Below are 57,671 nucleotides of genomic sequence, written 5' to 3'. Positions count from 1 at the left end.
GCGCGGTGCTGACCGGGTTGTGCAGCAGCGCGGTGCGCGCGATGCCGCGCTGCGCGAGCGCGTCGCGCATGTACGGGCTTGGGCAGAGCAGCAGATCGAACGCGTCGGCGGGCTGCACGAGCGCGTCGATCGCGTGCCAGTGCAGCTTCTTGATCGCGTCGTGCAGCGCACCGCGCGGGCTCGATCGCTCGAAGAGCCGAGCGCCGCGCGCGAGCGCGTCGAGCGGCAGCGGCGTCGCGCGGCCGCGCGGGTAGGTCAGCAGGTTCGGGTTGTAGAAGACGAGATGGTAGTCGTGGCACGTGAGGTACGCGCGGCAGCCCGTGCGCCGCTTGTAGCGCGCGATCGCCGGCACGACGGAAGGCGACAGCAGGTTGTGATAGTTGTGCACGAGCACGCGCTGCGGCGCCTCGCGTTCGAGCGCGGCCGCGAGCGCGCGCGCGGCGGGCGCATTCCACGCGCGCGCCGCGCCGCTCGCAGCCCCTTCGAACGCGCGCTCGTCGAACGTCGCGACTTCGACGCCCGGCTGCGCGCGCAGGACGTCGACCGATGTCCGGTAGACCTCTTCGGCGCCGCCCTTGCGGGCGAAATCGTTGATGACGAGTACTTTCATGCGAAACGGCGCGGGCGGGTCCGCCCGCGCTTCTCAGTGCTCGCCGAGCGCGCGCGCAGGCTCGGCGGATGGCGCGAGCCCGGCCTCGGCCGGCTTCGCCGCATCGGGCGCGGGTTGCGCGCTCGCGCGGCCGTAACGGTCGTCGAAGCGAACGATGTCGTCTTCGCCGAGATAGTCGCCCGATTGAACCTCGATGATCTCGAGCGCAATCTTGCCCGGGTTCTCCAGGCGGTGAACCGCGCCGACCGCGATGTACGTCGATTCGTTCTCGCTCAGCAGGAACGTCTCGTCGCCGCGCGTGACCTTGGCGGTGCCGCGCACGACGATCCAGTGCTCGGCGCGGTGATAGTGCATCTGCAGCGACAACTGCTTGCCCGGATCGACGACGATCCGCTTCACCTGGAAGCGCTCGCCGCGATCGATCGAATCGTAGTAGCCCCACGGGCGCTGCACCTTGCGGTGATCGCGCACCTGATCGTGCTGGCCGGACTTCAGGCGCGCGACGACGGTCTTCACGTCCTGCACGCGATGCTTGTTCGCGACGAGCACGGCATCCGGCGTCTCGACGACGACCACGTCCTTGAGCCCGACGCACGCGACGAGCCGGCCTTCGGAGCGCGCGAAGCTGTCTTCGGTGCCTTCGAACAGCACGTCGCCGCGCGCGACGTTGCCCGCTTCGTCCTTCGGCAGCAGTTCCCAGATCGCATCCCACGAGCCGACGTCGGACCAGCCGGCCGCGAGCGGCACGATCACGCCCGGGATGCCGAGCGAGCGCGCGCCCGTCAGGCGCTCCATCACCGCGTAGTCGATCGAATCGGACGGGCACCCGGCGAATGCCGCCGCATCCGCCCTGAAGAACGCTCCGTCGTTCGCGCCGTTGCGCCACGCCGCTTCGCAGGCCGCGTGCATGTCCGGCTGCAGCGCGCGGATCGCCGCGAGCCACGTCGATGCGCGCACGACGAAGATGCCGCTGTTCCACCAGTAGTCGCCGGATTGCAGGTATTGCTGCGCGAGTTCCTGGTGCGGTTTCTCGACGAAGCTGTCGATCGCGTGGCCGCCTTCGGCACCGGTCGAGTCCGCAAGCGGCGCGCCGACCTTGATATAGCCGTAGCCCGTTTCCGCGCGGCGCGGCAGCACGCCGAGCGTGACGATCGCGCCGTCCTGCGCGTAGCGCGCCGCCTGCGCGACCGTGTCCTGGAACGCGCGCGCATCGGACACCGCATGATCGGCGGGCATCGCCGCGAGCACGGGGTCGTCGTGATGCGCGAGCGCTTCGAGCGCGGCGAGCGTGAGCGCGGGCGCCGTGTTGCGTGCGTCCGGCTCGAGCAGGATGCGCGCGTTCAGGCCGCGCGCGCTCACTTGCGCGGCGCTCGTGAAGCGATGCTGCTCGCCGCAGACGAGCAGCAGCGTGTCGGCGAGCTCGGCGTTCGCGATGCCCGTGAGGCGGCGCGCGGTTGCGGACAGCGGCGATTCGTCGGCGATCAGGTCGATCAGTTGTTTCGGATGGTGCTCGCGCGACAGCGGCCAGAGGCGTGTGCCGGAGCCGCCCGCGAGAATCACGGGCAGGATGCGCGGCAACGCGTCGCGCGGCGCGGTGGAAGTGGGGTTCGTGGCGAGATCGGTCATCGGTTCATTCCGGAATCGGCCGGCAGCCGGCCGGCGAACGCGTAGCGCTCGCCTTCGGTGGTGGATTCGGCATCGGCCTGGCGCGCCTTGCGCGCCGCGGTCGCGGCGACGGCGCTCGCATTCGGCGCGGTGCCGACGAGATCGAGCAGATTGCGCACGGCCTCCGACGGGCTGCTCGCCGCGCGCAGCATGCCGACGTAAGGCGCGCCATGCTCGAGATACGGCCCGTCGACCTTGCGGAAACCGAAGCGGTTGTAGAAGCCTTCGTGTTGGGCGGGCGCCTGCACGCGCACCGGCGCATCCGGCCAGCGCGCGTGCGCGGCCGCCAGCACGTGCTCGATCAGCGCGTCGATCGTGCGATCGTCGCGATGCGCGGCGCTCGTCAGGATCTTGTCGATGGTCGTTTCGGGGTCGATGTCGTCACCGGGCAGCAGGCGCGCGTATGCGGCGATCGACGGCTGCTCGCCGCGCTTGTCGGCGGCGAACACGTGGATCGCGAATTCGTCCTTGCCGTCGATGTCGAGATGCGTGTGCGCATCCTCGACGACGAGGACTGCGTTGCGTGCGCGAAGGATCATGTAAAGCTCGTTCGAACTCAGATGCCTGAATTCGCAGCATGTCCAGTCCATGATGGAGATTCCTCGTTTCTGGGCCGCGTGCCGCGTCGTGCGGCGCGGGTTTGGTGCGCCGCGACATGAGAGATGTTTCCGATGCGGCCTATGGTCGCAAAGATACGAGCGGACCCTGGGCCGTTCTGTTCGAAAGCGTACCGTGCGCGTGACGAGCGAAGCGCGGCGTGCGGCGCGCCGCCGATGTGTGCGGCGCACACGAGCCGCGGCGTCGATCCTTGCGTAATGTGCGCTCGCGCACATAGGGCGTGCGTGCTTGTTCGGATAATGGCCGCGATGCGATGACGACGCGCCACCGTGCCACTCGCGACGCTCGCTGACGACGCAACCCGCGTTCGATCCGACGCGCCCAAGCGCACATCGAAAGGACTTTCTGTTTGAAGGTAGCAATCGTTCACGACTGGCTGGTGGTGTATGGCGGCGCGGAGCGTGTGCTCGCGCAGATGATCGACTGCTTTCCGCAGGCCGACATCTACAGCCTCGTCGATTTTCTCGACGACCGCTCATGCCTGCGCGGCCGGCCGGTGCATACGTCGTTCATCCAGACATTGCCGTTCGCGCGCAGCAAATACCGCAGCTATCTGCCGCTTTTCCCGTTCGCGATCGAGCAGTTCGATCTGTCCGGCTACGACCTGATCCTGTCGAGCTCGTATGCGGTGGCGAAGGGCGTGCTGAACGGCCCGGACCAGTTGCACGCGAGCTACGTGCATTCGCCCGTGCGTTACGCGTGGGATCTGCAGCATCAATACCTGAACGAGGCGGGGCTCGCGCGCGGCGTGAAGTCGGCGCTCGCGCGCACGCTGCTGCACTACATTCGCAACTGGGATGCGCGCTCCGCGAACGGGGTCGATCTGCTCGCGGCGAATTCGCGCTTCGTCGCGCGACGCATTCGCAAGACGTATCGGCGCGACGCGACGGTCATCTATCCGCCCGTCGACGTCGATCATCTCGCGCTGCGCGACACGAAGGACGACTTCTACCTGACGGCGTCGCGCCTCGTGCCGTACAAGCGGATCGATCTGATCGTCGAGGCGTTTTCGCACATGCCGTCGCGCCGGCTCATCGTGATCGGCGACGGGCCGGAGGCGGCGAAGATCCGCTCGCTCGCGGGCCCGAACGTCACGCTGCTCGGCTACCAGCCGTTCGACGTGCTGCACGACCATCTGCAGCGCGCGAAAGCGTTCGTGTTCGCCGCGGAAGAGGATTTCGGCATCTCGCCCGTCGAAGCGCAGGCGTGCGGCACGCCCGTGATCGCGTACGGCAAGGGCGGCGTCTGCGAATCGGTGCGTGCGACGGGCGCGGCGCCGACGGGCCTCTTCTATGCGAAGCAGACATGCGGCGCGCTGATCGATGCGATCGACTGGTTCGAGGCGCTGCCGGCGGGCACGTTCGATCCGCATGCGTGCCGCGCGAACGCGGAGCGGTTCAGCGCGGCGCGGTTCCGCTCGGCGTTCTCGCGCTTCGTGCTCGAGGGCTACGCCGCGTTGCAGGCGGAACTGGGCGAGACGATGCGGGACGCGCCGCTCGAATCGCGCGTCGCGGCGGGCGACGCGCCCGCCGAACGCGATGCGACGACGGTGCCGCACGGCGCTTCCCGGAACGAAACGCTCGCGCGCATCTAAGCGCGGGCGTCTCTTCGATCTGACGTGATGCGATTACTCTTTCTGCTGACCAATTTCGGCGATCCGATTCTCACCGCGCCGCTCGCCTTCGCGGTGTTGAGCTGGCTCGCGGCGACCGGCCGCCGTCGCGCCGCGCTCGCCTGGGCGTTCGGCTTCGCTTGCGCGGCGGGCGTGGTCGCGATGACGAAATTCGTCTACGCGGGCTGGGGAATCGGCATCGCCGCCTGGCGCTTCACCGGCGTGAGCGGGCACACGATGCTCGGCGCGGCGGTGTATCCGCTCGTTGCGGCGATCTGCGTGCGCGATGCGCATGTGCGGCGCGCGATCGCGGCGGGGCTCGCGTTCGCGCTCGCGATCGGCATGTCACGCGTGCTGCTCGGCTTTCATTCGTGGTCCGAGATCGTGACCGGCTGGCTGCTTGGTGCGGCTGTCGCGGTGTCGACGGCGAGATGTCTGCGCGGCACCAGCGGCATGCAGGCGGGCAGCGCGCATGCGGCTCGGAATGTTCCGATGTCGCGGCGTGAGTGCGGCATCGGCATCGCGCATCCGCGTGCAAGTGCAAGTGCCGTTGCTGCGCGGCGCGCGGCGCGCGTTTCGCGATCGACGATCCTGTTCGCCGCGGTGGCCTGCACGATCGCCGTGTCGTGCTACGGGCGCAGCGCGCCCGTGAGCGCGTGGATCTCGCATGCGGCGCCGAAGGTCGCTGAATGGAGCCGCGTCTGGCTCGACGATGCGCGCTGACCCCGAGGGACTCGTTCAAGCGATGTAGACGAACCGCGTCTTGGACGCTGACGCAAGCATTCGACGAATTCGACCCGGCGAATCGCACACGCGTCTTATCTCAATAATGCCGGGCAGGAAACGGCCGGTCTGGAGGATTTGTTTCATTCATACACAAACATTACGGCGCGGCTGCGCGACAATGACTAAACAGGGTGAAAATGTCCAATACGAACCGTGGCGGTTGCCCAATAAATGGTCAACGATGGTCAAATCACGGGCGGGAATTCGATGGCAAAAGAGCGTGAATGGTAGAGTGACTTCGACAGTCCGCTTCTTGAGCGCGACGCAGTAAGCGCAGTAAAGCCATCCTGAGAGAGCGAGGTGAAAAAGATCGCGCGGCGTGCCGCGCAATCCGACCGGACGAGTTCAACGAGCCCGGCGACGCGGGCGATTCGACGCGTGTCGCGGCTGTCGGAGCGGACCTTGCGCCGCTTGTCCGAGGCTGCTTGCCGATCTCGCGGCGCGCCGCATGTGCAGAAACGCGGCCGATACGATACGTCGCCGCTTTCTTTGCGAAATCTAACCTTCAATCAGAGACCAGCGAGGCATCTCACGTGCGCTCCCGAACGATACGAGCGGGCGCGTCCCGGCATCGTGTACGGGCGGGGCGCGACACCCTCCCATCTCGCGCTGCATTGCCGGTAGGCAGACGATCGTCGGCTTTCGCCCATACACGAATTCGTCGAGTCACACAGTCAGTTCATGATCGGAGGCGCCAATGACGACTAGCGCGATCATCGGAGGTCTCTCCCGGGGATCTATCCGACAGCGACCATTGATTTACTGGACGCATCAGCCATCGACGCTGCTGCGCAAGGAGCTCGCGCGCCGCGAGTGGAAGATCTCCGTCGTCACGAACGCGAACCAGGTGCGCATGACGGCGGGCGAGGTTACGGGCGGCATTCTCGATCTGAGCGCCGTGTCGATCGACGAGATGAACGCGGTCGCGGCCGTCTGTGCGTCGCTGCGCAACGTCGCGTGGGTCGCGCTCGTCGAAGCGCATCAGGCGAGCGCGCCGGACGTGCGCACGCTGCTGCGCGATTACTGCTTCGACTACATCACGCTGCCTGCGTCGCATCAGCGGATCGCGGACGCGGTCGGCCATGCGTACGGGATGGAGTGCCTGTTCGCGCCGAGCACGGCGCCCATCGCGTCCGCCGATCAGGGGATGATCGGCACCTGCGACGCGATGCTGCAACTGTTCGACGCGGTGCGCCGGATCGCGCGCACCGACGCGCCCGTGCTCGTGTCGGGCGAGACGGGCACCGGCAAGGAGCTCACGGCGGCCGCGATCCATCAGCATTCCGCGCGCCGCGCGGGCCCGTTCGTCGCGGTGAACTGCGGCGCGATTCCGCCGCATTTGCTGCAATCCGAACTGTTCGGCTACGAGCGCGGCGCGTTCACCGGCGCGACCACGCGCAAGATCGGCCATGTCGAATCGGCCAACGGCGGCACGCTGCTGCTCGACGAGATCGGCGATCTGCCGCTCGAAAGCCAGGCGAGCCTGCTGCGCTTCCTGCAGGAGCGCACGATCCATCGGCTGGGCGGCAGCGAGCCGGTGCCCGTCGACGTGCGCATCGTGTCGGCAACCCACGTCGATCTGCGCGGCGCGATGACCGAAGGGCGCTTTCGCGCGGACCTGTATCACCGGCTGTGCGTGCTGCGCGTCGATCAGCCGCCGCTGCGCGCGCGCGGCAAGGACATCGAACTGCTCGCGCGGCACATGCTCGAGCGCTTTCGCGCCGACGCGCGGCACCGCGTGCGCGGCTTCTCGACCGATGCGATCTCGGCGCTCTACAAGCACGACTGGCCGGGCAACGTGCGCGAGCTCATCAATCGCGTGCGCCGCGCGCTCGTAATGGCGGAAGGGCGGCTCGTCACCGCGCACGATCTCGAGCTCGACCATTGCACCGAGGTCGCGCCGCTGTCAGTGGCCGCGATTCGCAAATCGATCGAGCGGGAAGTGATCGAGCTCGCGCTGCTGCGCAATCGCGGGCGCCTCGCGGGCACCGCGCGCGAGCTCGGCATCTCGCGCGCGACGCTGTATCGATGGATGCAGGCATACGGCATCGAGCGTCCGCGCAGCGCTGCAACGTCGACCAATTGAAACGCCGGCGCGTCGCGGCGAAAGCGGCGCGCGAGCGTCGCCGTCAGGACGACGCGGCCGCATCGGCGGAGGCCGCGTGCGCCGCGCCGCGCCGCGCGCCGGCCGGCCGCTGCCGCGGCTGCGGGCCGCGCGTCCGGTCGTTCCATTCCGTCAACGTATCGATACAGAGCCCGATGATCATGTCGGCCGCAGACGCGCCGTACACCGAATGATCGAGCAGGCGGATCATCGTGACGCTCACGAGCGGCGAACGCCTGAACGCGCGGCGCGGCGAGCCGAAGTAGCGGCTCAGCTCGTCGACGCCGGGATCGAACTCGCCGTAGACGAGCATCGTGTGGACGTTCCGGTCGGTGAGCGTCCTGACGAGGCCGCGCGGCGTATCGGGTTTCGGACGGCGGCCGAACCGCTCCGCGAGGCGTGCGGCCGGCTCGCTCAGGCGCGACGTCAGATGGCGGCGCAGCGCGCTCAGCACCGGGCGCAGGTCGCGGCCTTCGCGCAGCAGGCGGCGCCATTTGTTCCAGTCGCGCATCGACGCGAGATAGCCGCGCGCGGAGTTCGTCTGCTGCTTGCGGGCTTCGGCGATGGTGAGCCCGTGCGGCCAGATGAAGCGCGGCAGGTTGACCGCGATCACGCCTGCGGCCACATGCGCGTGCGCGGCCGCGTGCAGCGCGGCGAACGCGCCCGAGCACACGCCGAACGCGACGACCGGCCGCCGGCAGTGCGCGCCGAGCCAGTCGGCGGCCGCGGCGACGTCCGCGATCGCGCGATCGGAATACAGCACGTCGGCCTGATCGTCGGGCGCACGCGCGCCGCTGTCGCCGATGCCTTCGATGTCGATTCGCAGCGATGCGATGCCGCGCTGCGCGAGCGTGCGCGCGAGCCGCACGCCGATGCGGCCGTCCGCGCTGCGCGGATTGGCCGCGGTGTTCGCGATCAGCAGGCACGGCGTGCCGGCGCGCGCGGGCACGACGGGCTCGCACAGCGTGCCGACGAGCCGCTTCGCGCCGACGTGGACGAGCGTTTCGGTGATGCCGTCGAATGCGAACACGATCGGCGGCGCGGCCTCCGGCGCACGTGCGGCGGCCGCGTGCGCGCCGCGATCGACCGCGATCGGCTCCGGCGTTGCCGCCCGCTCGCGATGGCCGATCCAGCGCGCGACCGATTCGAGTGCCGCGAGCGGCACGCGCGAGCGCGCGCCTTCCTGCAACGCGTTCGGCCATTCCGGGAACGGCTCGATGTTCGTCGGCACGCCGCGCGCGACGAGCGCATCGCGCAGCGCGGGACTGTCGCCGTAGCCGGTGTCGACGAGCAGCGCGGCGCGCGGCGGTGCGGCCGTCGTCGCGGCCGCATCGCTCAGATCGACGTGCTTCAGATCGGCGACGAAATCGGCCGGGTAGCGATGGCCGAGGATGTTCAGCCACGGCTCCTCGTGGTGCTGCTCGCGAATCGCGGGCGGCGTCGTGTCGAGCCAGCGCTTCTGCACGACCGACAGCTCGCGCAGATAGGCGCGCCCGCGCACGACGGGCGCGAGCGCGACGAAGGCGTCGACCTCGGGCGCGTCTTCGCCCGCGAGCGCGAGCATCGCGAACGCGGCGCCCGCGCGCAGGCCGACGAGCGTGACGTCGTCGAGCGGCGCGTGCTCGCGCAGCACCGCAAGCGCGCGGCGCACGCTCGCGACGCTCGCGGGCAGCCGCCCCGGCGCGAGATCGTCGCCCGCCGAATCGCCAGTGCACGGGTAATGAAAGCGCAGCACCCACATGCCTTCGCCGGCGAGGCGCTCGGCGAGCGCGCGGACCACCTTGTGCGTCCACAGCGACTCGTGTCCGAGCGCCTCGCAGATCACGGCGCCGCGTCGCGTGCGCCCTTCATGCAGCCATCCTAAGCAATCGTCGAATCGAACTGGTCTCAATTTTCTATCCTTGGGCGAATGGTCTTGTTGGAATTGAGTGCGCGCACCTCGATCGCGGGCGGCGCGGGGCGACGCGCGGACGCGTCGGGCAGGCTGTTGTCGGAAGCGGGGGAATGAGGGTCGGCGGCGAGCTCGATCCGCGCGGCGGCACCCGGCGCGAGATGAAACCAGTCGATGTCGGGCAGGAGGCCCGGCGCGCATACGTGCACGTAGCGCGCGAACGTGCGCGTTTGCACGTCGACGTGCCAGCGGCCGTCTCGGTACGCGGCGCTCGCTTCGAGGCCGATGTCGCCGCGCTCGAACACGGTCGGCGTGGTGCGCTCGGGGAAGTGGAACGCCTGCGACAGCAGTGCGCCGTCGGCCGCGTATAGCGATGCGATCACGACGTCATGCTCGCGCGGGCCGAAGCGGTACGCATACGTGAAATCGAAGAATCGGCCGAGCAGGTCGGCGGAATTCACGCATTCGCCCGCGTGGGCGCCGACGCGCAACGTGCGACTCGCGCGCGCGATCGGCGTCTTGCCGTCGCGCAATGCGACGAGCTCGATGCGGGCGTCGAGCGGCGCCGGCGCGTCGTTGAGCACGTGCACGTCGAGGCCGTTGAGCCCCTCGTCGGTCAGCAGGATCTGCCGCGGCCGGGATACGCGCCGGAACGCATGCCATGCGGATTTCGGCCGGCCGTGCGCGTCGACGAGGCCCCAGCCCGCGCCCGGCATCACGTCCTGGAACTGCCAGACGAGCGCGCCCGCGCACGACGAGCCGACGCGCCGCCATTCGGAGAGCGTCTCTGCGACGAGATCGGCGACGATCGCGCGCGACAGCGTCAGATAGCGGGCGGGATCGGAGCTGCGCAGACGCACGGGCTCGACGCCGTACAGCGTGCGCAGGTAGTGATCGCGCACGTCGTCGAAATCCCAGGGTGCGCCCGGATCGCGCGGCACCGCGCGTTTCCAGGCCGGATCGTGCGCGGCGGGCGAGCCGATCGACGCGAGCGTCGCATCGCACGGCACGTTCGCGAACGCCAGGCACTCGCTCGCGAAGCGCACGCCGGCGCGGCGTGCGTCCTCGGGCGGCCGCAGATACGCGCCGACGCCGTAGTAATGCGTCAGACCTTCGCGCGGCGCGAACGGCAGCACGCCGCCGTGCGGCGAATCGCTGACGTAGACCGCATCGGGCCGATGCGCGGCGCACAGTTCGGCGAGCCATTGCTCGGTGGCGGGCACGCGGCGCTCGTCGGGCGCGAGCCCGACCATCGCCGCCTGCTGCGCGATCTCGCTGCCGCCGCACAGCACGGCGATCGACGGGCGCGCCGCGTGCCGGCGGAGGAACTGCTCGGCCTCGCGCGTGAGCGCTTCGGCGAAGCGCGGGTCGTCCGACGGGTAGTCGAAGTTCGCGAGCATGAAGTCCTGCCACACGAGCAGGCCCAGCTCGTCGCAGAGCGCATGGAACGCGTCGGCTTCGTAGGTCATCGTGCCGCCGACGCGGATCATGTTGCAGCCCGCGTCGCGCGCGAGCGAAAGCGCGCGGCGGTAGGCGGCCGGATCGGCGTGCAGGCCGACCGGGTCGGCGCTCGTCCAGCACGCGCCGCGCGCGAAGAACGGCGTGCCGTTGATCGACAGCGCGAAGCCCCGGCCGTCGTCGCCGCGCTCGACGGCGAGCGTGCGAAAGCCCGTTTTCCCGAGCGGAATCGTCGCGCCGCCGATTTCGACGCCGATGTCGTACAACGCGGGCTCGCCGTGCGTATGGGGCCACCACGGCGTGACGTTTGGAATCCTGAGCGTTGCGCGCGCGTTGCGCGGGCCGGTTGCTTCGAGCGCGGCCGCGTATGCGCCGCAGACGAGCTGCGCGCGCGTCGTTCCCGGAAGCGGCGCGGCGAATTCGAGCGTCGCGTCGAGCACGCCGTCGCGGCCGTCGAGCGTCGCGCGCAGCGTGTCGCGCACGATCGTCGGCGCGCCGGCCGGATTCACGATGTCGATCGGGCGCCACGGACCGATCGGCTCGATCGCCGGAAACCAGCCCGGCATCCGGCCGAGGAACGTCGCGCGCACGCCGCGCAGCGCGGGCGCATCGACGAGGCGCGTGCGCCAGCGCGCGCGGCCGCGCGGCGGGTGCGCGGCGAGATGGCGGTCGAGCGAGCGAAAGCAGATCGCGAGACGGTTCGCGCCGCCGAGCGTCACGGCGACATCGTGCGCGACGTACATGTTGTCCGAGCAGAGCAGCAGCGTGTCGTCGAGCCAGACCTCGGCGATCGTCGCGAGGCCGTTCAGGCGAACGATGCGCGGCCCGGCGCCGTGCAGCGTCGTTCGATACCAGTAGTCGCTGTCGCCGAGCGGATACGGATGCGCGGGATCGAAGCGTCGCGCGGCGGCGAGCGCCTGTGCGACGGTGCCGGGCACGCTCGCGGCGCACCAGCCGGCTTCGCCGAGCTCGCTCGGTCGCGCGATCGCGCCGGCGGGCGTCGCGATCAACGTCCATTGGGCGGCGCCGCGCGCCATGCGATCCGGCGCGGATTTCATCGGACCGCGGTGACGGGCCTCGGCGGCACGTACAGCGTGCCGAACGGCGGATTCGGCTCGGCCCTGCCGGGCGGCGCGATTCGCGCGACACCGTCGACGAGCGACGCGTACGCGCGCTCGAGGATGTCGAGACTGCTTTCGCCGCGCTCCTCCTTGCCGCGTGCGCTCGCGCGCGCGAGGCGGAATTCGAGCACCATCGATTCGGAGGCGATCGTGTCGCATGCGGCGACGAGCATGTCGATCGGGCCGCCGCAGCCGCTCGCTTCGAGCCAGCGCAGATAGCGGCCGAACAGCTCGAAGTTCGCGCCGAGCTGGCGCAGCGTGTTGAACGAATACGCGTGGAAGTACGAGATCGGTTGCGACGCGATCGTCTTCGCGTCGCGCGCGAGCTGCTCGCGGAACGCGGCGATCGGATTCGACGCCGGCCGGCGCTTCAGATGGCGCGCGAGCAGCGCGAGCGACGCGTCGCACAGCTCGCGCTCTTCGAGCGGCTTGAACTGCCGCTTCGCGCGTTCGACATACGGCACGAGGTGAGCCGGCCCATGCTTGCCGAACAGGCCGTCGTAATCGATGCCTTCGGCGAGGTAGTAGCCGCTGTTGTGGAAGTAGCCGACGCGGCGGCGTTCGCGATCGATCGCGTCGATGCCGATCGTCGTCTTCGTGTGCTCGGCCTGGTAGCTGTTGCCGCGCGTGTCGGGCAGGTACCATGCGTCGACTTCGACGAGCATCAGGTTGCCGCGCGCGACCTGGTGCTCGACGTGCACGTCGGCCGGCTCGAAGATCGCGTGTTCCTGCACGACGATCCCGTACAGCGTCTCGAGATCCTCGAACGGAAACTTGAAGAACGAGAACTGGTCGCCCTCGAAGTCGAGCGTGATCGTAAACGGCAGCGCCGCATACGGATTGAATCCCCACCAGCCAAGCACCTCGATCCACAGATCGACGTAGCAGTTCGTCTGCTTCCAGACCATCTGCGGCCCGTGCAGCGCGTGCGGACGGTAGTGCCGCACGCGATGCCGGATGTCGGTGAAGATTTCTTCGAGCGACGCGCCGTTTGCCGGCGCGTCGAGCAGGGCGCTGCTCATCGATGTCCCCACAGTACGTCGCGCACCGCCTGCGGCCATGCATGCGGATCGAGGCCGTGATGCCTGAAGAGGCCGAGCGTCAGGCGCTCGAGGCCGAAGCCGACGCAGCCCGTGTGCGCGACCGCGGCATCCTCGGTCTTGATGCCCCACAGCAGGCCGAAGTGGTCCATGTGGTAATTGAAGCTCAGGCATGCGGTCAGGCGGCCGTCGTATTCGATCGGAATCAGGAGCTCGAACTTCAGGTTCTGGTCGCGCTGGCTGCTCGCGACGATCTTGCCGCCGCGGCCGAAGAACGGATCGTTCGCGAGGTCGATGCTGTTCGGCAACCGCAGCGAGTCGATCATCCGCGTGCCGCGCTCGATCCAGTCCTGGCGGAACGCGAGAATCTGCTCGGGCGTGCCGATCCGGATGTACTCGCGCATCCTGAACAACTGCATGCGCGTCGGATCGAGCGACGGCTCGTGCCGGAAGCAGTACGAGAACGCGTCGACGATCCGGCCGTCCGCGGGCAGCGCGCCGCGCTGCGCGACGACCGGATAGACGGGATAGCAGGCGGCGGGCGTCATCACGACGTAGGTCGGCTTCTGGCTCTCGGTCCAGTCGTCGCCGCGGTCGAGGCATTGCAGCACGCGCTGATGATCGTGCTCGTTGCCGCAGAAGCTGTGCACGGTGCCCGCGAGCTGAGGGAAGCTCTTCAGATATTCGCTGCGCTCGAATTCGGGGCGGCTCATTGCAGGCGGAAAGCGCAGCACTTCCGCATGCTGGTCGGCGCCGAGGCGCGTGATGTAGGCATCGAGCGCGTCGACGACGCGCTCGAACTTCTCGCTGCGGCCGAACAGGCCCTGGATGCCCGTCGAGATCAGCAGCCCCGCTTCGACGAGCTCGTCGCGCAGCTTGTTCACGCCGTCGCGATCGATGGGCGCGTGGGCCGCGTCGGCCGCGCGCACGGAAGGATGGGTCATGTCGTTCAAATCTCTCTCTCAAGCGTGGCGGGACGCAGCGCGAGCAGCAGGTTGGCCGTGTTCGCCTCGATGCGGTCGTTGCTGATCATGAGCGGCGCCGAATGCAGGTCGCGAATGTGGCGGCCGAGCGTGTACGGCGTGCCGTTCCTGTACGACGCCATCCCGCAGATCATCGCCGCGTGCCTGACCACGTCGAGCGCGGTCGTCGACACATAGGTCTTCAGCGTGTTGATCTCTGCCGCCTGCGCCATCGTCGCGGTCCACGAGCGCGACGCGCTGTGCTCGTGCAGACGCAGCGCGCCGTCGATGCGCGCCTGCATCGCCTGCAGCAGCGCGAGCGCATCCGCGATCCGGCGGCCGGACGGCGGCAGCGCGCCACCTTGCTTTTGCATCTGCGCGCGGAAGAACTGGTGTGCGCGAAGGAACGCGTCGTTTGCGATGCCGGTCCACACGGCGGCCCACAGAATGTGCGACGTCGGCACCATGGTCCGCTCGGCGATTTGCGCGAACGGCACCGGGAAGATCTGCTCGCAATAGCCGCGCGCGTCGAGCGCGAAGCCTTCGCTGCAGGTGCCGCGCATGCCGAACGTGTCCCAGCCGTTGCGGCGCGTGAGCGTCGCATTTTCCTTCAGCAGCGTGACGAGCACCTGCTCGGCGGCGGGAGCTTCGCGATCGCGCCGTGCGGTCACGAGGATCGCGTCGGCTTGCGCGCCGTACGAGATCGTCGGCGCGAGCTTCGCGAGCGTGAACATGTCGCCGTCCGCTTCGATCGCGCAGCGGCTGTTGCGCAGATTGCCGCCGACGTCCTCTTCGGACGTCGCGGACGCGAGCAGCCATTCGCGCTCGACGAGCTGCTCGGCGAAGCGGCGATGCCAGTCGCTCGACAGCGCGTGATCGACGATGCTCGCCACTTGCGTCTGGTGCATCGCATAGATCATTGCGGCGGACGAGCACGCCTGGCCGATGATCCGGCATGCGGCGGCCACGGCCGCGAGCGACGCGCCGCGGCCGCCCAGTTCGGCCGGCACGAGCGCGCCGAGCAGGCGCTCCTCGCGCATCGCATCGACCGCTTCGGTCGGAAAGCGCGCGTCACGATCGACCGCGTCGGCGAAGCGCGCGGCGACCTGCGCGACGCGGCGCGCGGCTTCGTTCAACGCGTGATCGTCGGCGAGCACGGATTCGACGGCGGCAACGTGCGCGTTGCCGGTTTCGGCATCGAAGCGCTTCATGCGGATTGCTCGGCACACTGCAGTTGCGTGACGGCCCCGGCGAGCGAGTCGATGCTCTGGAATAGCTGACGGTTCAGCATTTCGTCCGGAATTTCGATGTTGAAGTGCTTTTCGATGGCGAGCATCAGTTGGATCGTGTTCAGCGAAGACAGACCTGCTTCGTACAGATCGTCGCTGTCCGCGATGTGATCGATCGACGCTTCGAGATGCGCGACGTCCTTGATGATTGTTCTCAATTCGTTTTTCATCTGGCGGCTCCGGCTTGGATGAGGGTCCCCGTACCTGCGGGCGAGACACAAGACGCCCGCGTGGCGTATAGCGTCTAGTAGACCATCGGGCATGCGCGGGTTCTGTTCGGCACCTAACCGACGATGTCGCGTGCCGCGCGCAAGCGCCACGCCTTGCGCCGCGCATGCGGCGGCGGTGCCGCGGAAGGTGTCGTGCAAGGTGCGCGCCGCTGCGAGCGCGCGGCGCGCAGCGGGGTGTGAAGCGAAGTGTGAAGCGGGGTTAGCTGCGCAATTCGGTGAGCGCGCCGGATGCGCCCGTCGGCGCGGACAGGATCTTCTTCATTTCTTCGCGGATGATCGTATGGCATCCGCACGATTGCGCATCGAGCCCACCCAGGTCGACGAGGATGATCGAGCTGCGGTACTGGCGGATCAGTCCCATCTTCTGGATGTCGCCGGCCGCGTCCGTGACGGTTTCCCGACGCACGCCGAGCATCTGCGCGAGCATGCTGTGCGTGACCTGGATCTCGACGCTGCGCGAGCGGTCGTAAGCGAGCAGGAACCAGCGGCAAAGCTGGTTCTTCAGCACGTGGTGGCGGCTGCAGAACGAGATCTGCTTCGCTTGCGCCATCAGCAGGTGCGTGCAGCGGAAGATCGCCTGGCGCATCTGCGCCGATTCCTCGAGCAGGTTCGACAGGACGCGCGCGCCGAGCCGGTACGAGAAGCCGTCGCGGCACGTGATCACGCGGCACGGCGTCGCGCCGTCGGTGCCGACGAGCTGCGGGCTCACGATCCCTTCGTTGCCGATCTCCGCGATCTCGAGCGTCATGCCGTCGGACGACGCGTACTGGATCGAGATCACGGTCGTGACGGGCAGATAGACGTGCTCGAGCGGCATGCCCGGTTCGCACAGCACCTGGCCCGACTTCACGTGCACGAGTTGCAGATGGCTCGCGAGCGTCGCGCGCTCGGCGGCGCAGAGCGACGCGAGGAAGCGGTTTGCGTCGGTGCGGTGCGGCAGTTCGATGATGCCTCCGGCCCTCGTCGCCGGTTCTTTGTGTTCACGGTAAGTCACGGCTTGTCCTTCCCGGATCGACGATCCGGAGCAACTGCGCCGCGCCTGGCCGGCGCCGCGCGCAACCACACCTGCCCGACTAGACAGGTACGATTTTTATTTGTTAATTCTGCTTGACGTTGAAAATCCTGTTTCAGATTATCACGGTGGATTTTTTGAGGTTTGCGTGAAATGCGAATCTCACAAATTTTGACATTTAGGAGTTTTCCTAAATTTCCGCACGAAGATTTAAATGCCTGCAAAGGAATAAGCAGGTTTGTGTCTTTTCAATGTCGTCGACACTCGCTTTTCGGTATTTATTTCCGATCGCGATGGAGTGATGCGAAATTTTTGCCACTTCATGGCCGAGGTGCCGGGTCAGGTTTTTGTGTTTTTGTTAAATCTTTTTTAATCAATACCTTGCGAGCGTTGTGTTGGCTGGATGACAGAATGTGTCCGCTTTTCGCTGACTCACCTTTGAGACAGTTTGAAAAGAACCGCTGCGAACGCGGGTTTTATTGAGATGAAATGGTCGCGTCATTCCATCGTCGTCTGTAAAGGTGCGCCAATCGTTGAGCCTGAAGGGCTAAGCGTCAAGCGGCAAGGGTGACGTAAAGATTACGAAACTGTTAGATGAGACACCTGCTGTCGCTTGATCTGTATCAAAGTGTCCGCGAATGAGACGTTTTCGATTGGCGAATAAATATCTGGATAAGAATTGTCCGGCCAATGCCTTTGCATATTAAGGAACCGTACCAATTGGCACGTTAATCGCTTAAGGGTTTTCGCCCCCGCCAAGTGGGTGGTGCGTCAGTGTGTAAGAGGACGACCAGAAGGGCCGCCGACACGATTCCGGGGAACATCGATTCTTGCCGTGACCGTGTCTTGCGAAACGGAATCCTGCGCCGTAGTGGAGCGGCGCCGACAAACCGGGACACGACCATGCTTCATCAGAACAATGGGTTTCATGCCAACGCACTGCTGGGTTCGCTTGCCGATGACAGCCTTCGCGCACTCGCGCCGCATCTCGAGCTCGTGAAGATCAAGAGCGCTCAGTTGCTCTGCGAAACCGACGAGCCGATGCGCCACCTGTATTTCCCGACCACCGCGATGATGTCCGTGCTGTATCTGATGGAGGATGGCGCGATGGTCGAAGTCGCCGCGGTCGGCTGCGAAGGCGTCGTCGGCGTGTCGACGCTCGCCGACTACGGCTGCGGCGGCGCGTCGGGCCGCATCGAAGTGCGCAGCGGCGGCTACGCGTACCGCGTGCCGACGCAGGTATTCCGCCGCGAGTTCGACCGTTCGCTCGATACCTTCCAATTGATGCTGCGCTATTGGCAAGCCGCGATGACGCAGATCGCGCGCGGTGCGCTTTGCAACCGTCATCACTCCGTCAGCGAGCAGTTGAGCCGCTGGCTGCTGCTCGCGCACGACCGCGTCGAAGGCGACGAGCTCGCGGTCACGCAGCAGACGATCGCGAACATGCTCGGCGTGCGGCGCGAGGGCATCACCGAGGCGGCGGGCAAGCTGCAGGAGGCGGGGCTCATTCGCCAGCGCCGCGGCCATATCACGGTGCTCGACCGCGAGGGCCTCGAAGCGCGCGCGTGCGAGTGCTACGGCGTGATACGCGGCGAATTCAACCGCCTCATCCTCGAGGCGAGGCGCGATGCGCACGCGCCGCAGCCGATTCCGGCGGAAGGCCGGCCGCTGCGCGTCGCGGGCTATCACGGCGCAGTGCGCTCAGCGGCTTGAGACGGCGGAACACGGAACGCGGAGATTCGGTAATGTCGGGACTCTTGAACAAACTGCTCGATGTCGCACTGGCCGCGGCGGGCGCGCTGCTCGCACAGATGCTGTACGACGGCGGTGTCCTCGCCGTGTCGGACGAGCAGCGCACGGCCATCGCGCTGCTGTGCGCGCTGACGCTGCTCGTCTTTCCGGCGATCGGCGTTTATGACGGCGCGCGCGAGCAGATGTCATATCGCACGCTGTCGCGCGTGCTGCTCGGCTGGCTCGGCGTCGCGGCGATCGCCGGGGCTTTCACGCTGCTGCTGCAGCGCGACGCCGACGTGTCGCTCGCGTGGCTCGGCCGGACGATGCTGATGTCGGGCGCGGTGTTGCTGCTTGGCAAGGCGTCGATTCATGGCGTGCTGAACAGCCTGCGTCGCACGGGCGCGAAGCCGCGCGCGGTCGCGATCGTCGGCTCCGAGGTCTACGGACGCGCGGTGCTCGAGCAGCTTCGGGCGTCGCCGTCGCACGGCTACGAGGCTGTCTGCGTGTTCGACGACAGCGTGCGCACGGCCGATGCCGAGGCGCGCGTGAGCGGCGTGTCCTGCGTCTCCGATCTGCGCGAGTTGAAGCGCCGCGTGCGCGCAGGCGCGATCGACGAGATCTGGCTCGCGTTGCCGCTGTCGCACGAGCGTCAGATTCAGCGGATCGTGCGCGAGTTTCGCCACGATTTCGTGAACCTGCGCTTCCTGCCCGATGTGCGCGGGATCACGTTCTTCAACCGCTCGGTCACGCAGGTCGTTGGCATGCCCGCGATCAATCTCGCGACGAGCCCGCTGTCGATTCCGCAGCTCTGGCCGAAGTTCATCTTCGATCGCCTGTTCGCGCTCGCGGTGCTGATTCCGCTGTCGCCGATTCTCGCGGCGCTCGCGCTCGCGGTGAGGTTCTCGTCGCCGGGGCCTGTGCTGTTCCGGCAGAAGCGCAAGGGCGTCGACGGCCGCGAGTTCGAGATCCTGAAATTCCGCACGATGCGCGTGCATGCCGAGGCGGCGGGCGTCGTGCGCCAGGCGTCGCGCAACGATTCGCGCATCACGAAGGTCGGCGCGTTCCTGCGCCGCACGTCGCTCGACGAGCTGCCGCAATTCTTCAACGTGCTGTTCGGCCAGATGTCCGTCGTCGGTCCGCGTCCGCACGCGATCGAGCACGACGACATCTACAAGGAGCTCGTCGACGGCTACATGTACCGCTATCGCGTGCGTCCCGGCATCACCGGCTGGGCGCAGGTGAACGGTTATCGGGGCGAGACGCGCAAGGTCGAGAAGATGGCCGCGCGCGTGAAGTTCGATCTTTTCTACATGCAGAACTGGACCTTCTGGTTCGACATCAAGATCATCCTGATCACGCTCGTCAAGGGATTCGTCGGCCGCAACGCGTTCTGAGCCGGCGCGCGTTCGCTGCGAACGCGCGGCATCCTTTTTCGACGACCACGCTACCAAGGAGAAACGACAAGATGTTCAAGCCCCTAGGGTCTGTTTACATACGGAACGTGCATGCGTTGCCACGAGAACGGCCGCTCGCGAGGCGCGCGACGCTGCGAATACTGGACGTATTCGCAAGGAGCGCAACGCGGCGAGCGGCCGTTCTCGTGGCAACCCCAAACTTGGAATCCATTCCAGGGGAATGCCCGAAATCGCCCGTAGGGCGGCGTCGCTCGTCGCTTGTCCCCCAAGGGGACTTCCTTCGGGGCGTTTGGCTCGGCCAAACCGCGCTCCTCGCTTCTTGCCCTACGGGCGATTTCGGGCATTCGCATGCACGTTCCGTATGTAAACAGACCCTAGCATGGGCGAGCGCCGCGGCGCTCGCCTTGTCGGGCTGTGCGCTGGCGCCGGGACCGGCGCTCGATTCGAGCCGCATGAACGACAATTTGAGCGCACCGACGGATTCGACGGTGTACGACGTCAGGCTGATCACGCCGCAGCTCGTCTATACGCTCAAGCAGGCCGACGAGGCCGATACGCGCGCGAAGGAAGCGGGGATCGCGCAAAGCCTGCCCACCGCGCCCGGCGACTATCGCGTCGGCCCGGACGACGTGCTCGGCATCGTCGTGTGGGATCATCCCGAGCTCACGCGCGGCGGCGGCAACGGCACGCTCGCCGATACGTCGCCGCTCGCCGACATCGGCACGCTGCAGGCATCGGGCGGCCTGGGCGGCGTGCTGCCGCAGCAGGTCAGCGCATTCGGCACGAACGGGCAAGGCGAGGTCGACTCGCCGGGCCAGCGCGTCGCCGCCAACGGCACGATCTTCTTTCCGACGCTCGGCCGCGTGCGTGTCGAAGGGATGAGCCCCGTGCAGATCGCCGCACTGCTTTCTCGGCGCCTGAACAAACAGATCAGGAATCCTCAGATCGACGTGCGCGTGACGCAGTATCGCAGTCAGCGCGTGCAGGTGACGGGCGACGTGAAGAACCCTGGGCAACTGTCGTTGACGGGCTCGCATCTGCGCGTCGTCGATGCGATCAACCGCGCGGGCGGCGGCAACCCGGATGCGGATCTGCAGCGCGTGCTCGTCACGCGCGGCGATCAGGTGATGACGATCGACGTGAACCGCATCCTGAATCGCGGCGACTTGCGCCAGAACATCGTGCTGCAGGCGAACGACATCGTCCACGTGCCCGATCGCACGCAGAACCGCGTATTCGTGATGGGCGAGGTGCCGAAGCCGCAAACCGTCTACATGAACCAGGGGCAGCTCTCGCTCGCGGACGCGTTGAGCGCGGCGGGCAGCATCGACCCGATGGGAGCGAATCCGCGCCAGGTGATCGTGATTCGCCATCCGAATCCGCCGCTCGCGCAGGCGCCGGGCGTGCAGAGCGCGTTGCAGGAGGGCCTGAAGAAGGTCAGCTACGCGCCCGAGCGCAACAAGCCCGAAGTGTTCCGTCTCGACATGACGCAGGTGGACGCGCTGATGCTCGCGACCGAGTTCGACATGAAGCCGCTCGACGTCGTGTATGTCGGCACGGCGCCTGCCGCGCGCTTCAACCGGATGCTCTCGCAGATCCTGCCGACGGCAGAATCGTTCTATCTGATCTGGTCGGTGAGCCGCGGCCGCTGACGCGCGCGATCGCGGCGTACGGCGTCATACGCGCGCCGCGCGCCGCGTTGTGCGACGGAGCGCACAGACTGCGCGCGGGGGAATGGCGACACTTGAACGCATAGAGCGCGCATCCGCGAACGTCGCGGATGCGCCCGTCAACCGGGTGCCGTCACGCCGCTGCTGCTGCCATGAAGCTGTCTTCCCCGTTATCCAGGTCGTCGCCGAACGTGCGGCGCAATCATCAGGACTTCGATGCAATGACGACGAGCGCGTCGCAGGCAGCGGGCGCGTTGCGCGATGCGCCGCCGCGCGCCGCGTTCGCCGGCGACCGTTCGGGCATGGCGGCGTTGCAGAAGCCCGTCGCGATCAACGGCAAGTTCACGTCGCAGCGTCTGACGGGCGTGCAGCGCGTCGCGCACGAATTCACGTCGGCGCTCGCGAGCCTGCTGCCGGGCGAGCGCAACCCGACGCTCGTCGTGCCGCGCGATCATGTGAGCGACGCGTTGCCACCCGCGGTTGCGCGCCGCGTCGTGCCGCGGCTGCGCGGCGCGCTGTGGGAGCAGCTCGCGCTGCCGTTCGCGACGCGCGGGCAGACGCTCGTGAGCCTGTGCAACGTCGGGCCGCTCTTCAAGCGCAATCAGGTCGTGATGATTCACGACGTCGCCGTGTTTGACTTTCCGCAAGGCTACTCGCTCAAGTTCAGGCTCTGGTATCGCTTCGCGTTCTGGATGCTCAAGCGCCGCGCGCGGCACATCCTGACGGTGTCGCGCTTCTCGAAGGAACGGATCGTCGCGCGTCTGGGCGTCGCGCCGACCGACGTATCGACGATCGTGTCCGGCGTCGATCACTTCGGCCGCATCGCAAGCGATCCGGCGGTGCTCGAGCGGCTCGGCCTTGCCTACGACGGCTACGTGCTGATCGTCGGCTCGCTTGCGCCCGGCAAGAATCTCGTGCGCACGCTCGACGCGATCGCGCGGCTCGAGCGCATGCGCCCCGAGCTCAGGTTCGTGATCGCGGGCGGCAGCAACGTGAGGATCTTCGGCGCATCGGCGCTCGGCGAGCGCGCGAGCGCGCACAACGTCACGTGGGCGGGCTATGTCAGCGACGGCGAGCTGAAGGCGCTGTACGAGAACGCCGGTTGTTTCGTGTTTCCTTCGCTATACGAAGGATTTGGCCTGCCGCCGCTCGAGGCGATGTATTGCGGGTGTCCGGTGATCGTGTCGCGCGAGGCGTCGCTGCCCGAGGCGTGCGGTGACGCCGCGCTGTATTGCGACGCGCACGACGCGGTCGACATCGCGGCGACGATCGCGCAACTGATGGGCGACGCCGAGCTGCGGCGCGAGATGCGGGAGAAAGGGCGAAGGCATGCGTCGCGGTATCGCTGGGACGTTGCCGCGAAGCAGTTGATCGGCGTGCTGCGCGCGCTCGATTGACGTTGCGCGGCGGGAGCCGGGCAGGATTTCAGAAGCGGTAGCCGAGCCCGGCCTGAATCACGTCGGTATCGCGATCGTAGCGCGTGACGACGCGATTCCACGTGATGCGCGCGAGCCAGCGATCGTCGAAGCGGTAGCTCGCCGAAATCGACACGATGCCCGACACGCGTCCGCCGCCTTCGCCGGAGCGGCCGCGGATGTCGCGCTCGTTGAGCGGCAGGTAGGCGCCCGCGCCGGCGGACAGCGCGACCTTGTCGTCGAGGAACGCGCGCGTGAGCCAGAATTGCGACGCGATGCCGTTGCGGCGCACCGATTGCTTCGAGCCTTCGTATAGATAGGCGGCCGTCCAGTCGACGTATTTCGCGACGCCGCGCCGATATTCGACGCTGCCGCCGAGCGCGGTCGGCGAGCGCCGGCTGTTGAGGATTGTCTCGCCGAGCATCGCGGTGACTTCGTTCGCGGTGACGCGTCCCGCGCGGCTTGCCGCGTAGTCGCGCGGGCCTGGCGTGTCCGGCGCGTCGAGCTGATAGCCGATGCCGAACATCAGCGACGTCGTGTTCGGCCCGCTGAATACCTGCGTCCGGTTCACCTGCAGTTGCGCGAGCCAGCGATGCGACGTGTAGTACGCGGCGCGCACGCTCATCAGCATGCCCCAGCCGTGCGAGTTCGAATAGCCGCGACCTTCCGTCGCGGGGATCGTGTCGAAATACCGGTAAGGGCCCACGCCCGCCGAGATCACGAAGCGGTTCTCGCGCAGCGGCAGCCGCCCCCAGAGCTGGACCGCCTGGCCGTCGCGATGGTGATTCGGAATATGTCCCTCGTTGTACCAGGCGAAGCCCGCGGCCGCGTAGCGGCCGAGCCCTTCCTGATAGTCGAATGCCCACGCGTAGCTGTGACCGCCGCCGCCCGTGAGCAGGCCGCCGAACAGCGCGAATTCCTGCGCGTGCGCAGGCGTTGCCGCCAGCGCGCACACGCACGACGCGCTTCCAAGTAGCAGCCGACAGGGCGGGGCGACGCGAAGAAGCGGAGAGAGCGAACGAAGAAACGGCACGGTTTTTCGCATTGTTTCGATCCGAACAGGCCGATTGTCTCGTAAATCGGTGATATGCGCGTGGATGCGCGCGCGCCGGGGCTGATCTCGCTCATCGCGCGCCGGAAACGGCGCGGCGTTCGCGCGCGATGCGACGAAACCGCGGATCGCGCACGCCGAGCAGCCGCCACGCGGGCTGGCCGCGCCGCGCAAAAAAAGAGCGGCCCGAAGGCCGCTTCCAAACTCGCAGATATTCCTTCGGACGGAAGGAAACAAGCAACTGTGTGCGAAGCAGTGTAGCGAAACGCCGGATGCGGATTCAGAGGGTTTCGTGCAAAGCTCTATTCTTGGCCGTGGCTTGCCGCCCGCCGGCATCCGTGCAACGGCCGGCGGAAGCGGCACGGCGCGGCGTCGCGCCGCCGCGTCGCGAACGGCGAAGCGCTTCGCGCCGGGCGCCGCGCGTGCAAGATCGTCTACCATCGGGTGTCGAGCGGACGGCATGCCCGTTCGCGCAACCTGTTCGGCGATCGCAAGGAGGATTCATGTTGACATTGCGCAGGATCGGATTCGGGGTGCTCGTGTGCGCGTGCGCGGCGGGCGTCGCGCGGGCGGAAACGGTGAAGCTCGTCGCGAGCCTGCAGCCGTCGAGCGAAGTGCCGCCGACGACGAGCAAGGGATCGGGCGCGCTCGACGCGACCTACGACACGGCAACCCATACGCTGCGCTGGCACGCCACATACCGCGATCTGACGGGGCCCGCGACCGCCGCGCACTTCCACGGCCCGGCGCCCGTCGGGCAGAACGCGGGCGTGCAGGTGCCGATCCCGAAGGATGCGCTCGCGAGCCCGATCGTCGGCGAGAAGGCGCTGACGGACGAGCAGGTCGGCGATCTGATGGCGGGCAAGTGGTATTTCAATGTGCACACGAAAGCCCATTCGGGCGGCGAGATTCGCGGCCAGGTGCAGCCGGCGAATTGAGCCGCGCGGCCGGATTTAGAGGACCCGGTCGACGGGCGCGCGCCGGAACGCACGTAGTATCGTCACATTCTTCCGGTTGGGAGTGCGTTCGATGAGTTGGCAGAGCAAAGTGGCGTGCTGGCTGCTGCGCCGGCAGTTTCATCCCGAGACGCAGCGTCCCGTGATCGATCCGGCGCGTGCGCGGCGGCTGACGAAGCTGCGGATGCGCGTGCCGCGCCGTCCGCCCGCCGGCTGGCGGCTGCGCGAGCGTTACGGCGCCGGCGACGCGCCGCTGCGCGGCGAATGGCTCGAGCGCGCGGACGCCATGCCGGGCCGCGCGCAGCACAGCCGGATGCTGCTGTATTTCCACGGCGGCGGTTATTACTTCTGCTCGCCGCAGACGCATCGCCCGCTCGTGTTCGCGCTGACGAAGCACGCCGGCGTGCGCTCGTTCTCGCTCGACTATCGGCTCGCGCCCGAGCATCCGTTTCCGGCCGCGCTGAACGACGCGCTCGCCGCGTACCGGCAACTCGTGTCCGCCGGCACGCCGCCGGAGTCGATCGTGTTCGGCGGCGATTCGGCGGGCGGCGGCCTCGCGCTCGCGGCGCTCGTCGCGCTGCGCGACGCGGGCGACCCGCTGCCCGCGGGCGCCGTGCTGTTCTCGCCCTGGACCGATCTCGCCGCGACGGGCGACACGCTGCGCTCGCACGACGGGCTCGACCCGATGTTCGCGGGCGCGGCGCTCGGCCGCGCGGCGCGCCTGTATCTCGGCGACACGCCGGGCACGCATCCGCATGCGTCGCCGCTGTACGCGGATTTCACGGGATTGCCGCCGCTCTTCATCCAGGCGGGCAGCACCGAGGTGCTGCTCGACGATTCGCGGCGCGTCGCCGACAAGGCGCGCGCGGCGGGCGTGCACGTCGAACTGGAGATATGGCCGCAGATGCCGCACGTCTGGCAGATCTATGTGCCGTTCGTGCCCGAATCGGCGCGCGCGCTCGAGCGCGCGGCCGCGTTCGTGCGGCGCATCGCGGTCGAGCGCGCGACTCAGCGCACGGCAGACGCGTCGATCGCCTGATACGCCGCCTTCACGGCCGCCTGCCCGTACTTGCGCTCGAGCCGGCGCACCGCGAAGTGGCCGTGCGCGGCCTGCTGGAAATGGTCGATGAAGAGCGTGTTGACGGTCGCGCCGAGCACGGCGCCGATCGCCGGAATCGATTTCGCGGCGATCTGCTCAGTCACCTGCACCGAGAAGCGCGACGCGATCGACTGCACGAGGCGCAGCAGCGCGGCCGAGCCATGCGTCGCGAAACCCTTCGACGCGATTTCCGACGACGCCTTCGACACCGCCTGCGCGAGCGCGCCGCGCAGCACGAAATAGCCGATGTCGGCGTCTTCCTCCTCCTTGTCGTGCTCCCAGTGTTCCCAGTGCTCGCCCTGCCTCTCGTGCCCGTCGCGCTCGCGCGGCTCGCCGGCCGTCTTGCCGCCCGTCTTGCCCGCGCCCGGCAGCGGGCCGAAGCCGCCGCCCATCCCGAGCACCGCGAGGCATTGCAACTGCGCCTCGGCGCTCGACAGATCCTCGCCCTCGCTGCGCGCGATGTCGCAGATCGACCGGAACATCAGCGTCGTCGTGACGGGCAGCTCGACGGGCAGCGCGAGGAGGCCGAACGCGCCGCCCGCCGCGCCCGTCGTCGCGACGGCGAGCTTGTGCAGCAGGTTGCTCGGCTTGCCCGGCGTCTCGCCCTCGCTCGCGACGCCGCCCGACTTGCCGAGCGTGCGCAGCGCGATGTGCAGGCACTTGCGCAGCGCGAGCTGCGTCGCGTCGTTGATCTTGTCGGTCGCGAAGCCGGGCAGCTTGCCGATCATCTTCTCGACCGGCGCGCCGACGACGCTCGTCAGCTTGATCGTCAGCGACGGGCTTTCGAGCGCGAGCTTCGCGCGCCGCAGCGTGTCGAGATCCGCGGCCGACAGCGTCGGCCCGGCAACGATTGTGAGCGGTTCCATTTGACTCCTTCGCGGCGCGCGCATCGCATGGGGGCGCCGGCTAGATTACCTGATGCATGATAAAATTTTCGATTCGTTGACGCATCAAAAGTTGCACGAACAAAAGATGGCTGTCCATACCGCCGCCCACCATTCGAGCGGGCAAGTCCTTCCGTTTCGCGAATCGTTGCTCGCAATGCTCGGCATTTCCTTCGTCACGATGCTCGTCGCGCTCGACCAGACCGTCGTCGGCACCGCGCTGCCGACGATCGTCGCCGAGCTGCGCGGCTTCGACCTGTACGCGTGGGTCGCGACGTCGTATCTGCTCGCGTCGGTGATCACCGTGCCGATCTTCGGGCGGCTCGGCGATTACTACGGGCGCAAGCCGTTCGTGATCGCATCGCTCGCCGTGTTCACGGGCGCATCGGTGCTGTGCGGGATGGCGCACGACATGCTGTCGCTCGTGCTCGCGCGCGCGCTGCAGGGCGTCGGCGGCGGGATGCTCGTCGGCACCGCGTTCGCGTGCATTCCGGACCTCTTTCCCGATTCGGTCGTGCGGCTGCGCTGGCAGGTGCTGATGAGCTCGGCGTTCGGGATCGCGAACGCGGTCGGGCCGTCGCTCGGCGGCGTGCTGACGCAGCACTACGGCTGGCGCGCGGTGTTCTACGTGAACCTGCCGGTCGGCCTGCTGTCGCTCCTCTTCGTCTGGCGCTATCTGCCGCACCTGCGGCATGTCGAGCACACGGCCAGGATGCGGCTCGACTGGCCGGGCGCGCTCCTCATCGCGGCGACGCTCGGCGCGATGCAGTTGTTCGTCGAATGGCTGCCGAAGTACGGCATCGGCGGCTGGCCGACGCTCCTGCTCGTCGTCGCGCTCGCGGGCGGCGCCGCGCTGTGGCGCTGGGAGAAGCGCTGCGCGCAGCCGATTCTGCCGTTCGACATGTTCTCGAACCGCGCGCTGTCCGCGCTCTTCATTCTCGCGATCCTCGCCGGTTTCGCGATGTTCTCGCTGCTCTTCTACGCGCCGCTGCTGTTCCAGGGCGGCTTCGGGATGTCGCCGCAGCAGGCGGGCGTCGTCATCACGCCGCTCGTCGTGTTCATCACGATCGGCAGCATCATGAACGGCCGCGTGATCACGCGCATCCGCCGCCCGAACGCGATGCTGTACGCGGGCTTCCTGCTGTTCGCGATTGCGTGCGCGGGCGTCGTCGCGTCGACGCATGCGACGCCCGGCTGGGCGCTGATGGCGCTGATGGTTGCGGGCGGCGTGGGCCTCGGCTTCGTGCTGCCGAACCTGACCGTGTTCGCGCAGCAGACGGCGGGCCGCGAGCATCTCGGGATCGCGACCGCGCTGCTGCAGTCGCTGCGGATGGTGGGCGGGATGGTCGGCACGGCGCTCACCGGCACGCTCGTCAACCAGCTCTACGCGAGCGGCGTGCGCGACGCGCTCGCCGCGGACGGCGCGCTGCGCTGGCAGGCGCGCCTCGCCGATCCGCAGGTGCTGATCGACCGCGCCGCGCAGTCGCGCGTGGTGGACGAACTCGTGCGCGCCGGGCATCATGGCGCCCATTTGCTCGAAGCGGCGCGCGAATCGCTCGTCGGCGCGATCCATATCGGCATCGCGGTCGGCGCGCTCGTCGCGCTCGCGGCGGTGTGGCAAAGCCGCCGCGTGCCGCCCGTCGAGCTGCGCCGCAAGCTCGAGCCGACCGTCGTCGCCGAATGAGCGGGCGCTTCGTTACCTCATTCACGCCTACCGGAGCCGAAGTCAGCGCATGGAAGAACAGGACCGCATCGCGATCTTGCAGCAGTTCGGACGCACGTACCGCGCGTTCATGTCCGCGTTCGAGGCGCACGTCGGCCAGCCGCTGCCGCGCTGGCGCATCATGGTCGCGCTCGAGCAGCACGGCGGCGCGTCGTCGCAGAAGCGGCTCGTCGAGCTGCTGCGCGTCGATCCGGGTGCGCTCACACGCCAGTTGAAGACGCTCGAGACGCTCGGCTGGATCGAGCGCGAAGCCGATGCGCGCGACAATCGCGTGACGAACGTGAAGCTCACGCAGGCCGGGCGCGCGGCGTTCGAGGCGTGCCTGCCGCGCCGCAACGCGTTCCTGCACGATACGATGGCGTCGCTGCCGGACGACGTGCTCAATGCGCTGTCCGGCGCGTTGACGATGCTGGAGGCGCGCGTCGCCGAAGCCGGCGCGAAGTGAGCGCGAAGCGAAGGAGCGCGGGCCGCGCGCGGCGACATGCCGCCGCCGCGCGTGCCGGCCCTCAGAGCTCGATGCGGGTGCCGAGCAGCGCGAGGAATTGCGACAGCCACGCGGGATGCGCGGGCCACGCGGGCGCGGTGACGAACGGCGCGTCGGTGACGGCCGCGTCGACCGGAATGTCCGCATACTCGCCGCCCGCGAGCCGCACTTCCGGCGCGCACGCCGGGTAGGCCGAGATCCGCTTGCCGCGGATCACGTCGGCCGCCGCGAGCAACTGCGCGGCGTGACAAATTGCCGCAATCGGCTTCTTCGCTTCGGCGAACGCGCGCACGAGCGCGATCACTTTCGGGTCGAGCCGCAGATACTCGGGCGCGCGGCCGCCCGCGACCGCGAGCGCGTCGTAGCCCGTCGCGTCGACGTCGTCGAACGTCGCGTTCAGCGTGAACTGGTGGCCGGGCTTTTCCGTGTAGGTCTGGTCGCCTTCGAAATCGTGGATCGCCGTCTTCACCTTGTCGCCCGCGCGCTTGCCGGGGCATACCGCGTCGACGTGATGGCCGACCGCGAGGAGCGCCTGGAACGGCACCATCGTCTCGTAGTCTTCGGCGAAATCGCCCGTCAGAAACAGAATCTTCTTTGCTGCCATGACCTTCTCCTGTTGAACGACATCGGATGATCCAGGACGAACGGGCAGTGTACTCCGGGCTGCCGGGCTGCTGATGACGGGTGCGTGAAGCGGGTGTGACGGAGGGCGCGGCCGCGTCGCGCGGGCGGTCGGCCGCTCGTGCGCCCGACCGCCCGCGCCGCCTGAGCGCCGACGTCAGAAGTACGTCTCGATCACCTCGGTCACGCGGTACTGCGGATCGACGACGAGCAACTGCCGCCACTTGTCGAACGTGAGGCACGGGTGCGAGATGTCGAACGACACCATGTCGCCGACCTTCAGGTCCGCGCCCGCCGGGATCTTCAGGTACGCGTGCTGGTCCATCAGGCCGGTCACTTCCCAGCCTTCGCCCGGCGCGATGTCGCGCGGCAGGCCGCCCGCGCCCGGGCGGAAGTGGCGCGCCGGCTCCGGCAGGCCCGCGTCGAACGCGGAATCGCGCTTGCCGAGCGCGACGATCGCGCGCTCGGGCTCCGGGATCGACTGCACGTACGCCCACAACTGCAGCGCCGGCAGCAGGCCTTCGCCCATTTTTTGCGCGATCGGGTTGCGTGCGAAGATGTCGGTCTGCGCTTTCTTGTAGATGCCGATGTCGTGCGTCAGATAGCAGCCGGGGCGCAGCACGACGTCGATCACGCCGGCCGCGGCCGCCTGCGCGAATTCGTCGGCGACGACGTCGTACCACGCGGAGCCCGCGCCCGACAGCAGCGCCGGCGCGTGCGCGAAGCGGCTGGCCGAGGCGAGCTCATGCACGAGCTCGACCGCGCGCCGCAGGAACGCGCGGATCTCGCCTTCCTCCTTCAGCACGCCTTCGTACAGCTCGATGCCGGCGAGCTTCAGCACGCCCGCGTGGCGCGCGAGCGCGGCGAGCACCGCGTCGCGCTGCGCGTCGTCGCGCACGCCGGTGCGCCCGCCCGGCACGCCGAGCTCGAGCAGCACGTTGAGCGGCTTGCCCGCGGCGCCGAAGAAGCGCCCGAGCTGCTCGACGCCGTCGACCGAATCGACAAGGCAGAAAAACTCGAAATCGGGGTCGGTCAAGAGCTCGGCGATCATCGCCATGTTGTGCCGGCCGACGAGCTGGTTCGCGAGCAGCACGCGCCGCACGCCGCCGTGGTACGCGGCGCGCGTCTGATGCGCGGTCGCGAGCGTGATGCCCCACGCGCCCGTCTCGAGCTGGCGGCGGAACAACTGCGGCGCCATCGTCGTCTTGCCGTGCGGCGCGAGCTTCACGCCGTATTCGGCGACGAACGCCTGCATCCACTTCAGGTTGTGCTCGATCCGGTCCGCGTACAGCACGGCGGCGGGCAGGCTCACGTCCTCGGCGAGCAGGTTCCATTCGAGGCGGCCCGCGTCCGACAGCGGCACGCTCGCGCTCGGCACGTTGCCGAGACCCTTGCCGAAGGGATCGATCGTCGCTTCCTGATAGTTTGTAACTTTCATCTTATCTCGCTCCATCGTCCATATGTATCGATGCGAAGTTGACTTCGCGATAGTACAGAAAGTAGCATCGCCTCGGTAATGTTATTTATTAACGCGACGGTTCGCACCGGCCGTCACCCTCAACCGATCTCAACCGATCGCCGCCTCATGACGCCGTCCGCCGAGCAGCCCGCCTTCGACATCGTCGCCCGGATCGCCGAGTGCGCGCCCGAGTTGCGCGATGCCGAGCGCAAGGTCGCGGCGCTGATCCTCGGCGATCTGACGCAGGCCGCGCACGCGAGCATCGGCGCGCTCGCCGCGCAAGCAGGCGTAAGCGTCGCCACCGTCACGCGCTTCGCGAAGGCGGTCGGCTGCCGCGACGTGCGCGAGCTCAAGCTGCGGCTCGCGCAGGCGGCCGCGGTCGGCCAGCGCTTTCTGACCCCGGCCGCGGCCGATGCTCGGCGCGACGAGACGCCCGTTTCGCGCGTGTACGAAGACGTGCAGGTGGCGCTCGAGCACAACCACCGGTTGCTGCGCCAGACGTCGTTCGACGCGCCCGCCGCCGCGCTCGCCACGGCGAACATGATCTACGTGTACGGGCAGGGCGGCGGCTCGACCGCGCTCGCCGACGAATTGCGCTTTCGCCTCGTGCGCTTCGGCCGGCCGGTCGCGACCTACCAGGACGCGCTGCTGCAGCGGATGGTCGCGGCCACCGCGGCGCCCGGCTGCGTCGTCGTCGCGCTGTCGGTGTCGGGGCGCGTCCCCGAGCAGCTCGAAAGCTGCGCGCTCGCGAAGCGCTACGGCGCGACGCTCGTCGCGCTCACCGCGCCCGCGTCGCCGCTCGCGCAGCTCGCCGATCACCTGATTCCCGTCGTCGCGTTCGAAACCGATTTCATCTTCAAGCCGTCGACGTCGCGCTACGCGATGCTGATGGCGCTCGACGTGCTCGTCACCGAAGTCGCGCTGCGCCTGGGCGACGACTGCCGCGAGCCGCTGCGCCGGATGAAGCACGCGCTCGACCTGCACCGCGGCGGCGGCGACCGCCAACCGTTAGGAGACTGACATGCACTCGCATCCCGAAGCGGCCGATACGCTGATCGTCGGCGCGCAGTTGTACGACGGCACGGGCGCGCCGCGCGTCGAGCGCGATGTCGCGATTCGCGGCGACCGGATCGTCGCGATCGGCAACCTGACGAACTGGCTCGCGGAGCAGGTGGTCGAGGCGAACGGCCGCGCGCTCGCGCCGGGCTTCGTCGACGTGCACACGCACGACGACACGCACGTGATCGACGCGCCGCAGATGCTGCCGAAGATCTCGCAGGGCGTGACGACGGTGATCGTCGGCAACTGCGGAATCAGCGCGTCGCCCGTCGCGCTGAATGGCGACCCGCCCGATCCGATGAACCTGCTCGGCGCGCGCGCGGCGTTCCGCTATCCGACGTTCGCCGCCTACGTCGACGCGCTCGGCGCGGCGAAGCCGGCCGTCAACGTGGCGGCGCTCGTCGGCCATACCGCGCTGCGCAACAACCAGATGGACCGGCTCGACCGCGCGGCGACCGACGCCGAAATCGCCGCGATGCGCGCGCAGCTCGAAGAAGCGCTCGCGCACGGCGCGCTCGGCCTGAGCTCGGGGCTCGCGTACGGCTCGGCGTTCGCCGCGCCGGCCGAAGAAGTGATGGCGCTCGCCGAGCCGCTCGCGAACGCGGGCGCCGTCTACACGACGCACATGCGCACCGAGTTCGACGCGATCCTCGACGCGATGGACGAGGCATACCGCGTCGGCCGGCACGCGCGCGTGCCCGTCGTGATCTCGCATCTGAAGTGCGCGGGGCCGGCGAACTGGGGGCGCAGCGCCGACGTGCTCGCGTCGCTCGAACGCGCGCGGCGCATCCAGCCCGTCGGCTGCGACTGCTATCCGTACAGCCGCAGCTCGTCGACGCTCGACATCAAGCAGGCGACGGGCGACATCGACATCACGATCACGTGGTCCGACCCGCATCCGGAAATGGCGGGCAAGCTGCTGAAGGCGATCGCGGCGGAGTGGGGCGTGCCCGAGCGGGACGCGGCCCGCCGGCTGCAGCCGGCGGGCGCCGTGTATCACAACATGTCGGAGGACGACGTGCGGCGAATCCTGTCGCATCCGGCGACGATGGTGGGCTCCGACGGCCTGCCGAACGATCCGCTGCCGCATCCGCGCCTCTGGGGCGCATTCCCGCGCGTGCTCGGCTACTACGCGCGCGACGAGCAACTGATTTCGCTCGAAGAGGCGGTGCGCAAGATGACGTCGCTGTCCGCGCGGCGCTTCGGGCTCGCGCAGCGCGGCGAAGTGCGGGTCGGCTATCACGCGGACCTCGTGCTGTTCGATGCGGACCGCGTGCGCGATGCGGCGACGTTCGAGCAGCCGCAGCAGCCGGCGCACGGGATCGAGGCCGTGTGGGTGAACGGCGTGCTGTCGTATTGCGACGGCGCGCCGACGGGCGAGCGCGCGGGCCGCTTCGTCGCGCGCGGCGCGCGGGCCGCGGCGACGGCGCACGACGCGTTCTGAGCGGGCTCGTCGATCGACGGATTCGGCGCGCGCGGTCGATTCGGCGCGCGAGCGTGACCAAACGTCGCGCGTCGCCCGCATCGCGCGGGCGGCGCGTGTTGGCAAACGAAACGAAGGAGTGAAACGATGAAGCGATATGGCGTGGGCGAAGCGAAGGGCACGGGCGGCCAGGTGATGCCGTTCGCGCGCGCGGTCGAGGCGGACGGGTGGCTGTACGTGTCCGGCCAGACGCCGATGGTGAACGGCGAGGTCGTCGAGGGCGGGATCGTCACGCAATCGAAGCAGGCGATCGAGAACGTGATCGCGATCCTGAAGGAAGCCGGCTACGGCCTCGAGCACGTCGTGCGCTGCGGCGTGTGGCTCGACGACGCGCGCGATTTCGCGTCGTTCAACAAGGTCTTCATCTCGTACTTCGGCGAGCATCCGCCCGCGCGCGCGTGCGTGCAGTCGAGCATGGTGATCGACTGCAAGGTCGAGGTCGACTGCATCGCGTACAAGGCGCCGGCGAAGTGATGCGGCGCGCGGCGGGCGCCGTCTGCGTCACTGCCGCGCGGTGCGCGCGTTGTCCGGCATCGGCTGGTTGTAGTTCGTGCGGAACGGATTGATGTCGAGCCCGCCGCGGCGCGTGTAGCGCGCGTAGACGGCCAGCTTCACCGGCTTGCACGCGCGCAGGATGTCGACGAAGATCCGCTCGACGCATTGCTCGTGAAAGCCTGTGTGGTTGCGAAACGAGATGATGTAGCGCAACAGGCCCGCGTGATCGATCGGCGCGCCGACGTAGTGGATCTGCACGCTGCCCCAGTCGGGCTGGCCCGTCACCGGGCAGTTCGACTTCAGCAGATCGGTGACGAGCGTTTCCTCGACGGGCGCTTCGTCGTGCGATGCGGTGAGGAACGACGGATCGGGCTCGTAGACGTCGGCTTCGAGATCGAGGCGGTCGAGCGACAGCCCGTCGAGCTCGTCCATCTGCAGCTTGCGGAATTCGGCGGGCGTCGCGAGCCGCACGGTCACGCTCGCGCCGCACGCGGCCGACACGTCGCGCTTGAGCGCGTCGCGCACCGCGTCGAGCGATTCGAACGCGGTCTGCGCAAACGAGCCGAGATACAGCTTGAACGACTTCGATTCGACGATATTCGGCGATTCGGCCGGCACGTAGAACGTCGCGATCGCGACTTGCGGCTTGCCGCGCGCATTGAGCCACGACAGCTCGTATGCGTTCCAGATGTCGGTGCCGAAGAACGGCAACTGCGCGCCGATGCCGATCTGCTCTCTCGCGCGCGCGCGCGGAATCGGAAACAGCAGCGACGCGTCGTACTGGTTCGAGTAGACGGTCGCCTTGCCGAGCGGGGAGTGGTCGGGGTTCATATCGTATGGAATGGACGGATTACGACAGGAAGAGACGATACGCCGGGTTGCCGCTTTCTTCCCAGAACGGGTAGCCGAGCGCCGCGAGGAAGCGGTCGAATTCCGCGTGGTCCGCCTGCGGCACCTGCAGGCCGACGAGGATCGAGCTATAGTCGGCGCCCTGGTTCCGGTAATGGAACAGGCTGATGTTCCAGTCGGGTGCCATCGACGACAGGAACTTCATCAGCGCGCCCGGCCGCTCCGGGAATTCGAAGCGGAACAGCCGCTCGTCGTGCGCGAGCGGCGAGCGGCCGCCCACCATGTAGCGGATGTGCTGCTTCGACAGCTCGTCGCCCGACAGATCGACGGTCGTGAAGCCGTGCGCGGCGAAGTTGCGCGCGATCTCGTCCGTTTCGTCGCGCCGCCGGATCTGCACGCCGACGAAGATGTGCGCCGATCGCGCATCGGCGATCCGGTAGTTGAACTCGGTCACGTTGCGCTCGCCGACGAGCGAGCAGAAGCGCCTGAAGCTGCCGCGCTCCTCGGGGATCGTCACCGCGAACACGGCCTCGCGCGCCTCGCCCACCTCGGCGCGCTCGGCGACGAAGCGCATCCGGTCGAAGTTCATGTTCGCGCCGGACGTGATCGCGACGAGCGTCTCGCCCTCGATCCCCTTGCGCTCCGCATACTGCTTCGCGCCCGCGACCGCGAGCGAGCCCGCCGGCTCGAGCACGCTGCGCGTATCCTGGAACACGTCCTTGATCGCCGCGCAGAGCGCGTCGGTGTCGACGGTCACGACGTCGTCGAGATACGCGGCGCAGAGGCGAAACGTCTCCTCGCCGACGAGCTTGACCGCGGTGCCGTCGGAGAAGAGCCCGACCTCGGCGAGCTCGACGCGCTTGCCCGCCGCGAGCGATTGCTTCATCGCGCACGAATCGTCGGTCTGCACGCCGATCACCTTGATCTCGGGGCGCACCGCCTTCACGTACGCGGCGACGCCCGCCGCGAGCCCGCCGCCGCCGATCGGCACGAAGATCGCGTGGATCGGCCCCTGATGCTGGCGCAGGATTTCCATCGCGACCGTGCCCTGGCCCGCGATCACGTAAGGATCGTCGAACGGATGGACGAACGTGAGGTCGCGCTCGGCCTGCACCTTCACCGCGTGCGCGTACGCGTCGCTGTACGATTCGCCCGCCTGGATCACCTCGACGGTCGGCCCGCCGTGCGCGCGCACCGCGTCGACCTTGACCTGCGGCGTCGTCACCGGCACGACGATCACCGCCTTCACGTTCATTCGCGCGGCCGAGAACGCGACGCCCTGCGCGTGGTTGCCCGCCGATGCGGTGATCACGCCGCGCGCGAGCGCGCCGGCCGGGATGTGCGCCATCTTGTTGTACGCGCCGCGCAGCTTGAACGAGAACACCGGCTGGTTGTCCTCGCGCTTCAGGTAGACGGCGTTGTTGAGCCGCGCGGAGAGGTTGCGCGCGCGTTCGAGCTCGGTTTCGAGCGCGACGTCGTACACCCGGGCGGTCAGGATTTTCTTCAGATAATCGTGGGAAGCCATGAGAGGGTGCGAAAAGCGTGGATGCGGCAGAAAAAAGGCAATGATAGCGCCAACCCTCGCTGTTTCGGCCTCGACCGAACGGCTAGCGGCCGGCCGGACGGCGAATCGGGCGCGCGCGGCGCGCCGTCGGCGGACTGAAAGACCGGCGCGCCGCGCTGCGCGATCCGTCGCAAATGCCCGCCGCTCGGGGGCGCCGGCTGGTTCGACGCGCCATTCGACTGCCGCGCCAACGATTAACGCGTTCGTCCAACCTGAGTTAGAATTTCGTTTTGAATCAAGGATCGGAAGATGCAAAGGCAGTCTCGGATCGTCCTTTTGAAGCCGTCGCCGCGCGCAGCGTGTCCCGCGGCGCAACGGCACGCGCGCTGCGCGCGATCGTGGTGACGGTACCGAGCGCCGCCAGGCCTCCGCGCGCCTGGTAACAGAAGATTTCCCCAAAATCGCGCGCCACGCGCTTGCCGGTTTCGCGCCTCTTCGTCGCGCGCCGGCCTCCGAATCGTCCGAACATGAACGCACCGCAAGTTTTCGATCCGCACGGCGCGGCAGCCGCCGTCGCCGCCGACCCCGCTCCGCGCCTGCGCGAAATTCCCTACAACTACACGTCGTTCTCCGATCGCGAGATCGTGATCCGCCTGCTCGGCGGCGAAGCGTGGGCCGCGCTCGACGAGCTGCGCGCCGAGCGCCGCACGGGCCGCTCGGCGCGGATGCTGTACGAGGTGCTGGGCGACGTCTGGGTGGTGCGGCGCAATCCGTATCTGCAGGACGACCTGCTCGACAATCCGAAGCGGCGCGCGCTGCTCGTCGAGGCGCTGAACCACCGGCTGTCCGAGATCGAGAAGCGCCGCCGCGCGGACTTGTCCGAGCACGGCGACACGGCGGGCCGCGAACGCGCCGCGCGCGTCGAGATGCTCGCCGCGGCCGCGCAGCGCGCGGTCGACGAGTTCGCGCAGGAGTTCGAAAAGATGGCGGAGCTGCGCCGCCGAGCGACGAAGGTGCTCGGCCGCTGCACGCAAAGGGACAACATCCGTTTCGACGGCCTCGCGCGCGTGTCGCACGTGACGGACGCGACCGACTGGCGCGTCGAATATCCGTTCGTCGTGCTGACGCCCGATGCCGAGGCGGAAATCGCGAGCCTCGTGAAGGCGTGCTTCGAGCTCGGCCTGACCGTGATTCCGCGCGGCGGCGGCACGGGCTACACGGGCGGCGCGGTGCCGCTCACGCCGTTCTCGGCCGTCATCAACACCGAGAAGCTCGAGCAACTGGGCGCCGTCGAGCTGACCGAGCTGCCGGGCGTCGCGCACAAGGTGCCGACGATCTTCTCCGGCGCGGGCGTCGTCACGCGCCGCGTGACCGAGGCGGCCGAGGCGGCGGGCTACGTGTTCGCGGTCGATCCGACGTCGCTCGACGCATCGTGCATCGGCGGCAACATCGCGATGAACGCGGGCGGCAAGAAGGCGGTGCTCTGGGGCACCGCGCTCGACAACCTCGCATGGTGGCGGATGGTCGATCCGGAAGGGAACTGGCTCGAAGTCACGCGCGTCGAGCACAACCTCGGCAAGATCCACGACATCCCCGTCGCGCGCTTCGAGCTCAAGTGGTTCGACGGTGCGCGCGCGCCGGGCGAGAAGCTGCTGCGCGCCGAGACGCTCGACATCGAAGGCCGGCGCTTCCGCAAGGAAGGCCTCGGCAAGGACGTGACGGACAAGTTCCTCGCGGGCCTGCCGGGCGTGCAGAAGGAAGGCTGCGACGGCCTCATCACGTCCGCGCGCTGGGTGCTGCACAAGATGCCCGCGCACACGCGCACCGTCTGCCTCGAATTCTTCGGCCAGGCGCGCGAGGCGATTCCGAGCATCGTCGAGATCAAGGATTACCTGTTCGAGACGTCGAAGCGCGGCGGCGCGATCCTCGCGGGCCTCGAGCACCTCGACGAACGCTATCTGCGCGCGGTCGGCTACGCGACGAAGAGCAAGCGCCAGGCGTTCCCGAAGATGGTGCTGATCGGCGACATCGTCGGCGACGACGCCGACGCGGTCGCGCATGCAACGTCCGAAGTCGTGCGGATGGCCAACGGCAAGAGCGGCGAAGGCTTCGTCGCCGTCAGCGCGGAGGCGCGCAAGCGCTTCTGGCTCGACCGCAGCCGCACCGCCGCGATCGCGAAGCACACGAACGCGTTCAAGATCAACGAGGACGTCGTCATCCCGCTGAACCGGATGGGCGAGTACACGGATGGCATCGAGCGGATCAACATCGAGCTGTCGATCAAGAACAAGCTGCAGCTCGTCGACGCGCTCGAGGCGTTCTTCACCGCGGGCAACCTGCCGCTCGGCAAGAGCGACGACGCGAGCGAGATTCCGAGCGCCGAGCTGCTCGAGGACCGCGTGCAGCAGGCGCTCGACTTGCTCAAGCGCGTGCGCGCGCGCTGGGAATTCCTGCGCGAGAAGCTCGACATGCCGCTGCGCGAGGCGCAGCACTATCTCGTCACGCTCGGCTACGAGGCGCTCGCGGAAAAGTTCGCGGATCGCGTCGACGCGCAGCCGGACGCGGCCGTCTTCCACGTGACGCAGGACCGCACGGTGCGCGTGTCGTGGAAGCAGGAGATCCGCGCGGAGCTGCGGCAGATCTTCAACGGCGGCGCGTTCAAGCCGATCCTCGACGAGGCGCAGGCGATCCACAAGCAGGTGCTGCGCGGCCGCGTGTTCGTCGCGCTGCACATGCACGCGGGCGACGGCAACGTTCACACGAATATCCCGGTGAACTCCGACAACTACGCGATGCTGCAGGACGCGCACGCGGCGGTGGCGCGGATCATGAGGCTCGCGCGCTCGCTCGACGGCGTGATCTCCGGCGAGCACGGGATCGGCATTACGAAGCTCGAGTTCCTGACCGACGACGAGATCGCCGAATTCCGCGCATACAAGCAGCGCGTCGATCCGCAGGGCCGCTTCAACAAGGGCAAGCTGCTCGAAGGCGCGGATCTGCGCAACGCGTACACGCCGAGCTTCGGCCTGATGGGCTACGAATCGCTCATCATGCAGCAGTCCGACATCGGCGCGATCGCCGAATCGGTGAAGGACTGCCTGCGCTGCGGCAAGTGCAAGCCGGTGTGCGCGACGCACGTGCCGCGCGCGAACCTGCTGTACAGCCCGCGCAACAAGATCCTCGCGACGTCGCTGCTCGTCGAGGCGTTCCTGTACGAGGAGCAGACGCGCCGCGGCGTGTCGATCAAGCACTGGGACGAATTCAACGACGTCGCCGATCATTGCACCGTCTGCCACAAGTGCGCGACGCCGTGCCCCGTCAAGATCGACTTCGGCGACGTGACGATGAACATGCGCAACCTGCTGCGCAAGATGGGCAAGAAGAAGTTCAACCCGGGCAGCGCGGCCGGCATGTTCTTCCTGAACGCGACGAACCCGCAGACGATCAACGCGACGCGCGCGGTGATGATGGGCCTGGGCTACAAGGCGCAGCGCCTCGCGAACGACGTGCTGAAGAAGGTCGCGCAGAAGCAGACCGCGCACCCGCCGTCGACCACCGGCAAGCGGCCCGCAGTCGAGCAGGTGATCCACTTCGTCAACAAGAAGATGCCGGGCAACCTGCCGAAGAAGACGGCGCGCGCGCTGCTCGACATCGAGGACAACAAGATCGTGCCGATCATCCGCAATCCGAAGACGACGACCGTCGATTCGGAGGCGGTGTTCTACTTCCCCGGCTGCGGCTCCGAGCGGCTGTTCTCGCAGGTCGGGCTCGCGACGCAGGCGATGCTGTGGGAGGCGGGCGTGCAGACCGTGCTGCCGCCTGGCTACCTCTGCTGCGGCTATCCGCAGCGCGGCTCGGGCCAGTACGACAAGGCCGAAAAGATCGTCACCGACAACCGCGTGCTGTTCCATCGGGTCGCGAACACGCTGAACTACCTCGACATCAAGACGGTGGTCGTGTCGTGCGGCACCTGCTACGACCAGCTCGCCGGCTACGAATTCGACAAGATCTTCCCAGGCTGCCGGATCATCGACATCCACGAGTTCCTGCTCGAAAAGGGAATGAGGCTCGACGGCGTGACGGGCACGCGCTACATGTATCACGATCCATGCCACACGCCGATCAAGACGATGGACCCGGTCAAGCTCGTCAACGAGCTGATGGGCGCGCAGCACGACGGCTACCGGATCGAGAAGAACGATCGCTGCTGCGGCGAATCGGGCACGCTTGCCGTCGCGCGCCCGGACGTGTCGACGCAGGTCCGCTTCCGAAAGGAGGAGGAGATCAAGAAGGGCGTCGCCAAATTGCGTAACATTCCGGTGGTGTCGGGCAACGGCGCGAATGGCGCGAACGTCGCGGCCGCGGGCGCGTCCGACGTGAAGATCCTGACGAGCTGCCCGGCGTGCCTGCAGGGCCTGTCGCGCTACAACGAGGACGCGGACATCGAGGCCGACTACATCGTCGTCGAGATCGCGCGTCACATGCTCGGCGAAAACTGGATGACCGACTACGTCGCGCGCGCGAACAACGGCGGGATCGAGCGCGTGCTGGTGTAAGGTGACGAACGTTCCACCAGTGAAGGAATTGACGATGGATTGCGTATTCTGCCGCGAAGACGGCGGCGAAGTGCTCTGGAAGGACGATGCGGTGCGCGTCGTCCTCGCGACGACCGAGACCGATTACCCGGGCTTCTGCCGGGTGATCTGGCACGCGCACGTCGCCGAGTTTTCCGATCTCGACGAGGCCGGGCGCGCGCATCTGATGCGGATCGTCTATGCGGTCGAGAAGGCGGTGCGGCGCGTGATGCAGCCGGCGAAGGTGAATCTCGCGAGCCTCGGCAACCAGGTGCCGCACGTGCACTGGCACGTGATTCCGCGCTTCTCGAACGACGCGCACTTCCCGCAGCCGATCTGGGCGCCGCGCCAGCGGTCGGTGTCCGACGCGCTGCTGCGGCTGCGCGCCGCGCAGGCGACGCTCCTGCACAACGCCGTGCACGAGGAAATCGAGCAGGCGGTGAACGGGGGGCGGGCATGAGCGGGCAGGCGGCGGCGCCCGTGCCGTCCGGCGTCGTCGTGCACGCGGTGTCGCGCGTGCTCGAGCTGCAGTATCCGAGCGGCGAGTGCTTTCGCGTGCCGTTCGAGCTGATGCGCGTGTATTCGCCGTCGGCCGAGGTGCGCGGCCACGGTCCGGGCCAGGAGACGCTGCAGACGGGCAAGCGCGACGTGACGATCACCGCCCTCGAGCCGGTGGGCAACTACGCGCTCAAGCCGACGTTCTCCGACGGCCATTCGACGGGTATCTACTCGTGGGAGCTGCTGTACGAACTCGCGACCCGGCAGGACGCGCTCTGGCGCGAATATTTCGACAAATTGAAGGCGGCGGGCGTCGAGCGAGACGCGCCGATGCCGGCGGACTCGCTACCGCGAGGCCACCACCACTGAACGACGGCGCCGGGCGGCGCCGTTTGCCATTGATAGAGGATCAACGCGATGAGCAAAACCCACTTCGGCTTCGAGACCGTCGAGGAAAACGAAAAAGCGAAGAAGGTCGCGGGGGTGTTTCACTCGGTTGCGAGCAACTACGATCTGATGAACGACCTGATGTCGGCGGGCCTGCATCGCGCGTGGAAGGCGTTCACGATCGCGCAGGCGAACGTGCGCCCGGGCGGCAAGGTGCTCGACATCGCGGCCGGCACGGGCGATCTGACGAAGGCGTTCGCGAAGGCCGCCGGGCCGACGGGCGAGGTCTGGCATACCGACATCAACGAATCGATGCTGCGCGTCGGCCGCGACCGCCTGCTCGACAAGGGCGTCGTCACGCCGTCGCTGCTCTGCGACGCCGAGAAACTGCCGTTCCCGGATAACTACTTTGACGTCGTCACGGTCGCGTTCGGCCTGCGCAACATGACGCACAAGGATTCGGCGCTCGCCGAGATGCGCCGCGTCGCGAAGCCGGGCGGCCGCGTGATGGTGCTCGAATTCTCGAAAGTCTGGGCGCCGCTGAAGAAAGCGTACGACGTCTATTCTTTCAAAGTATTACCGTGGCTTGGCGACAAGTTCGCGAAAGATGCCGACAGTTACCGGTATCTTGCTGAATCTATCCGGATGCACCCGGATCAGGAGACGCTGAAGACGATGATGGAACAAGCGGGCCTCGATGCCGTCAAATATTACAATTTGTCAGGTGGCGTGGTAGCTTTACACGTGGGAACCAAGTATTAAGGGGTTCCATCCATACATTTTACTTTCAGCTTGGAGGCCGGGATGTTCGTATCGCGTTCGTCGTTCAACCGCAGCAAAGGGCCGAAGTCGTTGGCGCGACGAATCGGCACGTTCTTGATGGTCGGTCTTCTCGCCGCCGGCACGTTCGCGTCGCTCGACGCCGAAGCGAAGCGCATGGGCGGCGGCCGCAGCTTCGGCCGCCAGTCGCAGACGCTGCAGCAGCGCCAGGCGACGCCGCCCGCGCAGCAGCCGATGCAGCAGGCCGCGCCCACGCAGGCGCCGCGCCAGCAGCCGGCGCCCGCCGCGCAGCCGAACCGCTCGCGCTGGCTCGGCCCGATCGCCGGTCTCGCGGCCGGCCTCGGCATCGCGGCGCTGCTGTCGCACCTCGGTCTCGGCGGCGCGTTCGCCAGCATGATGGCGAACGTCATCGTGATCGCGCTCCTTGCGATGGTCGGCATCTGGCTTGTCCGCAAGTTCATGAACCGGCGCGGCGCGCAGCAGCCGGCCTACGCGGGCGGTCAGCCGTCGCTGAACCACGGCCATGACGGCTACCGCCAGGACGCGGGCGTTCAGCGCCAGGCGGCGCAGAACGACGCGTTCCCGGGCTCGGGCAGCGCGTACGCAGGCGAAGCGCAGCGCGTGTTCGGCGGCGCGGCCGCGGCGGCGGCGGCTGCCGCGCCCGCGGTGCCGGCGGGCTTCGACACCGAAGCGTTCCTGCGCAACGCGAAGGTCTATTTCGTGCGCCTGCAGGCCGCGTGGGACGAGGGCAACCTCGCCGACATCCGCGAGTTCACGACGCCCGAGATGTTCGCCGAAGTGAAGATCGACCTCGACGGCCGCGGCGCGGGCGCGAACCAGACGGACGTCGTGCAGCTCGACGCCGAGCTGCTCGCGGTGGAGGATCGCGGCGACGAGCACTTCGCGAGCGTGCGTTTCCACGGCCTGATCCGCGAGACGCAGGGCGCGGCGGCCGAGCCGTTCAACGAGGTGTGGAATCTGTCGAAGGCGGGCAGCCAGGGTTGGCTCCTCGCGGGCATTCAGCAGGTGAGCGCGCACTGACGGAAGTCGTGCCGCGCGTTGCGCCTCGCGAGGTCGCGCCCGAACCGACGTTACAATAGAAGCCCGCGCCGGCGCCCTGCCTGCGCGGGCTTTTCATTGCCACCCAGATGACCTTTGCCGCCAAGCCTTTTGCAGCCGCCGTCAATCACCTGCTCGCCCGCGAATCCTGGGCGCGCGATCGTCTGATTCCCTATGCCGGCAAGACCGCCCGGCTCGAAGTCCCGCCCGTGACGCTCGTGCTGCTCGTGCAGCCGGACGGCTATCTCGCCGCCGTCGAGGCGCACGACGCGCGCCAGTTCGACGTGTCGATCGCGCTGTCGAGCAGCGCCGGCGGCGGTGCGTTCGACGCGGTGGCCGCGTTCCTGCAAGGGGGGCAGGCGGCCGTGATGAAGCACGTGAAGATCGACGGCGACGCGGAGTTCGCGACGCAGATCGCGAAGCTCGCCGAGCACCTGCGCTGGGAGCCGGAGGAGGATCTCGCGAAGATCGTCGGCGACGCGGCCGCGTACCGGATCGCGACGGTCGCCCGTTCGGCGGGCGCGCATGCGCGCCGCACGGGCCGCAACGTACTTGATTCGATCGCCGAATACTGGCTCGACGAGAACCCGCAGGTCGTGCGCACGAGCGAGCTCGCCGATTTCGACGCCGAGCTCGCGCGGGCTCGCGACGCGCTAGCGCGCGTCGAGAAGCGGATCGAACGACTGGAGCAAAAAATCGACGCGCGCGCGGGCGGCAGCTCGCGACGCGCGCATTGAGGGCCGGAAGGCATGCGCATTTTCCGTTTCGTCAAAATCGTCTTTACCGTCATCCGCTTCGGCCTCGACGAGGTGATGCTGTCACGCATCGAGAACCCTCGCGTGAAGTTCCTGCTGCGCATCACGACGATCGGCCGGCGCTTCGCCGATCCGCCCGCGGTGCGGCTGCGCCGCGCGCTCGAGAGCCTCGGGCCGATCTTCGTGAAGTTCGGCCAGGTGCTGTCGACGCGGCGCGATCTGCTGCCCGTCGATTTCGCGAACGAGCTCGCGAAGCTGCAGGATCAGGTGCCGCCGTTCGATTCGGCCGTCGCGATCGCGATCGTCGAGAAGTCGCTCGGCGCGCGCATCGACGCGCTGTTCGACGAGTTCGAGCGCGAGCCCGTTGCGAGCGCATCGATCGCGCAGGTGCACTTCGCCAAGCTCAAGCAGGGCGAGCACAAGGGCAGGGCGGTCGCGGTCAAGGTGCTGCGGCCGAACATGCTGCCCGTCATCGATTCCGATCTCGCGCTGATGCGCGACATCGCGACCTGGGCCGAGCGCCTGTGGGCGGACGGCCGGCGGCTCAAGCCGCGCGAGGTCGTCGCCGAATTCGACAAGTACCTGCACGACGAGCTCGACCTGATGCGCGAGGCGGCGAACGGCAGCCAGTTGCGCCGCAACTTCGCGGGGCTCGATCTGCTGCTCGTGCCGGAAATGTTCTGGGATTACTCGACGCCCGCCGTGCTCGTGATGGAGCGGATGACGGGCGTGCCGATCAGCCAGGTCGACACGCTGCGCGCGGCGGGCGTCGACATTCCGAAGCTCGCGCGCGAGGGCGTCGAGATCTTCTTCACGCAAGTGTTCCGCGACGGCTTCTTCCACGCGGACATGCATCCCGGCAACATCCAGGTGAGCCTCGATCCGAAGCACTTCGGGCGCTACATCGCGCTCGACTTCGGGATCGTCGGCGCGCTGTCGGATTTCGACAAGAACTACCTCGCGCAGAACTTCCTCGCGTTCTTCAAGCGCGACTATCACCGCGTCGCGACGCTGCACCTCGAATCCGGCTGGGTGCCGCCCGATACGCGCGTCGAGGAGCTCGAAAGCGCGATCCGCGCGGTCTGCGAGCCGTACTTCGATCGCGCGCTGAAGGACATCTCGCTCGGCCAGGTGCTGATGCGGCTGTTCTCGACGTCGCGCCGCTTCAACGTCGAGATCCAGCCGCAACTCGTGCTCCTGCAGAAGACGATGCTGAACGTCGAAGGGCTCGGCCGTTCGCTCGATCCGGAGCTCGATCTGTGGAAGACCGCGAAGCCGTACCTCGAGCGCTGGATGACCGAGCAGATTGGGCTGCGCGGCTGGTACGAGCGCTTCAAGGTCGAGGCGCCGCAATGGAGCAAGACGCTGCCGCAATTGCCGCGCCTCGTGCATCAGGCGCTCGTCTCGCACCATGAGACGCCGCGCGCGATCAGCGACGATCTGATCCGGCAGATTCTCGTCGAGCAGCGGCGGACCAACCGGCTGCTGCAGGCGCTGCTCGTGTTCGGGATCGCGGTCGGCGCGGGCGCGGTGATCGCGCGGGTGCTGATCATCGTCGCGTATGGTGGCTGAGGTTGCGGCTGAAGTCGCGGTTGAAGCAGCGGGGGAGATCGCGGCGGAGCGCGCGACGCGGGCCGCCGGAACGCGGACGCCGCCGATGAGCGGCGCGCGGCGAGCGGGCGAAGAGCGAATGAAGGACGAATTGCGAGGCGAAGCGACGGCATGACGAGCGAAGCGAACAAACGTGATGCGGCCGGACACGCGGCGGGCGATGCGCAATCGGCGCAACCTGCGCAACCGGCAAATCCGCCGTCCGCGGCCGCGCAGGCCGCGATGGCACCGTCTTCCGTGGCGCCTGCCCCGTCCGCCGCGAATTTCGCGTCGCGCGATCCGGGCGAAGCGTCGTTCTGGGACGAGCGCTTCGAGCAGGGCGTGACGCCGTGGGACAGCGCGCGCGTGCCGGAAGCGTTCGCCGCGTTCGCCGCACGGCATCCGCGGTGCCCGGTGCTGATTCCCGGCTGCGGCAGCGCGTACGAGGCGCGTTGGCTCTCGCGCGCTGGCTGGCCCGTGCGCGCGATCGACTTTTCCGCGCAGGCGGTCGCGGCCGCGCGCCGCGAATTGGGCGAAGACGCCGCGCTCGTCGAGCAGGCCGATTTCTTCGCATACGCGCCGCCGTTCGTCCCGCAATGGATCTATGAGCGCGCGTTCCTGTGCGCGATTCCGAGGAGCCGCCGCGCCGATTACGCGCGGCGCATGGCCGAGCTGCTGCCGGCGGGCGGCTTCCTCGCCGGCTTCTTCTTCGTCGGCGCGACGCCGAAGGGGCCGCCGTTCGGAATCGAGCGCGCGGAGCTCGACGCGCTCCTTTCGCCGAATTTCGCGCTCGTCGAGGACGAGCCCGCCGCCGATTCGCTGCCGGTATTCGCCGGACGCGAGCGCTGGCTCGCGTGGCGCCGCTCGTAGCGGTGCGCCCGCGCGGACCGGGGAAGGCGTCCGCCTTTCGGCTATAATTCAAGGCTTTGCAAGCCTTTTATACCGGTTATTGTTTCTGCGGGAAAATACCATGCCGATCTACGCCTATCGTTGCGAAGCGTGCGGTTACGCGAAAGATGTGCTTCAGAAGATGAGCGACGCACCGCTGTCGCAGTGCCCGGAATGCGGGAAGGACGCGTTTCGCAAGCAAGTCACGGCCGCCGGGTTCCAATTGAAGGGCTCGGGCTGGTATGTGACCGACTTCCGCGGCGGCTCGGGCGGCGCGGGCGCGCCCGCCGCGAGCGGCGAGAAGGCGAGCGGCGAGCAGGCGGCGCCTGCCACCGCGGCGGACAGCGCGGCGAGCGCGCCAGCGGCGTCCGCGCCCGCGCCTGCCGCCGCGCCCGCGAGCAGTACGTGACCGCCGCGCCGCCCGTGTCGGCGGCGCGTCCCGCGCTTGACGCACCGGCGCGATTTTTCGACGGCAGATGATGAAAAAGACGACCCTCAAATCGGTGTTTCTGACCGGACTCCTGGTTCTCGTTCCGCTCGCGATCACGCTGTGGGTGCTCGGGCTCATCATCGGCACGATGGACCAGACGCTGCTGCTGCTGCCCGCGGCGTGGCAGCCGGAGCGGCTGTTCGGCTTCCGGCTGCCGGGGATCGGCGCGGTGCTCACGCTCGCGTTCATCTTCGTCGTCGGGCTCGCGACGCAGAATTTCATCGGCCAGAAGCTCGTCACCTGGTGGAACGCGGTGGTGCGGCACATTCCCGTCGTCGGGCCGATCTACACGAGCGTGAAGCAGGTGTCGGACACGCTGCTGTCGAGCAGCGGCAACGCATTCCGCAAGGCGCTCCTGATCGAGTATCCGCGCCGCGGCTCCTATACGATCGCGTTCCTGACCGGCACGCCCGGCGGCGACGTGGTCAATCACCTGAAGGAAGAGCACGTGAGCGTCTACGTGCCGACGACGCCGAATCCGACGTCCGGCTTCTTCCTGATGGTGCCGAAAAGCGAGGTCGTCGAGCTCGACATGTCGGTCGACGCCGCGCTCAAGTACATCGTCTCGATGGGCGTCGTCGCGCCCCCGGCGCCCGTTGCCGCGCCGGCGCGCCGTCCCGTCGAGCCGCCGATGTAATGCCCGGGAGAGAGTGCGGCTCTTCCCGTTGACCACTACGAAAGAAAGCAAACATCATGTCGATGCGAACTGAATACTGCGGTCTCGTGACCGAACACCTGCTGGGCCAGACGGTGTCGCTGTGCGGCTGGGTCCATCGTCGCCGCGATCACGGCGGCGTGATCTTCATCGACCTGCGTGATCGCGAGGGTCTCGTGCAGGTGGTGTGCGATCCGGATCGCGCCGAAATGTTCGCGGCCGCCGAAGGCGTGCGCAACGAGTTCTGCATCCAGGTGAAGGGTCTCGTGCGCAGCCGTCCGGAAGGCACGATCAACGCCGGCCTGACGAGCGGCAAGATCGAAGTGCTGTGCCATGAGCTCGACGTGCTGAACGCGTCTGTCACGCCGCCGTTCCAGCTCGACGACGACAACCTGTCGGAGACGACGCGCCTGACGCACCGCGTGCTCGACCTGCGCCGCCCGCAGATGCAGCACAACCTGCGGCTGCGCTACCGCGTCGCGATCGAGGCGCGCAAGTACCTCGACGAACAGGGCTTCATCGACATCGAAACGCCGATGCTCACGAAGAGCACGCCGGAAGGCGCGCGCGACTACCTCGTGCCGTCGCGCGTGAACGCGGGCCAGTTCTTCGCGCTGCCGCAATCGCCGCAGTTGTTCAAGCAACTGCTGATGGTCGCGAACTTCGACCGCTACTACCAGATCACGAAGTGCTTCCGCGACGAAGACCTGCGCGCGGACCGCCAGCCCGAATTCACGCAGATCGACTGCGAGACGTCGTTCCTCGGCGAGCAGGAAATCCGCGATCTGTTCGAGGACATGATCCGTCACATCTTCAAGACGACGATCGGCGTCGAGCTCGCCGCGACATTCCCGGTGATGCCGCACTCGGAGGCGATGGCGCGCTTCGGCTCGGACAAGCCCGACCTGCGCGTGAAGCTCGAGTTCACCGAGCTCACCGATGCGATGAAGGACGTCGACTTCAAGGTGTTCAGCACGCCGGCCAACACGAAGGACGGCCGCGTCGCGGCCCTGCGCGTGCCGAAGGGCGGCGAGCTCACGCGCGGCGACATCGACGGCTATACCGAATTCGTGCGCATCTACGGCGCGAAGGGCCTCGCGTGGATCAAGGTCAACGAGCGCGCGAAGGGGCGCGACGGCCTGCAGAGCCCGATCGTCAAGAACCTGCACGACGCGTCGATCGCGGCGGTCCTCGAGCGCACGGGCGCCGAAGACGGCGACATCATCTTCTTCGCGGCGGACCGCGCGAAGGTCGTCAACGACAGCCTCGGCGCGCTGCGCCTGAAGATCGGCCATTCGGAGTTCGGCCGCGCGAACGGCCTCGTCGAGGCGGGCTGGAAGCCGCTGTGGGTCGTCGACTTCCCGATGTTCGAGTACGACGACGAAGATGCGCGCTACGTCGCCGCGCACCACCCGTTCACGAGCCCGAAGGACGAGCATCTCGAATACCTCGAGACCGATCCGGGCCGCTGCCTCGCGAAGGCATACGACATGGTGCTGAACGGCTGGGAAATCGGCGGCGGCTCGGTGCGTATCCATCGCGAAGAAGTGCAGAGCAAGGTGTTCCGCGCGCTGAAGATCGGCCCGGAGGAGGCGCAGGCGAAGTTCGGCTTCCTGCTCGACGCGCTGCAGTACGGCGCGCCGCCGCACGGCGGCATCGCGTTCGGCCTCGATCGCATCGTCACGATGATGGCGGGCGCCGATTCGATCCGCGACGTGATCGCGTTCCCGAAGACGCAGCGCGCGCAGTGTCTGCTCACGCAGGCGCCGAGCCCAGTCGACGAGCGCCAGTTGCGCGAACTGCACATCCGCTTGCGCCAGCCGGAGCAGCCGAAGGCGTAACGCCGCCGCGCGCCGGCCGCGGCCGAATCGGGATGCCGGCTCGGCTCGCGCTCGGCGCGACGGCCGGCTTCGGCCGACGCCGAAAAGGACCACAAAAAAGGGCGCGCGCGCCCTTTTCGTTTTTTGCGGTACAGTCGACCCATGGTTTTCTTGACGGTGCCGCGCCGTCCGCCGCGTCGGGCGGGCTGACGCCGATGACATCCCGATGACGAAACCACCGAAAATCCCCGAATCCGTTCTCGTCGTAATCCATACGCCCGCGCTCGACGTGCTCGTCATCAAGCGCGCCGATCAGCCCGACTTCTGGCAGTCCGTGACCGGCTCGAAGGACGCGCCCGACGAGCCGATCGCGCAGGCCGCCGCGCGCGAGGTCGCGGAGGAGACGGGCATCGTCGTCGGCAGCCCCGGCATTGCGCTGGCCGCGCTCGTCGACTGGCATCACGCGATCGAGTACACGATCTATCCGCAGTACCTGCACCGCTACGCGCCCGGCGTCACCCGCAACACCGAGCACTGGTTCAGCCTGGAAGTGCCGGCGCGCGTCGACGTGACGCTGTCGCCGCGCGAGCACACCGATTATCTGTGGCTGCCTTACCGCGAAGCGGCCGCGCGCTGCTACTCGCCGTCGAACGCCGAAGCGATCCTGCAACTGCCCGAGCGCCTCGCGTCGCGCGCCGCATGAGTGGCCGGACCCGGCACCGTCTTGCGCAACTGCGGCAGATGTTCCTGCAGGAGCGCGGTTCCGCGTCGCGGCTCGCGTTCACGTCCGGCAACGCGGTGCGCCTCTGCGACGGCGGCGCGGCGTTCTTCCCCGCGCTGATCGAACGGATCGACGCCGCGCGCGAGCGCGTCGCGCTAGAAACCTACATCTTCTGCGACGACGCCGTCGGCCGCGCGGTGTCCGACGCGCTCATCCGCGCGGCCGCGCGCGGCGTCCACGTGCGCGTCATCACCGACGGGATCGGCACCGAGCGCCTGCCGCTCTTCGGCGCGTGGCCGGACGCGGGCGTCGAGCACCGGATCTACAACCCCTATCTGTTCGGCCGCTTCGGCTTCTCGCGCACGCACCGCAAGCTCGCGGTGATCGACGACGCCTACGCGTTCTGCGGCGGCATCAACATCGTCGACGACTTCGAGCAGAACGGCGAGCGCCTGCCGTATCCGCGCTGGGATTTCGCGCTCGAGCTGAACGGGCCCGCCGTCGCCGACGTGCGCGCCGCGTTCGAGGTGCAGTGGCAACGGATCGCCGTCGGCCACAAGCGCTACGCGCAATACCTGCCGCATGGCGTCGACGGCTCCGCGTTCGCCGCGCGCTTTCGCCGCTGGATGCGCAGCCGCCGCTGGGTGAAGGCGGGCGCGCTGCGCGTCGTGACCGAGCCGAGCGTCGCGTTCGTCGCGCGCGACAACGTCGTGAACCGCCGGACGATCGAGAAGGCGTATCTCGCGGCGATCGGCCGCGCGCGTCGGTCGATCCTGCTCGCCAATCCCTACTTCCTGCCGGGGCGCAAGCTGCGGCGCGCGCTCGCCGGGGCGGCGCGGCGCGGCGTCGACGTGCGGATCCTGCTCGGGCGCAACGAATTCGCGTCGCTCGATATGGCGGTGCCGTTCCTTTATCATGCGTTGCTGCGCTCGGGCGTGCGCGTTGCCGAATACGACAAGACGATGCTGCACGGCAAGGTCGCGGTGATCGACGATCACTGGGCGACCGTCGGCTCGTCGAATCTGGACGCGCTCAGCCTGATGCTGAACAACGAGGCGAACGTCGTGCTCGTGCGCCACCGCGAGGAGACGGCCGCGCTGCGCGACGCAATCGGCGTCGCGTTCGCCGACGGCCGCGAGATCGACCCCGCGCTCTACGCGGCGCGGCCCGCCGTCGAGCGGTTTCTGAACTGGTTCGCGTACAACGCGTACCGGGGTGCGATGAAGCTGCTGACGGTCGGCGGATACGACTAAGCATTCGCTTACACATGCGGCGCGCCGCGGCCTGCACAGGGCCTCCTCCAAAGGCGCGCGACCCTGCAAAATAGCGGGGACGGTTAGAAACCGATTTCTAATAATTTCCTTGTTTCGCCGCCGGCCGCACTCAATAATAGTACGGCCGTTCGATTTTATTCGATCACCTGGAACGGTTATTAAAAGCTATGCGAAAAGGCGAACAGACGCGTGCCGCGATACTCGAAGCAGCATTGGACCTTGCCAGCCGTGACGGGCTCGAGGGTCTGACGATCGGCCTATTGGCCGAGCGCATGCAGATGAGCAAGAGCGGCGTGTTCGCGCACTTCGGATCGCGCGACGATTTGCAGGTCGAGGTCGTGCGAGAGTACCACCATCGTTTCGAGAACGAGGTGTTTTTTCCGAGCCTGCGCGAGCCGCGCGGTTTGCCGCGCCTGCGGGCGATGCTGGCGCGCTGGATCGAGAAGCGCATCCAGGAGGTGACGACGGGATGCATCTACATCAGCGGCGCCGTCGAATACGACGATCGCCCGGACAGCGCGGTGCGCGAGCAGTTGATCGCGAGCGTGAAAGCGTGGCGCGCCGCGCTGCTGCGCGCCATTTCGCAAGCGAAGGAGGAGGGGCATCTGCGCCCGGACACGGATCCGAACCTGATGCTCTTCGAGTTGTACAGCTTCACGCTCGGCCTGCACCACGACGCACGCTTCCTGCATCAGCCGGATGCGGTGCGGCTCACGTGGGCCGCGCTTGAAAAGACGATTGTTTCGTACCAGAGCGAGAGCCGTTAGCGGCGGCACGACCGCCGTCGGGGGAGCTCGAGCCGATTGCCATATCTTGGAGAGAGTCATGGGACAGTACGCCGCGCCGTTGCGCGACATGCAATTCGTGTTGCACGAGCTTCTGAACGTCGAAGCCGAGGTCAAGCAGATGCCCAAGCATGCTGATCTCGACGCCGACACGATCAACCAGGTGCTCGAGGAAGCGGGCAAGTTCTGCTCGGAGGTGCTTTTCCCGCTCAACCAGGTCGGCGACCGCGAGGGCTGCACGTATGTCGGCGACGGCGTCGTGAAGACGCCGACGGGCTTCAAGGAAGCGTACCAGCAGTACATCGAGGCGGGCTGGCCCGCGCTCGGCTGCGATCCCGATTACGGCGGCCAGGGCCTGCCCGCGTTCGTCAACAACGCGCTGTATGAAATGCTGAATTCGGCGAACCAGGCATGGACGATGTATCCGGGCCTGTCGCACGGCGCGTACGAATGCCTGCACGCGCACGGCGCGCCCGAGCTGCAGAAGCTCTACCTGCCGAAGCTCGTGTCGGGCGAATGGACGGGCACGATGTGCCTGACCGAGCCGCACTGCGGCACAGACCTCGGCATCCTGCGCACGAAGGCCGAGCCGAACGGCGACGGCTCGTATTCGATCAGCGGCACCAAGATCTTCATTTCGAGCGGCGAACACGACTTCTCGAAGAACATCGTTCACCTCGTGCTCGCGCGCCTGCCGGACGCGCCGAAGGGCACGAAGGGCATCTCCCTCTTCATCGTGCCGAAGTTCGTCCCCGACGCGTCGGGCGAGCCGGGCGAGCGCAACGGCGTCAAGTGCGGCTCGATCGAGCACAAGATGGGCATCCACGGCAACGCGACCTGCGTGATCAACCTCGACAACGCGAAGGGCTGGATGATCGGCGAGCCGAACAAGGGCCTGAACGCGATGTTCGTGATGATGAACGCCGCGCGCCTCGGCGTCGGCATGCAGGGGCTCGGCCTCACCGAAGTCGCTTACCAGAACTCGCTCACGTATGCGAAGGAGCGCCTGCAGATGCGCTCGCTGACGGGCCCGAAGGCGCCGGACAAGCCGGCCGACCCGATCATCGTCCACCCGGACGTGCGCCGCATGCTGCTCACGCAGAAGGCGTACGCGGAAGGCGCGCGCGCGTTCACGTACTGGTCGGCGCTGCAGATCGACAAGGCGCTGTCGCACGCCGACGAAGCGGTGCGCAAGGAAGCGGAGGATCTCGTCGCGCTCCTCACGCCGATCATCAAGGCGTTCCTGACCGACAACGCGTTCGAGTGCACGAACCACGCGATGCAGATCTACGGCGGCCACGGCTTCATCTCCGAGTGGGGCATGGAGCAGTACGTGCGCGACGCGCGGATCAACATGATCTATGAAGGGACCAACTCGGTTCAGGCGCTCGACCTGCTCGGCCGCAAGGTGCTGGGCGACATGGGCGCGAAGCTGAAGAAGTTCGGCAAGATCGTCGCCGAGTTCGCCGAAGCGGAAGGCGTGAAGCCCGAAATGTCCGAATTCATCACGCCGCTCGCCGACATCGGCGAGAAGGTGCAGAAGCTGACGATGGAAATCGGCATGAAGGCGATGCAGAACCCGGACGAGGTGGGGGCGGCCGCCGTGCCGTATCTGCGCACCGTCGGTCACCTGGTGTTCTCGTACTTCTGGGCGCGGATGGCGCGCATCGCGCTCGACAAGGAAGCGTCGGGCGATCCGTTCTACAAGTCGAAGCTCGCGACCGCGCGCTTCTACTTCGCGCGCCTCTTGCCCGAAACGGCGTCGTCGATTCGTCTCGCGCGCGCCGGCGCGAAGACGATGATGGAAATCGACGAAGCGCTGTTCTGACGCGCGCCGTCCGAACGACCGATCATTCGCACTCACACGCCGCGCGCGCCCTTACGACCGGCGCCGCGCGGCTCAATCCGGAGGAGTCCCGTGAGCAATTTCAACATTCGCAAGGTCGCCGTGCTGGGCGCCGGCGTGATGGGCGCGCAGATCGCCGCGCATCTCGTCAACGCGCGCGTGCCCGTGCTGCTGTTCGACCTGCCCGCCAAGGAAGGCCCGAAGAACGGCATCGCGCTGAAGGCGATCGAGCACCTGAAGAAGCTGTCTCCCGCGCCGTTCGGCGTGAAGGACGACGCGAAGTATCTCGAAGCCGCGAACTACGAGGACGACATCGCGAAGCTCGCCGAATGCGATCTCGTGATCGAGGCGATCGCCGAGCGGATGGACTGGAAGCACGACCTGTACAAGAAGGTCGCGCCGCATATCGCCTCGCACGCGATCTTCGCGACCAACACCTCGGGCCTGTCCATCACGACGCTGTCCGACGGCTTCGCCGACGAGCTGAAGGCGCGCTTCTGCGGCGTGCACTTCTTCAACCCGCCGCGCTACATGCACCTGGTCGAGCTGATCCCGACCGCGCACACGCGAGCCGACATCCTCGACCAGCTCGAGACGTTCCTGACGAGCGTCGTCGGCAAGGGCGTCGTGCGCGCGAAGGACACGCCGAACTTCATCGCGAACCGCGTCGGCATCTTCTCGATTCTCGCCGTGATCGTCGAAGCCGAGAAGTTCGGCCTGCGTTTCGACGAAGTCGACGACCTGACGGGTAGCCGCCTCGGCCGCGCGAAGTCGGCGACGTTCCGCACGGCGGACGTGGTCGGCCTCGACACGATGGCGCACGTGATCAAGACGATGCAGGACAACCTCGCCGACGATCCGTTCTTCCCGGTCTACCGGACGCCCGCCGTGCTCGCGAAGCTCGTCGAGCAGGGCGCGCTCGGCCAGAAGACGGGCGCCGGCTTCTACCGGAAGGAAGGCAAGGCGATCAAGGTGCTCGACGCGAAGACGGGGACCTACGTCGACTCCGGCGCGAAGGCGGACGAGACCGTCGGCCGCATCCTGAAGCGTCCTCCCGCCGAGCGCCTGAAGCTGTTGCGCGAGACGCAGCATCCGCACGCGCAGTTCCTGTGGTCGGTCTTCCGCGACGTGTTCCACTACATCGCGATCCACCTCGAATCGATCGCCGACAACGCACGCGAAGTCGATCTCGCGATCCGCTGGGGCTTCGGCTGGAGCCAGGGCCCGTTCGAGGACTGGCAGGCGGCGGGCTGGAAGCAGATCGCCGAGTGGGTGCAGGAAGACATCGCGGCCGGCAAGTCGCTTGCAACCGTGCCGCTGCCCGCGTGGGTGCTGGAAGGCGCCGTCGCCGAGAAGGGTGGCGTGCACGCGGCCGAAGGCTCGTGGTCGGCCGCGGCGAAGCGCTTCGTGCCGCGCTCGGCGCTGTCCGTCTACGACAGGCAGGTGTTCCGCGCGCCCGTGTTCGGCGAAGCGGGGCGCGACCCGAAGACGTTCGGCAAGACGCTGTTCGAGACGGACTCGGTGCGCGCATGGGTCGACGACCGCGCGGGCGAGGACGACGTTGTGATCGTGTCGTTCAAGTCGAAGATGAACACGATCGGCCCGAGCGTGATCGACGGCCTCGTGCAGGCGATCACGCTCGCGGAGAACGACTACAAGGGCGTGGTGATCTGGCAGCCGAGCTCGCTCAAGCTCGGCAATCCGGGCGGTCCGTTCTCCGCCGGCGCGAACCTCGAAGAGGCGATGCCCGCGTTCATGATGGGCGGCGCGAAGGGCATCGAGCCGTTCGTGAAGAAGTTCCAGCAAGGCATGCTGCGCGTGAAGTATGCGAACGTGCCGGTCGTCGCGGCGGTGTCGGGCCTGGCGCTCGGCGGCGGCTGCGAGCTGATGCTGCATAGCGCGAAGCGCGTCGTGCACGTCGAGAGCTACATCGGCCTCGTCGAAGTGGGCGTCGGCCTCGTGCCGGCGGGCGGCGGCCTGAAGGAAGCGGCGCTGCGCGCGGCGGACGCGGCGACGGCGGCGGGCATGACGAGCGAGCTGCTCAAGTTCCTGACGAAGTCGTTCGAGAACGCGGCGATGGCGAAGGTGTCGATGTCCGCGCACGAAGCGCGCGCGATGGGCTACGTGAAGCCTTCGGACACGATCGTGTTCAACGTGTTCGAGCTGCTCGACGTCGCGAAGAAGGAAGCGCGCGGCCTCGCGGCGGCGGGCTATCGCGCGCCGCTGAAGGCGAAGGAAATCCCGGTGGCCGGCCGCTCGGCGATCGCCACGATCAAGGCCCAGCTCGTCAACATGCGCGACGGCCGCTTCATCAGCGATCACGACTTCCTGATCGCGAGCCGGATCGCGGAAGCGGTCTGCGGCGGCGACGTCGAGGCCGGCAGCACGGTCGACGAGGAATGGCTGCTCGCGCTGGAGCGTCGCGCGTTCGTCGAGCTGCTCGGCACGCAGAAGACGCAGGAGCGGATCATGGGCATGTTGCAGACCGGCAAGCCGGTTCGCAATTGATCGAGCCGAGCGGACAACTTTGCATGGGAGCGGAGTGAGCGCTCAAGCACCACTCCGGTCGACAGGAGCTTGAAATGAGCAAACAGTTGCAAGACGCATACATCGTCGCCGCAAGCCGCACGCCGATCGGCAAGGCGCCCCGCGGTGCATTCAAGAACACGCGCCCGGACGAACTGCTCGTCCACGCGATCAAGTCGGCGATCGCGCAAGTGCCGCAATTCGACACGAAGCTGATCGAAGACGCGATCGTCGGCTGCGCGATCCCCGAGGCCGAGCAGGGCCTGAACGTCGCGCGGATGGGTGCGCTGCTCGCGGGCCTGCCGAACACGGTCGGCGGCGTGACGGTGAACCGCTTCTGCGCGTCGGGCGTCACCGCGCTCGCGATGGCGGCGGACCGCATCCGCGTCGGCGAATCGGACGCGATCCTCGCGGCCGGCGTCGAATCGATGAGCATGGTGCCGATGATGGGCAACAAGCCGTCGATGTCGCCGCACATCTTCGATCGCAGCGAAGACTTCGGCATCGCTTACGGGATGGGCTTGACGGCCGAGCGCGTCGCCGAGCAGTGGAAGGTGAGCCGCGAAGACCAGGACGCGTTCTCGGTCGAATCGCACCGGAAGGCGCTCGCGGCGCAGCAGGCGGGCGAGTTCAAGGACGAGATCGCGCCGTATGCGATCGTCGAGCGCTTCCCGAATCTCGCGACGGGCGAAATCGAAACGAAGACGCGCGAGATCGCGCTCGA

Annotated in this window: 49 protein-coding genes (2 of these 49 only partly in view); 31 read left to right on the top strand and 18 right to left on the bottom strand. The window is 67.8% G+C overall.

Annotation, left to right across the window (positions count from 1 at the left end):
• The 4 genes in view from AQ610_RS15970 to AQ610_RS33825 are tightly spaced (at most 33 nt apart) and all read right to left on the bottom strand, a layout consistent with a single transcriptional unit that may run on beyond the window.
• Positions 1 to 610, bottom strand: partial view of a glycosyltransferase family 4 protein gene (locus AQ610_RS15970; protein WP_006024527.1) — the 5' portion only. Its footprint begins 587 nt before the window's first position; the window shows 610 of its 1,197 coding nt (coding positions 1–610); its start codon is at positions 608 to 610; its stop codon lies beyond the left edge, outside the window.
• A gap of 33 nt (positions 611 to 643) precedes the next feature.
• Complete coding sequence (locus tag AQ610_RS15965; RefSeq protein ID WP_006024528.1) at positions 644 to 2,236, bottom strand: mannose-1-phosphate guanylyltransferase/mannose-6-phosphate isomerase; 1,593 nt, start codon at positions 2,234 to 2,236, stop codon at positions 644 to 646.
• The gene (locus tag AQ610_RS15960) at positions 2,233 to 2,865 is read right to left on the bottom strand and encodes a GNAT family N-acetyltransferase (protein ID WP_009911218.1); all 633 of its coding nucleotides are present in this window, start codon (positions 2,863 to 2,865) and stop codon (positions 2,233 to 2,235) included. Before AQ610_RS15960 ends, AQ610_RS15965 begins: the two co-directional genes overlap by 4 nt.
• Positions 2,832 to 3,224: a hypothetical protein gene (locus tag AQ610_RS33825; RefSeq protein ID WP_162486752.1), complete on the bottom strand. Its 393-nt coding sequence runs from the start codon at positions 3,222 to 3,224 to the stop codon at positions 2,832 to 2,834. The genes AQ610_RS15960 and AQ610_RS33825 overlap by 34 nt, the downstream gene beginning before the upstream one ends.
• An 18-nt stretch (positions 3,225 to 3,242) precedes the next feature.
• Between AQ610_RS33825 and AQ610_RS15955 the strand changes: the two genes are divergently transcribed.
• The 3 genes from AQ610_RS15955 (at position 3,243) to AQ610_RS15945 (ending at position 7,377) form a co-directional block, all read left to right on the top strand.
• Entirely contained in the window at positions 3,243 to 4,487 is a 1,245-nt protein-coding gene (locus tag AQ610_RS15955; RefSeq protein ID WP_009911220.1) for a glycosyltransferase family 4 protein, read from the top strand.
• 27 nt (positions 4,488 to 4,514) lie between these two features.
• Positions 4,515 to 5,228, top strand: coding sequence for a phosphatase PAP2 family protein (locus AQ610_RS15950; protein ID WP_006024531.1), 714 nt, complete (start codon positions 4,515 to 4,517; stop codon positions 5,226 to 5,228).
• A 760-nt stretch (positions 5,229 to 5,988) separates the two neighbouring features.
• Positions 5,989 to 7,377, top strand: coding sequence for a sigma-54 dependent transcriptional regulator (locus tag AQ610_RS15945; RefSeq protein ID WP_009911221.1), 1,389 nt, complete (start codon positions 5,989 to 5,991; stop codon positions 7,375 to 7,377).
• A gap of 43 nt (positions 7,378 to 7,420) precedes the next feature.
• Here the strand turns inward: AQ610_RS15945 and AQ610_RS15940 are convergent, their stop codons facing one another.
• The 7 genes from AQ610_RS15940 to AQ610_RS15910 form a co-directional block, all read right to left on the bottom strand.
• Positions 7,421 to 9,286, bottom strand: coding sequence for an alpha/beta hydrolase family protein (locus AQ610_RS15940; protein WP_043282004.1), 1,866 nt, complete (start codon positions 9,284 to 9,286; stop codon positions 7,421 to 7,423).
• Complete coding sequence (locus AQ610_RS15935) at positions 9,283 to 11,802, bottom strand: glycoside hydrolase family 2 protein (protein WP_006024534.1); 2,520 nt, start codon at positions 11,800 to 11,802, stop codon at positions 9,283 to 9,285. The genes AQ610_RS15940 and AQ610_RS15935 overlap by 4 nt, the downstream gene beginning before the upstream one ends.
• Positions 11,799 to 12,887 (bottom strand): DUF1839 family protein, encoded by a 1,089-nt coding sequence (locus tag AQ610_RS15930; protein WP_006024535.1) that lies wholly within the window; start codon positions 12,885 to 12,887, stop codon positions 11,799 to 11,801. Before AQ610_RS15930 ends, AQ610_RS15935 begins: the two co-directional genes overlap by 4 nt.
• Positions 12,884 to 13,858, bottom strand: a complete 975-nt coding sequence (locus AQ610_RS15925) for an amino acid--[acyl-carrier-protein] ligase (RefSeq protein ID WP_006024536.1) — start codon at positions 13,856 to 13,858, stop codon at positions 12,884 to 12,886. Before AQ610_RS15925 ends, AQ610_RS15930 begins: the two co-directional genes overlap by 4 nt.
• Positions 13,855 to 15,078: an acyl-CoA dehydrogenase family protein gene (locus AQ610_RS15920; RefSeq protein WP_006024537.1), complete on the bottom strand. Its 1,224-nt coding sequence runs from the start codon at positions 15,076 to 15,078 to the stop codon at positions 13,855 to 13,857. The genes AQ610_RS15925 and AQ610_RS15920 overlap by 4 nt, the downstream gene beginning before the upstream one ends.
• Positions 15,075 to 15,326: an acyl carrier protein gene (locus tag AQ610_RS15915; protein ID WP_006024538.1), complete on the bottom strand. Its 252-nt coding sequence runs from the start codon at positions 15,324 to 15,326 to the stop codon at positions 15,075 to 15,077. The genes AQ610_RS15920 and AQ610_RS15915 overlap by 4 nt, the downstream gene beginning before the upstream one ends.
• A 259-nt stretch (positions 15,327 to 15,585) precedes the next feature.
• On the bottom strand, positions 15,586 to 16,380 hold the full coding sequence (locus AQ610_RS15910) for a Crp/Fnr family transcriptional regulator (RefSeq protein WP_006024539.1): 795 nt from the start codon (positions 16,378 to 16,380) through the stop codon (positions 15,586 to 15,588).
• Positions 16,381 to 17,301: 921 nt separating this feature from the next.
• Between AQ610_RS15910 and AQ610_RS15905 the strand changes: the two genes are divergently transcribed.
• The 4 genes from AQ610_RS15905 to AQ610_RS15890 all read left to right on the top strand — a co-directional run bounded on the left by AQ610_RS15905 (position 17,302) and on the right by AQ610_RS15890 (position 22,614).
• The gene (locus AQ610_RS15905) at positions 17,302 to 18,111 is read left to right on the top strand and encodes a Crp/Fnr family transcriptional regulator (RefSeq protein ID WP_006024541.1); all 810 of its coding nucleotides are present in this window, start codon (positions 17,302 to 17,304) and stop codon (positions 18,109 to 18,111) included.
• A gap of 32 nt (positions 18,112 to 18,143) precedes the next feature.
• On the top strand, positions 18,144 to 19,526 hold the full coding sequence (locus AQ610_RS15900; protein ID WP_006024542.1) for an undecaprenyl-phosphate glucose phosphotransferase: 1,383 nt from the start codon (positions 18,144 to 18,146) through the stop codon (positions 19,524 to 19,526).
• Positions 19,527 to 19,951: 425 nt separating this feature from the next.
• Entirely contained in the window at positions 19,952 to 21,199 is a 1,248-nt protein-coding gene (locus AQ610_RS15895; protein WP_045554871.1) for a polysaccharide biosynthesis/export family protein, read from the top strand.
• A 170-nt stretch (positions 21,200 to 21,369) separates the two neighbouring features.
• Positions 21,370 to 22,614, top strand: coding sequence for a glycosyltransferase family 4 protein (locus AQ610_RS15890; RefSeq protein WP_043282008.1), 1,245 nt, complete (start codon positions 21,370 to 21,372; stop codon positions 22,612 to 22,614).
• A gap of 28 nt (positions 22,615 to 22,642) precedes the next feature.
• Here the strand turns inward: AQ610_RS15890 and AQ610_RS15885 are convergent, their stop codons facing one another.
• Positions 22,643 to 23,665: a hypothetical protein gene (locus tag AQ610_RS15885; protein WP_043282154.1), complete on the bottom strand. Its 1,023-nt coding sequence runs from the start codon at positions 23,663 to 23,665 to the stop codon at positions 22,643 to 22,645.
• A gap of 521 nt (positions 23,666 to 24,186) precedes the next feature.
• Between AQ610_RS15885 and AQ610_RS15880 the strand changes: the two genes are divergently transcribed.
• A complete protein-coding gene (locus tag AQ610_RS15880; RefSeq protein WP_009911236.1) occupies positions 24,187 to 24,621 on the top strand; it encodes a CHRD domain-containing protein in 435 nt (144 codons plus the stop codon).
• A 91-nt stretch (positions 24,622 to 24,712) separates the two neighbouring features.
• A complete protein-coding gene (locus AQ610_RS15875; RefSeq protein ID WP_043282010.1) occupies positions 24,713 to 25,678 on the top strand; it encodes an alpha/beta hydrolase in 966 nt (321 codons plus the stop codon).
• Here AQ610_RS15875 and AQ610_RS15870 read toward each other — a convergent pair.
• On the bottom strand, positions 25,648 to 26,604 hold the full coding sequence (locus AQ610_RS15870; protein WP_006024549.1) for an EcsC family protein: 957 nt from the start codon (positions 26,602 to 26,604) through the stop codon (positions 25,648 to 25,650). The genes AQ610_RS15875 and AQ610_RS15870 overlap by 31 nt on opposite strands.
• A 106-nt stretch (positions 26,605 to 26,710) precedes the next feature.
• Here AQ610_RS15870 and AQ610_RS15865 point away from each other — a divergent pair, with 106 nt between their 5' ends.
• The gene (locus AQ610_RS15865; protein WP_043282155.1) at positions 26,711 to 28,306 is read left to right on the top strand and encodes an MDR family MFS transporter; all 1,596 of its coding nucleotides are present in this window, start codon (positions 26,711 to 26,713) and stop codon (positions 28,304 to 28,306) included.
• A gap of 49 nt (positions 28,307 to 28,355) precedes the next feature.
• Entirely contained in the window at positions 28,356 to 28,790 is a 435-nt protein-coding gene (locus AQ610_RS15860) for a MarR family winged helix-turn-helix transcriptional regulator (protein ID WP_006024551.1), read from the top strand.
• Positions 28,791 to 28,851: 61 nt separating this feature from the next.
• Here AQ610_RS15860 and AQ610_RS15855 read toward each other — a convergent pair whose 3' ends face one another.
• Both AQ610_RS15855 and AQ610_RS15850 read right to left on the bottom strand, forming a co-directional pair.
• On the bottom strand, positions 28,852 to 29,433 hold the full coding sequence (locus AQ610_RS15855) for a DJ-1/PfpI family protein (protein WP_006024552.1): 582 nt from the start codon (positions 29,431 to 29,433) through the stop codon (positions 28,852 to 28,854).
• 174 nt (positions 29,434 to 29,607) lie between these two features.
• Complete coding sequence (locus AQ610_RS15850) at positions 29,608 to 30,888, bottom strand: amino acid deaminase (protein WP_006024553.1); 1,281 nt, start codon at positions 30,886 to 30,888, stop codon at positions 29,608 to 29,610.
• Between the two features lie 147 nt (positions 30,889 to 31,035).
• Between AQ610_RS15850 and AQ610_RS15845 the strand changes: the two genes are divergently transcribed.
• From AQ610_RS15845 to AQ610_RS15835, 3 genes are all read left to right on the top strand, one after another.
• A complete protein-coding gene (locus AQ610_RS15845; RefSeq protein WP_006024554.1) occupies positions 31,036 to 31,929 on the top strand; it encodes a MurR/RpiR family transcriptional regulator in 894 nt (297 codons plus the stop codon).
• Between the two features lies 1 nt (position 31,930).
• Positions 31,931 to 33,412, top strand: coding sequence for an N-acyl-D-amino-acid deacylase family protein (locus AQ610_RS15840; RefSeq protein WP_006024555.1), 1,482 nt, complete (start codon positions 31,931 to 31,933; stop codon positions 33,410 to 33,412).
• Between the two features lie 126 nt (positions 33,413 to 33,538).
• Complete coding sequence (locus AQ610_RS15835; RefSeq protein WP_004189219.1) at positions 33,539 to 33,925, top strand: RidA family protein; 387 nt, start codon at positions 33,539 to 33,541, stop codon at positions 33,923 to 33,925.
• A gap of 27 nt (positions 33,926 to 33,952) precedes the next feature.
• Here AQ610_RS15835 and queF read toward each other — a convergent pair whose 3' ends face one another.
• The 3 genes from queF to AQ610_RS33805 form a co-directional block, all read right to left on the bottom strand.
• Entirely contained in the window at positions 33,953 to 34,777 is an 825-nt protein-coding gene (queF, locus tag AQ610_RS15830; RefSeq protein WP_006024556.1) for an NADPH-dependent 7-cyano-7-deazaguanine reductase QueF, read from the bottom strand.
• 19 nt (positions 34,778 to 34,796) lie between these two features.
• Positions 34,797 to 36,320: a threonine ammonia-lyase, biosynthetic gene (ilvA, locus tag AQ610_RS15825; RefSeq protein WP_006024557.1), complete on the bottom strand. Its 1,524-nt coding sequence runs from the start codon at positions 36,318 to 36,320 to the stop codon at positions 34,797 to 34,799.
• A gap of 233 nt (positions 36,321 to 36,553) precedes the next feature.
• A complete protein-coding gene (locus AQ610_RS33805) occupies positions 36,554 to 36,856 on the bottom strand; it encodes a hypothetical protein (RefSeq protein ID WP_009911257.1) in 303 nt (100 codons plus the stop codon).
• On the opposite strand from AQ610_RS33805, the gene AQ610_RS15820 reads away from it, so the two are divergent.
• From AQ610_RS15820 to AQ610_RS15740, 17 genes are all read left to right on the top strand, one after another.
• Positions 36,827 to 40,855, top strand: coding sequence for a DUF3683 domain-containing protein (locus AQ610_RS15820; protein WP_006024560.1), 4,029 nt, complete (start codon positions 36,827 to 36,829; stop codon positions 40,853 to 40,855). The two genes, AQ610_RS33805 and AQ610_RS15820, sit on opposite strands and share 30 nt — an antisense overlap.
• A gap of 34 nt (positions 40,856 to 40,889) precedes the next feature.
• The gene (locus AQ610_RS15815) at positions 40,890 to 41,333 is read left to right on the top strand and encodes an HIT family protein (protein WP_009911259.1); all 444 of its coding nucleotides are present in this window, start codon (positions 40,890 to 40,892) and stop codon (positions 41,331 to 41,333) included.
• Positions 41,330 to 41,740 (top strand): gamma-butyrobetaine hydroxylase family protein, encoded by a 411-nt coding sequence (locus AQ610_RS15810; RefSeq protein WP_006024562.1) that lies wholly within the window; start codon positions 41,330 to 41,332, stop codon positions 41,738 to 41,740. Before AQ610_RS15815 ends, AQ610_RS15810 begins: the two co-directional genes overlap by 4 nt.
• 48 nt (positions 41,741 to 41,788) lie before the next feature.
• A complete protein-coding gene (ubiE, locus tag AQ610_RS15805; protein ID WP_006024563.1) occupies positions 41,789 to 42,520 on the top strand; it encodes a bifunctional demethylmenaquinone methyltransferase/2-methoxy-6-polyprenyl-1,4-benzoquinol methylase UbiE in 732 nt (243 codons plus the stop codon).
• Between the two features lie 42 nt (positions 42,521 to 42,562).
• Positions 42,563 to 43,579 (top strand): TIM44-like domain-containing protein, encoded by a 1,017-nt coding sequence (locus AQ610_RS15800; protein ID WP_006024564.1) that lies wholly within the window; start codon positions 42,563 to 42,565, stop codon positions 43,577 to 43,579.
• 107 nt (positions 43,580 to 43,686) lie between these two features.
• A complete protein-coding gene (locus AQ610_RS15795) occupies positions 43,687 to 44,334 on the top strand; it encodes a ubiquinone biosynthesis accessory factor UbiJ (RefSeq protein WP_006024565.1) in 648 nt (215 codons plus the stop codon).
• 12 nt (positions 44,335 to 44,346) lie between these two features.
• A complete protein-coding gene (ubiB, locus tag AQ610_RS15790) occupies positions 44,347 to 45,924 on the top strand; it encodes a ubiquinone biosynthesis regulatory protein kinase UbiB (protein WP_006024566.1) in 1,578 nt (525 codons plus the stop codon).
• 150 nt (positions 45,925 to 46,074) lie between these two features.
• On the top strand, positions 46,075 to 46,812 hold the full coding sequence (locus tag AQ610_RS15785) for a methyltransferase domain-containing protein (protein WP_006024568.1): 738 nt from the start codon (positions 46,075 to 46,077) through the stop codon (positions 46,810 to 46,812).
• Between the two features lie 100 nt (positions 46,813 to 46,912).
• A complete protein-coding gene (locus tag AQ610_RS15780; RefSeq protein WP_006024569.1) occupies positions 46,913 to 47,239 on the top strand; it encodes an FmdB family zinc ribbon protein in 327 nt (108 codons plus the stop codon).
• Between the two features lie 67 nt (positions 47,240 to 47,306).
• Positions 47,307 to 47,957, top strand: a complete 651-nt coding sequence (locus AQ610_RS15775) for a DUF502 domain-containing protein (RefSeq protein WP_006024570.1) — start codon at positions 47,307 to 47,309, stop codon at positions 47,955 to 47,957.
• A 56-nt stretch (positions 47,958 to 48,013) separates the two neighbouring features.
• Positions 48,014 to 49,816 (top strand): aspartate--tRNA ligase, encoded by a 1,803-nt coding sequence (gene aspS, locus AQ610_RS15770; protein ID WP_006024571.1) that lies wholly within the window; start codon positions 48,014 to 48,016, stop codon positions 49,814 to 49,816.
• A 205-nt stretch (positions 49,817 to 50,021) separates the two neighbouring features.
• Entirely contained in the window at positions 50,022 to 50,498 is a 477-nt protein-coding gene (nudB, locus tag AQ610_RS15765; RefSeq protein WP_006024573.1) for a dihydroneopterin triphosphate diphosphatase, read from the top strand.
• Positions 50,495 to 51,769 (top strand): cardiolipin synthase ClsB, encoded by a 1,275-nt coding sequence (clsB, locus tag AQ610_RS15760; protein ID WP_009911267.1) that lies wholly within the window; start codon positions 50,495 to 50,497, stop codon positions 51,767 to 51,769. The genes nudB and clsB overlap by 4 nt, the downstream gene beginning before the upstream one ends.
• 188 nt (positions 51,770 to 51,957) lie before the next feature.
• Positions 51,958 to 52,557: a TetR/AcrR family transcriptional regulator gene (locus tag AQ610_RS15755; RefSeq protein ID WP_004189774.1), complete on the top strand. Its 600-nt coding sequence runs from the start codon at positions 51,958 to 51,960 to the stop codon at positions 52,555 to 52,557.
• Between the two features lie 58 nt (positions 52,558 to 52,615).
• Positions 52,616 to 54,403, top strand: coding sequence for an acyl-CoA dehydrogenase C-terminal domain-containing protein (locus AQ610_RS15750; protein ID WP_006024576.1), 1,788 nt, complete (start codon positions 52,616 to 52,618; stop codon positions 54,401 to 54,403).
• Between the two features lie 90 nt (positions 54,404 to 54,493).
• Entirely contained in the window at positions 54,494 to 56,929 is a 2,436-nt protein-coding gene (locus AQ610_RS15745) for a 3-hydroxyacyl-CoA dehydrogenase/enoyl-CoA hydratase family protein (protein ID WP_006024577.1), read from the top strand.
• 74 nt (positions 56,930 to 57,003) lie between these two features.
• Positions 57,004 to 57,671: the 5' portion of an acetyl-CoA C-acyltransferase gene (locus AQ610_RS15740; protein ID WP_006024578.1), read on the top strand. Its footprint extends 532 nt past the window's final position; the window shows 668 of its 1,200 coding nt (coding positions 1–668); it begins with the start codon at positions 57,004 to 57,006; its stop codon lies off the right edge, out of view.

It is taken from the genome of Burkholderia humptydooensis, from assembly GCF_001513745.1.
GTDB lineage: Bacteria > Pseudomonadota > Gammaproteobacteria > Burkholderiales > Burkholderiaceae > Burkholderia > Burkholderia humptydooensis.
The sequence above is the reverse complement of the archived record's forward strand: the minus strand, read 5'-3'. Positions and strand labels throughout refer to the sequence as shown.

Bases quoted from the DNA above. Each gene is read 5' to 3' on its own strand.
- AQ610_RS15965 (WP_006024528.1), bottom strand. From the start codon at position 2,236: ATGACCGATCTCGCCACGAACCCCACTTCCACCGCGCCGCGCGACGCG.
- AQ610_RS15960 (WP_009911218.1), bottom strand. From the start codon at position 2,865: ATGGACTGGACATGCTGCGAATTCAGGCATCTGAGTTCGAACGAGCTT.
- AQ610_RS15950 (WP_006024531.1), top strand. From the start codon at position 4,515: ATGCGATTACTCTTTCTGCTGACCAATTTCGGCGATCCGATTCTCACC.
- AQ610_RS15945 (WP_009911221.1), top strand. From the start codon at position 5,989: ATGACGACTAGCGCGATCATCGGAGGTCTCTCCCGGGGATCTATCCGA.
- AQ610_RS15935 (WP_006024534.1), bottom strand. From the start codon at position 11,802: ATGAAATCCGCGCCGGATCGCATGGCGCGCGGCGCCGCCCAATGGACG.
- AQ610_RS15930 (WP_006024535.1), bottom strand. From the start codon at position 12,887: ATGAGCAGCGCCCTGCTCGACGCGCCGGCAAACGGCGCGTCGCTCGAA.
- AQ610_RS15920 (WP_006024537.1), bottom strand. From the start codon at position 15,078: ATGAAGCGCTTCGATGCCGAAACCGGCAACGCGCACGTTGCCGCCGTC.
- AQ610_RS15915 (WP_006024538.1), bottom strand. From the start codon at position 15,326: ATGAAAAACGAATTGAGAACAATCATCAAGGACGTCGCGCATCTCGAA.
- AQ610_RS15905 (WP_006024541.1), top strand. From the start codon at position 17,302: ATGCTTCATCAGAACAATGGGTTTCATGCCAACGCACTGCTGGGTTCG.
- AQ610_RS15900 (WP_006024542.1), top strand. From the start codon at position 18,144: ATGTCGGGACTCTTGAACAAACTGCTCGATGTCGCACTGGCCGCGGCG.
- AQ610_RS15890 (WP_043282008.1), top strand. From the start codon at position 21,370: ATGAAGCTGTCTTCCCCGTTATCCAGGTCGTCGCCGAACGTGCGGCGC.
- AQ610_RS15880 (WP_009911236.1), top strand. From the start codon at position 24,187: ATGTTGACATTGCGCAGGATCGGATTCGGGGTGCTCGTGTGCGCGTGC.
- AQ610_RS15875 (WP_043282010.1), top strand. From the start codon at position 24,713: ATGAGTTGGCAGAGCAAAGTGGCGTGCTGGCTGCTGCGCCGGCAGTTT.
- AQ610_RS15870 (WP_006024549.1), bottom strand. From the start codon at position 26,604: ATGGAACCGCTCACAATCGTTGCCGGGCCGACGCTGTCGGCCGCGGAT.
- AQ610_RS15865 (WP_043282155.1), top strand. From the start codon at position 26,711: ATGGCTGTCCATACCGCCGCCCACCATTCGAGCGGGCAAGTCCTTCCG.
- AQ610_RS15860 (WP_006024551.1), top strand. From the start codon at position 28,356: ATGGAAGAACAGGACCGCATCGCGATCTTGCAGCAGTTCGGACGCACG.
- AQ610_RS15855 (WP_006024552.1), bottom strand. From the start codon at position 29,433: ATGGCAGCAAAGAAGATTCTGTTTCTGACGGGCGATTTCGCCGAAGAC.
- AQ610_RS15850 (WP_006024553.1), bottom strand. From the start codon at position 30,888: ATGAAAGTTACAAACTATCAGGAAGCGACGATCGATCCCTTCGGCAAG.
- AQ610_RS15845 (WP_006024554.1), top strand. From the start codon at position 31,036: ATGACGCCGTCCGCCGAGCAGCCCGCCTTCGACATCGTCGCCCGGATC.
- AQ610_RS15840 (WP_006024555.1), top strand. From the start codon at position 31,931: ATGCACTCGCATCCCGAAGCGGCCGATACGCTGATCGTCGGCGCGCAG.
- AQ610_RS15835 (WP_004189219.1), top strand. From the start codon at position 33,539: ATGAAGCGATATGGCGTGGGCGAAGCGAAGGGCACGGGCGGCCAGGTG.
- queF (WP_006024556.1), bottom strand. From the start codon at position 34,777: ATGAACCCCGACCACTCCCCGCTCGGCAAGGCGACCGTCTACTCGAAC.
- ilvA (WP_006024557.1), bottom strand. From the start codon at position 36,320: ATGGCTTCCCACGATTATCTGAAGAAAATCCTGACCGCCCGGGTGTAC.
- AQ610_RS15820 (WP_006024560.1), top strand. From the start codon at position 36,827: ATGAACGCACCGCAAGTTTTCGATCCGCACGGCGCGGCAGCCGCCGTC.
- AQ610_RS15815 (WP_009911259.1), top strand. From the start codon at position 40,890: ATGGATTGCGTATTCTGCCGCGAAGACGGCGGCGAAGTGCTCTGGAAG.
- AQ610_RS15810 (WP_006024562.1), top strand. From the start codon at position 41,330: ATGAGCGGGCAGGCGGCGGCGCCCGTGCCGTCCGGCGTCGTCGTGCAC.
- ubiE (WP_006024563.1), top strand. From the start codon at position 41,789: ATGAGCAAAACCCACTTCGGCTTCGAGACCGTCGAGGAAAACGAAAAA.
- AQ610_RS15800 (WP_006024564.1), top strand. From the start codon at position 42,563: ATGTTCGTATCGCGTTCGTCGTTCAACCGCAGCAAAGGGCCGAAGTCG.
- AQ610_RS15795 (WP_006024565.1), top strand. From the start codon at position 43,687: ATGACCTTTGCCGCCAAGCCTTTTGCAGCCGCCGTCAATCACCTGCTC.
- ubiB (WP_006024566.1), top strand. From the start codon at position 44,347: ATGCGCATTTTCCGTTTCGTCAAAATCGTCTTTACCGTCATCCGCTTC.
- AQ610_RS15785 (WP_006024568.1), top strand. From the start codon at position 46,075: ATGACGAGCGAAGCGAACAAACGTGATGCGGCCGGACACGCGGCGGGC.
- AQ610_RS15780 (WP_006024569.1), top strand. From the start codon at position 46,913: ATGCCGATCTACGCCTATCGTTGCGAAGCGTGCGGTTACGCGAAAGAT.
- AQ610_RS15775 (WP_006024570.1), top strand. From the start codon at position 47,307: ATGATGAAAAAGACGACCCTCAAATCGGTGTTTCTGACCGGACTCCTG.
- aspS (WP_006024571.1), top strand. From the start codon at position 48,014: ATGTCGATGCGAACTGAATACTGCGGTCTCGTGACCGAACACCTGCTG.
- nudB (WP_006024573.1), top strand. From the start codon at position 50,022: ATGACGAAACCACCGAAAATCCCCGAATCCGTTCTCGTCGTAATCCAT.
- clsB (WP_009911267.1), top strand. From the start codon at position 50,495: ATGAGTGGCCGGACCCGGCACCGTCTTGCGCAACTGCGGCAGATGTTC.
- AQ610_RS15755 (WP_004189774.1), top strand. From the start codon at position 51,958: ATGCGAAAAGGCGAACAGACGCGTGCCGCGATACTCGAAGCAGCATTG.
- AQ610_RS15750 (WP_006024576.1), top strand. From the start codon at position 52,616: ATGGGACAGTACGCCGCGCCGTTGCGCGACATGCAATTCGTGTTGCAC.